Here is a 57,671-nt window from a genome sequence, read left to right as displayed (position 1 = left end):
AATGGTTAACAGACAAATGAAGAACACCGAAATTGATAATGCCCAATGTCATGACAACCGCCATAAACCCGGTGTTTAAATTTATTTTTTTCCGATAAAATACAAGGTTTATAACAGCTGCAAGTGCAATAAGTACAAAAACCATGGAAAATTTCCTCACTGATTGATGGTTTTATTATAATTTAAATTTGAGGTATCTGCTTTAACCCGAATTTGGAAAAATTCAACATACATCATAAGCCGATTGATTTCACTGGTTTTCTTTTATACCAGCCCTCATGAAATGCTTTTGAGAGCCCTTTTGGTAATTGAATTACGAAGGAACACTCGAAATGGCTTTGGAGCTTTCATCAGCGAGCGAATTAGCTGAAACCCCTTCAACCACTTGTCATTTTTTGCTAATAAAAAAACAACGATGTCTAGTTCAAATTATATACATACAAAAACAGGAATGAAAAATTGGTGATCTGAAACCAATTTTTATTCCTGCTTATTATTAATAACGCTTATTTATGCTTTTTCCTAAAATATTCCTTAGCCTTTTCGACTCCCTTGAGTACCCGTCTTTCGTATCATAGCCGATAGCGCACGGAATCTCTGCCATATCATTAGTTCATGCACAGCCGCTAAACCAAAGTTCACCTCCGCATGCCTCAATGCCATTGTTCACTACATAAACGACCGCTTGGTCCGTATCTTCATGAATATTCTCTATTACTTCAACTTTAAGTCTTTCTACCGTGCCTGCTGTTCTTCCGTATTCTCATAATTTACAACACGCGCAATTTCACCATTCAAATGCTGATCCGCGAATTCCTTACCATACTTAGATACGGACATCTTATAGAAAGCGATCCCCAAAATGGTCCATGCAAATACGATCAGCCACTCATATGGCCAGACCAAGGCCGATGGCATGCCCGGTAAATATAAAATGCCTACGCCGATGGACATAACCACCGCAATCCACCCGATAGAAGTACCGCCCTGAAGACGGAATGGGCGTGCCATTCCCGGTTCTTTTTTTCGCAAAATGATAAAAGATGCTGAAACCATGAACCAAGCGATGACAAGGCCAAATCCTCCAGCATCAACAAACCACACAAGAGCTGGACGCCCCAGAAGAGGAGCAGCCGTAGATAGTATAGCTATAAGGAGTATCGCTTTATGTGGTGTGTTATATTTTGGATGCAGCTCGCCCAGTGACTTTGGAAGCATTCCCGCTTTTGCAAGCGCATAAATGGCGCGGCTTCCTCCGACATAGAAACCGATCCAGCTTGTCAGAATACCACCGATTCCTCCCAGCACCAGAATATTCCCCATCAATTGGCTGCCGCCAAATGCTTTGGCCATCGCATCAGCAGTGACCAGATTGGAACCTGCGATTTCAGACGGATTCAACACCCTGGACACTCCAAAGATGACGGAAACATACCAGAGGATGGCCAAAAAGACTGAAAAGATTAAAAGAGAGCCTATCCTTTTTGGAGGAAGGTTGATTTCCTCCGCTGCCTGAGGAATGACGTCAAATCCGACAAACATGAATGGCGTCATGATTACAACCGTTAAAAGCCCTCCCATTCCTTTTTCAAATAAAGGCTGCATATTCTCCATATTCCCGGAGATCGTACTTCCTGTAATTAGTAATATGCCGGCAATAATAATCAATAAGGTCAAAATAAAGTTTATGATGGTTGAAAACTTGATTCCGCGGTAATTGATCCAGGCAATAATAATAGATCCTATAATTCCAACTCCTGCCCAGGTGATCGTGACATCCCAATCGGCAATCGTATATAAATGGCCTTTGCTATACCCAGGAATCAAGTATTCAAAAACAGTCGGAAGTGCCACCGCTTCAAACGCTACAACGGATACATATCCAAGTATGATAGCCCAAGTGGTGACAAACGAAGCGATTCTGCCCATTGCTTTAAAGCTGTATATCAGCTCCCCTCCCGCCAATGGAAGAGCCGCAGCCAGTTCTGCATAGGTAAGTCCTACAAAAACGACAAGCATCCCGCCGATCAAAAAGGCAAGAATAGCACCTAAAGAACCAGCTTCCGTAATCCAAAGCCCAGCTGTGACCACCCAGCCCCACCCGATCATGGCACCGAAGGCCAACGAAAGGACATCTCTGTTCCCAAGAGTTTTTATAAATCTTTGTTCCTCTTTCATCCCCAACCCCCTCCTTTGTATGCGTTTACATAAATGTTTTTTAAAAATAAAAACTTGCGGGGCACCCGCCAACAACTGGCCATAACAAAAGTCCCAACAAGTCAGTTTAAATTTACCAAATGTTAAATAAACAGTCAATATTCAAATAGTTGATATAGATAACCCCATTTTATAAATGAACCGGCTGCTTCCCTTCTAAAGTAGAAATTTCCCATCTCAGTGAATGGGAAACCTCCATTTTTATCAAGATTGACGGCCAATAGCCGCTTCCTCCGCCTGTTTTTCCTCTTCCCAGCCTTTGCAGACATCCACCCATGTAATAGCGGACGAGTATTCATATAATTCATCGCAAGTCAGTTCAATGGCCGAATTTGTACTGCCGCACGCAGGAAAGACTGTGTCAAAGCGCTTCAGTGAAATATCCAAATATACCTTTAAATCATTGGCCAGTCCAAATGGGCAAACACCGCCAACGGCATGTCCTGTCTGTGCCAATACTTCTTCCGGGGAAAGCATACGGGCTTTGAAATTGAATAGGTGACGAAACTTCTTATTATCAATCTTGGTATCTCCCGCAGCAACAATCAGGATTGCCTGATCCTCTTCTGCTCTGAAAGAGAGCGTTTTGGCTATCCGCGCAGGGGTAACGCCGATTGCTTCAGCTGCTTGATCGACTGTCGCACTAGTTGTTTCGAACTCCATTACATCATTTTGCCGGTTCCATTGTTCTAAATGAGTTTTTACACTTTCCAATGACATGTCATTCACCTTCTTCTCTTCTTTTGATTACTCCATAAAGCTATTAATTAGGTATTCATCGCCTAATCAACCAAGTCCCTTTTACTTCCGACACCTGTACACCTATTCATTGATTTTACGTATCACCAGTTTATCATTGTTTTAATTAAAAAAGCATTCGCGGAACTGATCAAATTCCGAGAATGCTTGCAGTTACTTGGAGCTGGCCGGATTAAATGACGGAGAGTTTTCCTTATCCTTTCTTCCGTGCAATAGATAATAAGCAGCGATCCCAGCCAGAATTACTATGATCTATGAGGAATATAAACCTTTAAATCCAAGGATTGGAACGAGATATCCCAATGCGAAAGGCCCAAGTCCAAGACCTAGATCCATACAGATGAAATACGTTGAATTGGCCAATCCCATCCGATGTGGGGGTGTCACTTTAATAGCCAGGGCCTGAGTGCATGATTGGAAATTGCCGTAACCCAATCCAATGATCGCGGCCGCTAGTAAAAAGGAAAAATTGGTGTTAGCTTCACTGAGTATGAACATTCCAATCGCAAATAAAATCAATGCGGGATAGGCAACGCTATTACCGCCTTTACCATCCATCAGTCTACCGGTAAATGGCCGTGAAATAAAAACAATGACGGCATAAACAAGAAAATAGTAGCTGCTTGCTGCCATCAAGTTCATTTCTTTGGCGTAGGAAGTGATAAAAGACAGGATTCCTGAATAAGCCAGGCCCACAATCAACATAACCAGAGAGATGGGTAATGCCCGCATCTCTAAAAAGTTTGAAAGCTTGAATCCTCTAGTGTCAGGGCTTGCTGCGTTTTCAACACTTGGCGCTTTAACTGGAAGCGCAATGATGAAGCTGATAATCCCCATAAGAAGAGAAAAGATAAAAACGCTCGTATAACCTGAATATTTGATTAGAGTAAGCCCCACGAATGGGCCGATAGCAGTTGCCAATACTACACTTAAACTAAAGTAGCCAATGCCTTCCCCGTTTCTGCTTCGCGGTATGATTTGCGCTACAATCGTACCGGTTGCCGTTGTTGCCAGGCCAACTCCAATTCCATGTAAAAAACGGATAAGGACCAAGAAATAAATACCAGCGGAAATGAAATAGCCAACTGTGATAATAACGAAGAAAACAATTCCAGCAATTAACATTTTTTTACTTCCCAGACGTTCAATTTGTTTTCCTGCATATAAACGTCCAGTTAAAGCACCCAAAATAAAGATACTTGCAACCAATCCCGCTGTACTGGCGGAGGCATCGTAATGTTCAGTCGCATACGTTGCCATAATTACAAGCAATAAGTACATTGACAGCATCATTACAAAGTTCACTACCGATATGGATATGAAATCCTTTGTCCAAAGTTTTTCTTTTTGCATCAAACCATCCTTTTATTAAAAATGACGGGAAATTTTGCGTAAAACAAGGGCAGCTGACCGTAGTTCCTTTTCAGATATGTCTTTCACTAAAGATTCCTGATAGCTGCTGATTTTTTCCCGAACTTGCCCGAAAACTTCTGTTCCATGGTCTGTCAATTGAATAATCCTTGTCCTCCTGTCACTCCCGGGCTGAGCCTCAACGATATCAAGCTCCACCAGCCTCTGCACCATTTTAGTTATTGTTGGCTTCTCGACATTTTGCCGATTTGAGATGCCGCCAATTGTATGAGGTCCATCATGAAACAACAAATGCATGATGGACCATAAGGGAACTGACAGACGGAAAGGAGACAATTGCTCATTTAATTGATTAATATATGGGCGATACATCACTGCATACTCCCAAAAAAACTGCCTGTGAGGCTCCATTTAACATTCTCCCTAATTAATTATTTCGTGAAACTAAATAAAATTATACAGGATTTCCTTTATAATTGTCCAGCCCACTATTGGAAAACATGCAAAAGGCCTCGCATCGGAGACCTTTTCACTTAATTTTACATCACAGAAATTTTCCTTGAATTACTGGGGTGTCTCATAGATTGTATTAATGGTCCCAGGTTTATTGTAATCCTATTGAAACCTCGAAACCCCTTACAATAAATCTCCTTTTTTCCAAATATTTTCAACTATATATTGTATATGTGTAGATTACACACAACAACATATGGTATAATCAATTTATCCTAATGATGCCGGGAGGGACCCTTCCTCTACTTTTTATCTCCATTTATTCTTGGTTTTCCTGTGTAGCTTCTTCATCAAATTCCCCAGCTGCACAGTTAATTAAAACTACAAAGGAGAATTAATGAGATGGAGAAAATGCCAAACAATAAAATAAAGCAAACATTGCTGGATGAGATCCATTATTTGAGGAGAGAAATGATTATCAACGGCACTACCAAAGGATTAAATAATAAAAAGACGATCGAATTAAGTCAAAAATTAGATTTGATTTTAAATAAATATCAATTGACTTAATAGAATCCATTCACCTGATGTCCCTCCTGTGAACCTTTGACATAGAAACCGAATTCTTTAGGATTGAAATAATGATACATATCAACGAAAAATTAACCAATATCGATTAAAACACTTCATTATTGCATTGCATGAAAAACTTATTAAATGCATCACCGGCTGAAATAAAAACAAAAACAGGAAAAAAGGGACTAGCCTAATCTTGCAGGCAGTCCTTTTTAAAATTTTATTTCGTAAGAATCAAAGCTTAAACACTGGTAAGTATCCATACATTTATTTTTAGTTTCGGATTTGTTGTTTTTATGGTACGGCTTTCATTTCGCTTTATATACAACCTTCCCATCAACAATCGTATAAGCAATTGAAGTTTCAGAAATATCTTTAGGGTCTACTTTGGTGATATCCTCACCAAGAACTACCATATCTGCCTTCTTTCCAACCATTAGGGAACCCTAGTCCTCTTCGCGGAAAATTTGATAAGCAACATTTTTTGTGTATGACTGCAGCATTTCCTCTACAGTAAGAGCCTGCTCAGCATTATGAACCATATCAGTATCTTGTTCTTGCGGATAAGGCCTGTTTCTAGTAACCCTAGTTTCTATCGCGTTCATTGGTCGATAGTCCGGGGTAGGAGGGTGGTCACTGGCACTGGCGATGGTTATTCCTTTATCCCACATTTCTCGTGTCGGATACATGGCAAGGGCGTGATCCTCTCCATTATCGCCTTTTCCAGTTCATAATGGATAGATATTTTACCTAGAACAAGAACCGGAATAAGGCAAAATAAAAAGGCATGAGCCCAATACAATATCGGGTTCACGCCTGATGAATAACTGTCTAATTTCATAAATCACTTCAAATTGGGGTTTTATTATAAGAATAATAGACCTATTGCTATTGGGAAAAAGCTGTAAATTAAAATGATGACGCAAAAACCCATGATGTCTCGCACTCTAAGCCCAGCGATCGCGAGCAATGGCAATGCCCAAAACGGCTGGATCATATTGGTCCAAGCATCTCCCCACGCGACTGCCATAGCTGTCTTTGCCGAATCAACACCGATTTCAATTCCTGCTGGTATCATAATGGGACCTTGCACAGCCCATTGACCACCGCCAGATGGTACAAAAAAGTTAACAATACCTGCACTGATAAATGTAAATAGTGGATAAGTGAATTCAGTGGAAATGTTGACAAACCATAATGACATACTTTCAGATAACCCTGAAGCAACCATCATCCCCATAATCCCTGCATAAAACGGAAACTGCACGATAATGCCGCCAACATTTTTAACGGCATCATTAACACTGACCAAAAACCGTCGCGGGGTCCGATGTAAAATAATTCCTAAGAAGAGCATAATAAAGTTCACGATATTAATATTTAAGTCAAAACCATTCGTTACAAAATGATAAACAATATAAGCGATTCCGAACAAGCCGATTAATATCGATATAATTTGGCTATTCTCCAATCTGTCTGACGGGGTCAAATTTTCCGCTGGCTCCTCCACTGTTTCCTCAATAGAACCAGCTTCCCAGTTCTTGGGATGGGTAACTTCCAAACCTTCTCTTGATTTCAGCATCAAACGGTTTAGAAGCGGCAAGGAGATTAACAATACAAATACAATAAACAAGTTAAAGCCGCTAAATATCGTTTCTGTAACTGAAATGGTCCCTATCGTCTCTTCCAAAAAATGATCGGGAGTTGCAATAAGTAACGGAATCGATCCTGATAAACCCCCATGCCATACTAAAAATCCGCTATATGCACTCGCGACCAATAAACGATAGTCAAGAGACGGGACCCGTTTGGCAACTTGAATGGCAATTAAAGCACCAACGACAAGTCCAAATCCATAGTTAATTAAAGAAGCGACTGTAGCGGTAAATGTGACTAACATAATCGCTCGTGCAGGAGTTTTGGCGAGCGCGCTTATTACCACTAATCCTTTTTTAATAATGGGCGTGTTTGCTAAAACATAACCTGTCACAACAATCAGTGACATCTGCATGGCAAAAGCCAGCAAATCCCAAAAACCATTCCCCCAGTATTCGACCATTTGAATAGGTGTACTGCCTGTAAAAAGAATTCCCATTAAAAAGACGACAAGCGTTAATATGACAGCAAACAAAAAAGCATCCGGCAAAAACCTCTGCACCATTCGGTCGAAAAAGTTAGTGAGTGATTTTAAGATGATCATCCCCTCCTTTTTCATTACTGCTTTTTACAACATTATTCAGTAAAGACAAACAATATAACGGTATAAAATTAATAGAATAAACGAAATAATTTAATTTTTGAGCACATGGAATGAGTCAAACGACTTTCCATTAGCTTGCCGTTCACCGGGTTCTGCAGTGAAGCTTGGTATATAAGGAAAAACGCTGTGGACAGTATACCTACTGCCCATCAAGTTTGCCTATTCCCAAGAATCTTGTGACTTCGATTCAAAGAGAAACGAAATATTAAAACCCTATTTTTTATATAATGTGAATCAAAATACCCCTTCGGACCATTGAACAGCATTTACAAATTTCAAACTTTGCTTTCTTAAATATAAGAAACCAGGAGAATGTTCCATCTCCTGGTTTCTCTTTTACGTTTTATTGCTTTCCAGTTTCACGGTAAAAGTCTTTTTTTCACCTTTACGGTAAACCTTCACCGTAACCTGATCACCAACGGAAAGCTTTGTATATAAAAATTTCCGAAGGCCGCCTTCATCTTTAATGGACTTTCCATTGATGGATACGATAACGTCCTGGACTCTTAACCCAGCTTTTGCGATTTCCGAATTTTCATCAATGGAAGCAACCATGACTCCTTCTGTTACCGTTTCTGGTAGACCCTGTAAATAAACGGGTGGGATTTTATCCAGGCTGACAACACTCACTCCCAAATATGGCCGGACCACCTGGCCGTTTTTAATGATTTCTTCAGCAATCGTTGTAACTTCATTAATCGGGATGGCAAATCCCAATCCTTCAACACCGTTCTCCGAAATTTTCAAACTGTTAATCCCAACAAGCTCTCCAGAGTCATTAATCAATGCTCCTCCGCTGTTCCCCGGATTGATTGCGGCATCCGTCTGGATGACATCAAGATCCCAATCACCCGCTGAAGTTGTGACTTCAATCGTACGATTGACCGCACTGACAATCCCCTGCGTTACTGTCCTTGACAAGTCAAGTCCCAGCGGGTTTCCGATGGCAATGACTCGATCTCCAGCACGAAGCTTGGTAGAATCACCAATCTGAAGTGGCGTAATATCATAATTGCCTTTAATTCTTAATACTGCAATATCTGTTAAGGCATCCGTTCCAATTAATTCCGCTTCGACTTCCTTTCCATTATATAGAGAAATGCTGATTTGCGAGGCTCCTTCAATCACATGGTTGTTTGTCAAGATAAAAACTTCTTTTTCCGTTTTTTTATAAATGACCCCAGATCCTGTTCCTGAGGTTACCGCCTTTGAAAGTTGGAACCTGTCCGTTTGATTTTTCTTATTGACAACACCGACAATTGCTTTGGATGACTGCTCAACGATGTCAGCAATTGAATTCGAACTCGCCGCAACCTTTTGCGCATTGGTATTTGTTGCAGTTTCGTCCGGCGGATCCGTCTGGTTGGCTGAACCAAAATATTGGACTGACGCTAACGTGATGGCCGCCCCCATAACTGCCGCGGTGAACATGGATAAAAACCGCTTGAACATACTTTCTCACCCTTCCATCATTGCTTCTTATATGTAACTATAAAAGGTCAGTGTGTCAGACAGATGTCAGGTAAACTTTTTCACATAAAAAAAACTGCCGCAAAAACGGCAGTAACATCAAAAACCTAATCTATTTTCGGAAGTCTGATCCGGAAGACAGTCCCCAAAGGTGTACTTTCAATCAACTCTAAATCTCCATTCATTGCCTGTGCCATCATTTTGCTGAAAGGGAGTCCTAGTCCAAGGCCTCCAACTTTATATTTTTTCCCATGGCCTCGATAAAACCGTTCAAAAATAAGCGTCTGCTCTTCTTTTGGAATCCCTTCACCAGTATCCCTGATATCAATCTGAAGTGTTTCTGCAGATTCCGTGATTCCAACTTCGATTTTTCCCGGGGGAACAATTGACTGCTTGGCGTTATTCAAAAGGTTTGTCATGATTTGCTGCAGTCGTACAGCATCAACATGGATAATAGCGTCATTATGAAACAATTTCACTTCAACAGTCAGCCCGTCAACCGTCTGCCCAGCCTCCCATTGGTACACCGAATCTGTTACAAGCTTATTGATTGAATGTTTTTCCATCTTTAAAGGAACAGCGTTGGCCGCAAACGAATTGAAAGCCAATAAATCTTCCACCATTGTTCTCATTTTTGCCGTTTCTTTTAAAGTAATTTTCAAAAACTCCCTTGCCTCTTCCCCGTTTACGACCTCCTCATCAATAGCCTGCAAAAGTCCGCTAATTGAAGTGACAGGCGTCTTCAATTCGTGGGTAACCCCTGCAAGCAATTCTGTACGGATCGTTTCAAGCCTTTGCAGCTGCTGGGACATTTCTTTAAAAGAATGGATCAATTCATCCACTTCTTCCGCCTTTGCATCACTTGGAAGATCTACTTCATAATTGCCTTTCCGTACCTGTTCGGCAGCTTTTGATACTTCTTTGATCGGTTTGGATAATTTCCTTGATAAAATATAGACGGCTCCCCAGCCAAGGAGAGCAAGAGTGACAATCATGATGGTAAGCTGCTGATATTCTTGATTCACTTTTGTCAGGTTGGCTTCCGTCTCAGTGATCACAACCCATCCAAGTGATACAGAATCAAACTCTATCGGCTTCTTCACAACATAAAAAGGCTCGTGCTCTTTTCCTTCCGAAAGTTTTATCACTTCTTTCGAATGATTAAGTAAGGATAAATCAAACTGTTTTAAAGAACTTTGCGGGCGATTATTGGCCAGGACGTTTCCTCTTAAGTCAGCAATATAGATGGAAGGACTGCTCTCCATATCCATTAGATGTCCACGTTCTGAAAACAGACCGGGGACCTCATTCAATGGAGGAATAACCGGTTCCTCATTGGCCACCAACCTGTTTGCGGTTTCTGCAGCCATAAACTCCATCATATGCAGCCGATTTTCCAATGTCGTATGCCGGATCCATAGAGCCGAAACGACAGCCATAATGATCAGGCCGATTAAGATAGTGAGCAAATACCTGGTTGTCCAATACCGTTGCAGCGGTATCTTTTTTTTATACATGCCGGACACTAAGCTGATACCCCAATCCCCGGAGTGTTCGAATTTCCCCATGTTCAGCAGGCCAATCCTTCAGCGACTTCCTTAATCGTTTGATGGATAGGTCTACCGCACGGTCGCTGCCTTCATATTCCCATCCCCACACTTTTTCTATCAGTTGATCCCTTGTGAACGTTTGATTTGGATACTTTGCAAGAAAAATCAGCAGCGATAAGTCCCGGGGCGTCAACTGGATTGATTTCCCATTCAATTCCACACGGTGGCCCTGTAAATCGATCTCCAATCCTCCATACCGTTTGACCGGATTGCCGTTTTTCTCAGTCCTTCGCAACACTGCTTTCACCCTTGCAACAACCTCCTCCCCCACAAACGGCTTGGAAATATAGTCATCAGCCCCTTTATTTAAACCGTCCAGTCTGTAATTCACATCTCCGAGTGCCGTCAACATAATGACGGGGCAATCGCTCTTTCTTCTGATTTCCTGTAAAACTTCCCAGCCGCTCAATTCCGGAAGCATGACGTCCAACAGCACAAGATCGGGTTTGGCTATTTCGAACTTTTCCAATGCTTCTAGCCCGCTTGAAGCAGACTCGGTATCAAAATTCGCTTTTCTTAAATATACTTTTAGAACCTGATTGATGGGATATTCATCTTCTACAATTAATATAGTTTTCATTCTCCACCACCAACATCCTTTGAGAATAAAGCTGCTAATCCATTCACTATATCATGAATAGATGTCAGGAAGATGTCAAAGAACTGTGGAGAAGGCATTTTTTGATTTTGCATAACAAAACAGAGGCACGCCTCTGTTTGTGGGAATAAACATTGAAATACTCAACAAAATTACTTGTTTCAAACTCTTTTCAACACCGGACCATCCGATGTTCGAAATAATATTGCTTCCCTTCAGACAAATGAACTGTCCTTCATTTCAATCTGTATATCTGTTTTTATTGGCATTTTATCCAATAGATTTACAATAGATTTAGAAGTATCTTTGAAAGTTCCGGCGTAATCTTTGTTGAATACTGAATAATCAGGTCAATTTCACTTTTTTCATTTACTGTTTTACTGTTTCTGCGCCGCTTGTCAGTTCAAATCCCACACTGTCAACCCACAAATCCCCTTGGTGTACGTAAACTAGCTTCTCAACTCTCCCTCTGATTTAGATAAGAAAAGTGCTCCTGCCGCCTTGACAGGAGCACTTATAAATTCGCAGGTTTTTTCCAAACAAATGCAATCACGACACCTACCAGTAAGAAGATCGCTGAAAAATAAAACGGATAGTCTAAATCAACATCAAATAAGATTCCTCCTACAACAGGACCCAAGACATTTCCAATGCTTGTGAACATTGAGTTCATCCCGCCCACAAATCCCTGCTCATCGCCGGCAATTTTGGATAAATAGGATGTAACTGCCGGGCGAATCAGATCAAAGCCGACAAAGATGATAAATGTGACAATAAGGATGTGCATATATGAATTGACTGTTGTCATGAGAAATACGAGTATGACTGAAAGGATCAGACAGTAACGGATCAGTCCGATCTCTCCAAGGTATTTCGTCAAACGATCGAAAAATAAGACCTGTGCAACCGCCCCGACTATGGCCCCTCCCGTAATGACAATTGCGATATCCTTGGGAGTAAAGGAGAATTTGTGGTCGACAAACAGGGAAAACAATGACTCAAAGGCGGCCAAACCGAAAGCCGTTATTAAAATAATCAGGAAAGCGTAGAAATACATCGGAATAAAAATGCGTTTGATTCCGGCTTTTTGACCCGTCGCTGCTTCTTCCATATTCCGCTCTGGCTCGCGAAGAGTGACCATTGATAAAACTGCTGCTATCAAGGCAAATACTGCAGCTGTAAAGAACGGAAGGCGCGTCGAGATTTCAGCTAAAAACCCACCAAGTCCGGGCCCGATAATAAAACCGGTCGATATGGCGGCCGACATATAGCCAAGTGCTTTCGGTCTCGTTTCCATAGTTGTAATATCCGCAATAAATGCCGTAACAGCAGGCATGATAAAAGCTGCACTTATACCACCAAGTAAACGTGAAGCAAAGAGAACTTCCACTGTTTTGCCAAGCCCGAATAGCAATTCGGAAAGACTGAAAATGAACAAACCGGAAACAATCATTTTTTTGCGTCCAAATTTGTCCGCCCAGCGGCCGGCAATCGGGGATGTGATCAACTGCATCACAGCGAAAGCCGCAACAAGGTTCCCCACAACAGATCCCGATAAATTCAATTCGTTCATGATGGTCGGCAGCACTGGAATAACTAGCCCGATTCCTAAAAAGGCTATAAAAAGATTTGTAAGTAAAATCGTTAAAGTCATATTATTGTTTTTCATATGCCTTCTCCTTCTTATTTGGAGATATATAAGAAACAATATAATCTGTAAGCCATAGCGAAGTCAATCGTTTTGAAAGGGCGAATTGATGTATTTTCCGAAAAGTAGAGAATTAAATAAACCTGATGGATTTTAGTCGACCGAGGTGCCGCCTCCGAAATCAAGCCGATTGAACGAAAATATACTTAATTAACAAATGAGATTGTCCGGATTTTTCTACTCCCATCACACATGCATAACATTTCTTCGATACCCCGTTCCAGGATGTTCTTCCGGTAAACGTGCATTTCCTTTACCGAATAATTTTTCCCGAAAGGTCCCTTCGGCATATTCCTTTTTTAAAACTCCTCTTCTTTGGAGCTCAGGTGTGACAAGTTCAACAAAATCCTTGAAAGTTCCAGGTGCCAAAGCATATGCGAGATTGAATCCATCAATATCTGTTTCTTCCACCCACATTTCTAATGTATCCGCAATTTGCTCAGGGGTGCCGACAGCTACGGGCCCCATCCCGCCTACTCCTACAAAATTTGCAAGTTCCCTAACTGTCCATTTTTTATCAGGCTTTGACGCAGTCAGCATTTTTAACCATGACTTTATGGCATTTGTTTCAATGTATTCTATTTCATCATCAGGATGATACCCGGAAAAGTCGATGCCGGTCCAACCGCCTACTAAAGCCAATGCTCCATCATAGCTGATATATTTAGTAAGCTCATCATATTTCCTCCATGCTTCTTCCTCAGTCCGGCCCACAATTGGCGTCATCAAGGCGAATATTTTTATGCTTTCCGGATCTCTGCCTTCATATTCCGCAAGCTTCCTCAAATCCTTGACATAAGATGCTATCGGGCCTTGGGCCGGTCCAGAAACAAAGGTACATTCCGCATGCTTTGCTGCAAACTTCCTGCCAGTGGGCGATCCGCCCGCTTGATATAAAACGGGAGTCCTTTGGGGCGATGGTTCACATAAATGGATGCCTGGTACATCAAAATATTTTCCATGGTGTTCTATCCCATGTACCTTATCCGGATCGGTAAAGATACCCCCATCTTTATCCCTTTGGACCGCATCCTCTTCCCAGCTGCCTTCCCATAGTTTATAGCAGACTTCCATATACTCATCAGCGATGGCATATCGTTCACTATGTTGGAATTTGTCCCCAATATCAATATTTTTTGTACCGCTCTCCAAATAGGAAGTGACAATATTCCACGCGATGCGTCCTTTTGTCAAATGATCCAACGTCGACATTCTTCTGGCGAATGTATAAGGATGTTCGAATGTCGTTGAGCATGTAATACCGAACCCTATATGCTCGGTAGCATGTGCCATCGCCGAAACAAGCATCATCGGATCATTTACAGGAACCTGCGTTGCTTCCCTGAGAGTCGTCGCCTTATCATCGCCATACACATCATAAATACCGATGACATCTGCAATGAACATTCCATCGAAGCATCCTTTTTCCAAGGTTTTTGCAAGATCAACCCAATAGTTAAGATCTTTATACCGCTCAGATTGATCTTCTGGATGTCTCCATAAGCCGGGTGACTGATGTCCGACACAATTCATTTCGAAAGCATTAAGATATATTCTTTTTTTGGTCATAAAGCATCCTCTCCTTTGTATGTTTTTATAAATGACTAGGCGTGCTCCTCTACAAACTCATTTACTTTTATTGTTAAGTTTCCCCGTCCAAACTTTATAGCATTTATCTTTTCGTCATACAGATTCTGCTTCAATGAATGTTCAAGAAACCTGGTCAAAATGAACCTTCTCTCATACACATCTGTATAACCTTTTTCATGCAGGAGCGCATCGATTGTATTGTAGATACCCCGATTAATCCCATACTTTAGATCACACCACTTGAAAAAATATAAATCTGGTAAACTGAATATTTCCTTGTTTGGATATGCTCCATCTTTCACCATAATCACCTCAAATCGGAAAGAAAAAAGTTAAAATATAATGGTTTTTAGCCCTTTCGCATGATATTTCTGGTTTTGAAAAAATTGTTTACTTCGGCATAGAGTCTATTCTTCCACTCTTCTCAATAGCCATTTGATAAAAAAAGGCCCTTTGCTCCATCCATTCAAATGGAACAAAGGGCCTCTAGTCGTCTAGTCAGCTCCATGTTAAACGATTTATTTTAAAACATCCTCAACAATTTTCACAAATTCTTCAAGATATTTCTGATCAATGTGGTCAAATCGGTCTGTGATCGGGCTATCGATATCAAGTACCCCGTAAATGTTTCCATTTACGATAATAGGGATGACAATTTCCGACCGGCTTGCTGCATCACATGCGATATGTCCAGGAAACTGATGAACATCTGCCACCCGTTGTGTTTTCTTTTCTTTTACAGCAGCACCGCAAACGCCCTTCCCATAAGCAATTCGCGTACATGCCGGCAATCCCTGGAATGGACCAAGTACAAGCTCATCATTTTTCCACACATAAAAGCCGACCCAATTCACTTTATCCAAAAACTGATTTAATAGTGCTGATGCATTGGCCAGCAATGCTGTTTCGTCCGTTTCACCGTCCAATAAAGCATCTAATTGCTTCAGCAGCAATTGATAGTCTTCCTGCTTATTTCCGGAGTATGCTTTAACTTCAAACATATTTTCCAGCCTCCTCTCAGATGGGGTGTTCAAGATACTTCACAAAGTCATTGGATGATATGACAGGTGCAAAAATACTATTGATCCGCTCCATGGCAGCTGCTTCCTGCTCTGGCTTTTCACATCCTGTCGCATCTCCGATTACAATCGGCAAATAGCCGTTGTCACGCGCCAGACGGACATTTCCTTCTATGCACCAATCGAGGTGGACACCTGTAAATACGATGACCTCCACCCTTTTCCTGGCTAATTCGAGCGGAAAGGGCGTGCCGATAAAAGCGGTCTGCAATGCACATTCATGAAATTGGAGATCATCCGGCTCAACCAGTTCCTGTAATTCATCAACCAACTCATTGTCTCTTTTGATTTTTTCTTCCGTTACATCCAAACCTGCAACCCATGTCTCGTATTGGACTTTGTCGAAAATATTTTGAGGATCATTTCCACGATAAATATTGTAACCGATCCAATTGAATGAAACAAAATTGCTTGCTTTCCTTGCAGCCTTCAACGTTTTGATCGTTGCCGGCAAGCTACCGCGCTGGCGGTGATTTTCGTGTCCGAGAGCCCCGTCGCTCTCGTAGAGGCATTTATTCTGGCTTATAGAAACAAATGCGGCTCTTCTTTTTAAGATTTCCGCCAAGTTCAACTTTTTCCATTGAGGTGCAAGCTCTGGTATTGCATGAATTCCACCGATTTTACTCTGGGTCAATGTCGCCGCTGTCAATCTAATTTCCCCCATTTCTCATAAATCTATCAGACTCTGCTCTTTGAATCTCCCATTCTTTTAATTGTCTGCGTAAAATCTTTCCGCTTATCACTGTCTTTGGCAGTTCCTTCAATACTTCTATTTCCCTTGGTGCAGCGTGGGCAGCCAAGTTGTTTCTCACAAACACACGGATTTCCTCAAGCAGTTCTTTCGATTCAGAAAACCCTGGTCTCAATGTAATAAAAGCTTTCACCAATTCACCACGGATGGGATCCGGCTTCCCGATTACTCCTGCCTCGGCCACTGCAGGATGCTCAATTAATTTGCTTTCAACTTCAAAAGGCCCGATCCGTTCACCGGCAGAATTGATCATGTCATCATCTCGGCTTTGGAAGAACACATATCCATCTTCATCCTGATAAGCCAGGTCCCCAGATACATACCATCCTTCATATCTGAAATAAGCGTCAAATCTATCCTTGTTGCCCCAGATCTCCTTCATCAATCCGGGCCACGGCGTGCGAATCGCCAGCTGCCCTACAGAGCCCCTCGGCAGCTCTTGGCCATCTTCATCCAATATGCCGACTGTAATGCCAGGGAACGGACGTCCCATGGAACCTGGTTTAATCGTCTCTGCCGGCAAATTGACGATTAAGTGTCCGCCTGTTTCGGTCATCCACCACGTGTCATGGATGCGGACACCCAACTGCTCCCATGCCCAGTAGATTACTTCAGGATTTAAGGGCTCGCCGACACTAAGCACATGGCGCAATGAGGAAAGATCATAGTTTTTAATGACGTCGCCTTGTGAAAGCAGCATTCTGAAAGCAGTCGGTGCACTGTACCAGATCGTCACCTTAAATTCATGAATGAGTTGGTACCAGTTTTCAGCTTTGAACCGGCCTCCTTGAATGACGATTGTTGCCCGATTCAACCATGGAGCAAAAAGGCCGTATACGCTCCCAGTCACCCAGCCGGGATGGGACGTGCACCAATAGACATCGTCATCTTTCACATCAAGCACCCACTTGCCTGATACGTAGTGATGGCTCACAACGCGATGTGCGTGCAACACGCCTTTGGGCTTGCCAGTCGATCCGCTCGTATAATGAATGAGCATGCCATCTTCCGGATCCACCCACTCGACCAAGTCGCAATCGTTTTTACCATCAATAATTGTATTTTCAATGTCTTCGACATCCAAAATCGTTTGAAGCGAAGATATTTCTTTTTGCGGAACACGTTTGACCATCTCATTGTCTGTAATCAGTACAGTCCCCTTGCAGTCATTGATCCGGTCTTTGACGGCCTCTTCCATGAAAGCTTCAAACAAAGGACCGGCAATGGCACCGATCTTGATAATGGCCAAAATGGAAATGTAGCATTCAGGAGTTTTCGGGAGAAAGACAAAAACCCTATCTCCTTTTTTAACTCCATGACTCTTTAAAACTCTCGCGTAATGATCTGTTTTTTCTTTCACTTCTTTAAATGTCAGTGAACGCCTTTCGTCACCGTTGATATAATGAAGAGCCACTTTTTCGCCGTTGCCTTCGTCAACATGCCGGTCAATCGTTTCATAGGCAGCATTGAGTTTTCCGGTCTTCGCAAAACTTAGTTCCTTGGCAGCGTCATCCCATGAAAATGTATGTCGTAGCGCATCATAGTTTTCCAGATTATATGTCCCCGGAATTGATTCGATAATCTCCCTTTCTAATACTGCCATCATCTATACCTCCATTACGAAGAAATCAGGGTTTTGCCCGCTTTATTCAAATCTAGACTCTCCAATATCTCTGTTTTAAGTTCTGCCAATACATTGCTTCCTCTTGACCTGGGCCGGCTTTCATCTACTGTCAGTTCCTTGGCAATTTCTCCCGGCTGGCCTCGAAGGATAACGACACGATCGCATAAATATGTTGCTTCATCGATGTCATGCGTGACCAGTACGATTGTCGTCTTATGCTCTTTCCAAATATCAAGCAGCAAGTCTTGTAGCTGCATTTTTGTAAAAGCATCCAATGCACTGAAAGGCTCATCCAGTAACAGGATTTCCGGTGATGTGACGAGAGCGCGAGCGATTGCAACACGTTGTGCCATTCCGCCAGATAATTGCCTTGGATAAAGATCTTCGCATCCTCCTAAGCCGACATCTTCCAAGTATCGTTTTCCAAGGCTGATTTTGTCTTCCTTTTTGCCTTTCAATCCGAAAATGACATTTTCCAGCACGGTGATCCAGGGAAACAGCCGCGGCTCTTGAAAAATAAAGCCCGTTGCATCATGCACTTCTTTTGACGTTTGGCCGTTTATCACGATTTCCCCGTCATACTCATTATCCAACCCGGAAATCGCCCTCAATAACGTGCTCTTTCCGCAGCCGCTCGTACCAAGTATTCCGATAATTTCACCTGGCTTTGCAGATAGAGTGATATTCCGGACCGCTGTTTTTCCAGCGAATGTCCGACTGACATTTTTCAATTCCAAGCCCATCTTATTCCCCTCCGAATTACGACTTCACAAGCCGGTCCTGCCAATGCAATGTACGTGTTTCAATTACCTTAAGAATCCAGTCAGTCAACTTTCCAATGACGGCGAACAAGATGATACTTGCGATGATCGTTTCTGGGGAAAGTGTATTTTGTCCAAGAACTAGCAAATAACCCAATCCCTGACTTGCCCCCATCAATTCCGAAGCGACAACGAACATCCAGCCTAGGCCTAAACCGCTTCGCAGTCCAACAAGAAAGGAAGGGAGTGAAGCTGGCAAAATCACTCTGGTGACAAGCTGAAATGTACTTAATCCATACATTTTTCCAACTTCTATCAATTTTCTGTCGACACCTGCGATTCCACTGACGATATTTAAATATACAGGGAAAAAGACACCGACTGCGATCATCGTTACTTTGGAAGGTTCTCCAATTCCCATCCACAAGATGAACAATGGAACCCACGCCAATGATGGGATCGAACGGAAAGCCTGGATCATCGGGTCAAAAAGATACTCAGCCTTTTTGTAAAAACCGACAAATGAACCTAAAACCACCGCTACAGCCGTTCCTAATACAAATCCCAAGAATACGCGATAGGTGGTGATGCCGACGTGCCCCCATAAGGAACCGTCCTGCGCCATTTTTTGAATGGTTGCCAATATCGCCGAAGGGGCCGGGAGTTGATACGACGGAAAAACCCCCTGGCGGCTTAACACTTCCCACGACAATACAAGAATGATTGGCAGTAAACTTCCAAGTATGAACGGCTGAAAATTTCTCTTTTTTGTCCGAACCTTTTTCTTTTCCAACGTTCTTTCTGTAACAAGTACGGACGCTAATTCACCTTCATGCTTTGCCATTTTACTTCGCTCCTACCCGAGTTTATTTGCCTTCAATTGCTTCTTTTGCAAATGACGGATCAATTAATTTTGAAGTCAACTCTTCAAGATCGGCTCCTGAATCGATAACATCACTTTCTTGTAAAATTTTACCCGCTTCTACAAGCGCTTCTTTTTGAACATCTCCTGGTAAAGGCTCTGAAAAATCGTTGCGTTCAAGCTGAATACGTGCCACATCCTCTGGGATGCTCGCCTCTTCCGCCAATAGTTTTACAGCTTCTTCAGGGTTATCAAGCACCCATTGTCTTGCCTTCTCGTATGCTTTGATCACACGCTCTACATATTCAGGATGTTTTTCAGCAAAATCTTCCCGTACATTTAAAAATCCGTAAGTATTAAAATCAGGATTGCGGTAGAACAGTTCGGCTCCTGATTCAATTTCCAAGCGAGCCATATGAGGGTCAAGACCTGCCCATGCATCTACCGATCCATTTGTCAGTGAAGTCGCTCCGTCACTATGCTGCAGGTTAACAATCTCCACATCATCAACTGACACACCTTCTTTATCTAAAGCACGAAGCAAGAAAATATAAGGATCTGTTCCAAGGGTCGCTGCCACTTTTTTCCCTTTTAGATCTTTTACTGATTTAACTTTGGAATCCGCTGTTGTTACCAGCGCAGTCCATTCAGGCTTGTTAGCGATATAAACGTTTTTAATCGGCGCTCCTTTAGCCTTTGAAATCAATGTGGCAGCTCCTGCGGCTGATCCGAAATCAACACTGTTGCTGTTTAGGAATTCCAAGGCTTTATTACTGCCTTGGCTTAATGTCCACTCAATCTTAATGCCGTCATCTTTAAACTCATCTTCCAAGAAGCCGAATTTTTTCAATACCAGGCTTGTTGGCGAGTAGTAAGCGTAGTCCAATCTGATTTTTTCCGGCTTTCCTTCAGATTTCGCACTGGAGGAACAACCGGTGGTTACTAATAAAACAAGGCCTAAAATGCTGAGTGCTAAAATTGATGAAAGTTTTTTCATTGTTGTATTCCCCTTCTCTTTTTCCCTTAAATCTCACATGCATATGTTGAGATTGTTCCACGTAATCTCTGTGCCTCTTTATACGTACATCTATTATGGATAACCGGAATTCCAGCATCTTGTGCTATTTCTGCTGCCTCAGGAGATATGACTCCTTCTTGGAGCCAAAAAACTTTCGGCTTCACTTCTACAGCCTCTTTGGCAACACCAATCGCTGCTTCAGGACTTCTGAATACTTGAACAACGTCAATCTGGAAAGGAATGCTTTTTAGATCGGGATAAGCTTTTTCTCCCAAAATCTCTGTCTCTCTTGGGTTTACAGGAATAATTTTGTAGCCAAGTCTTTGCATTTTCCGAGCCAAACGGTAACTAGGCCTTGCCTCTTTTCCGCTTAAGCCAACGATTGCCAATGTTTTTTGGCGGTTGATTTCCTGACCATTTTCCAATACTCGTTCCGTTGCGGAGTTTAAGGCCCAGCGGATGATTCCCTCATCATTGATCACAATGGTCTGTTCTTCTTCGGCACCAATACCTGTTGCCTTTGCCAACGCTTGATTGAGATCGTTTTGAATATCACGCAGAGATTCAATTCCAACCGACAAGCGGACAAGCGATTCGCTCACACCTGTTTCTTCCAGTTGTTCTTTGGTCAGTTGCTGATGCGTTGTGGAAGCCGGGTGGATAATGAGCGATTTCGCGTCACCAACATTGGCCACATGTGACCACAATGAAACGTTGTTGATCAAATCTTTTCCTGCCTCTTTTCCGCCCTTGATGCCAAATACAATGATGGAGCCAAAACCGTTATTAAGAATTCTTTTCGCCAGTTCATGGGATGGGTGGCTTTCAAGTCCAGGGTAGGATACCCATTCCACTGCCGGATGATTTTCCAGGTATTCCGCAAGCTTAGCAGCATTTCCGTTATGACGTTCTACACGTAAATGCAATGTTTCAAGCCCCTGAATAAGCTGGAAGGCATTTTGCGGGCTTAATGCTGCGCCAAAATCACGAAGTAATTGAACCCTGACTTTTGTGATAAACGCCAATGTTCCGAAATCAACTGCATATCGAATTCCATTGTAGCTCGCATCAGGTTCTGTGAATTCAGGAAATTTTTCTGTATTCCAGTTAAAGCGGCCTCCGTCAACAATGACGCCTCCAATGGACGTTCCGTGCCCCCCGATCCATTTCGTAGCTGAGTGGACAACGATATCTGCTCCGAGCTGAAGCGGTTTACATACATGCGGAGTTGCAAATGTATTATCGATGATCAGCGGTACTCCTGCTTCATGTGCAACTTCTGCTACTGCTTCAACATCCAGCACTTGCAGGCCAGGATTTCCAATGATTTCACCGTAAACGGCTTTAGTTTTATCAGTAATAGCTGCTTTGAAGTTTTCCGGATCGGTTGGATCAACGAATTTCACATTAATTCCGTAGCGTGGAAGTGTGACAGCAAAAAGGTTATATGTACCGCCATAAAGGTTCGTTCCCGCTACAATTTCATCGCCGGCACTTGCCAAGCTCAAGATGGATAACGTAATGGCTGACATTCCTGATGATGTGGCCACAGCCGCTACGCCATCTTCAAGCAAAGCCAACCTTTTTTCGAATACATCCACTGTCGGATTGCCAATGCGGGAATAGATGTTTCCCGGCTCATCCAAGGCGAATAGCCGTTCAGCATGCTCGGTATCATGAAAAACAAAGGAAGTCGTTTGGTAAATCGGAACCGCCCTTGATCCGGTAGTTGGATCCGGGGCCTGACCCCCGTGTAGTGCTAATGTTTCAAGGTCATACGTTGTGTTTTTTACAGATGTCGTCATTTCAATTTCCCCCTGTTCAGTAAATAAAAAAGCTCTCTTCCTAAGAAGAGAGCCGATTAATTTTTTCGATTTTCTCTTCTTATCTTCCAGGAATGCCTCCTGCAGGAATTAGCACCTTATTAAGCAAGCAAATATGCTTAATGGTTGCCGGGCATCATCGGGCCAGTCCCTCCGCCTCTCTTGATAAGAATCTGCTTATTTATTTTTGATATAAATGCACAATAACGGATTGCAAGGAGGCAGTTCCTCAGCCCCCGCGCGATTTGACTCGATCCTTGCGCCAATGGCGCCTGGAGTCACACATAACACATACTGGTTGAATAGAAAACGTGAGTTAATTTTATACGATCTTCTATCACTACAATAAAAAAACCTCTCATGAAAAGATGAGAGGGTATATCTTAAATCTCCTCTTATCTTTCCGAGCAAAACGCTCAGCTGGAATTAGCACCGTTTAAGTATCAAACTTAAGGTTGCCGGGTGTCATCAGGCCAGATCCTTCCACCACTCTTGATAAGAAAATATTCAATTGGTTTGCTTAATTGTTAAATAGAAGTCTAGCACGGGACTTTTTCGTTGTCAAATGTTTTTTTAAAAGTTTTCCGATTCATTAAGTTTGTTTAATTGCAATACAACGAGTTGGTACCTGCGTCTGACGAAATTTCAATTTGTTGCTGGAGAATCATTCTTTTCCGGTTCATCAGCACGACTTTCCACAATCTCTTTTAACTCCCGTTTATCACCTTTCGCATTGATGATTTCCAATATTTGGTTCAACCCTTCGCTGGTCTGGTCGTTATTATTTTTCAACGCTTTGCCTCCTCGTATTTGCCTATACTTAGCATTCCGCGTTTGGACTTTAAAGATTCTCGTTAAATTCCATTCAGCAGTTCCAGACTTTTCAAAACATGCTCCAAAAATGGGACAATTTCCCTCATATTATTCTCGCTTATTTTCGTCTTGAATTTTACTTCTATCTGATCCAGGTAACCGGAAAGTTCTTCCCCGTATTCGAAGCTCAGTGTTTGCGACAGTTCAATATCATTTTCCCAAACAGCGTACAGGGCCTTCTCGATCTTTCCGCATTGCACGGGCACTTCATGAATACGCTTATAAAAGCGTAGTACAAGAGAACAACCAGGGGTTGCAGCCGGCATTTCAAGAATTTCTCCGGCTAAATCTTCCAGAGAAGCAGTCAAGACGACTTCCGCTGTTACATCCAACTGGCCGGTTAACGCGAATTGTATGGAAAACTTCCTGGAAAGAACGGCATAATCCGTGAGGTCCGCCCTATTAACAATTGTAATTAAGCCGTCGATATTATCCAGATCATATATGCGATTTTCAAATGCCACTTTTAAATTTTCAAAATGGGTCGGATCATACATTTGCGCTATCCCTTCCAGATGATATTTTTACTTTTAACGCCAAGAAAACTGAAACAACCAACAGGACAATTGTGAAACTTACCACCCCATTCCAGCCATAACGGGACCAAAATATCCCTCCTGCCGATCCCCCGAAGCTGGAGCCCATATAATAGGCAAACAAGTAGAGTGACGATGCCTGGGCGATATCGTGCGTGGCATGGCGGCTCACCAACCCGCTGGCAACAGAATGAGCACCGAAAAAACCGAACGTCAACACGACAATTCCAATGATCTTATAAAATAGAGAAGTGGGAAGTGTCAACACAACGCCCACCAGCATGAGAAGCGTGCCTATAATGATAAACAGCGGTCGGCCAAATTTATCACCCAGCATGCCAAACCAGGCGGAACTGAATGTCCCCACAAGGTAAACGATAAACAACCATCCAATGATCGTCATACTTAAATGATAGGGAGGCTCCGCCAGCTTAAACCCCAGATAATTATAAATGGTGACAAAACCGCCCATCAGGAAAAAAGCGATCAAAAACAGCGATATCAGTACCGGATTTTTCACATGGGAAATAAGCGTTCCAAAAAGACTTTTTAATTTTAATGGCTGTGGTTGAAAATGTTTTGATGGTGGAAGAGCCCAAATAAAATAGATGCCTGCAATCAAGCTGATTACTCCCAAAAGGACCATCCCTGTTTGCCAGGAAAATAGATCTGTCATGGTTCCCATGATGACCCTTCCTGAAAGTCCTCCAATCGTATTTCCGCTGATATACAGGCCCATCGCAGCACCGACACTATTCCCTTCTATCTCTTCTCCCAAGTAAGCCATGGCAATGGAGGGGATTCCGGCAAACGTAAAACCTTGAATCACCCTAAGTATCAGATGAAGCTCAAAAGTTGGGGAGAATGATATCACCACAGTTAAAACGGTTGTAATGATAATGCAGACAGACATGATGTTTTTTCTTCCCCAAGCTTCAGAAAGTGATCCGAAAATAAGCAATCCAAATGCAAGTGAGAGTGTAGTCAATGACAAAGACAGACTTGCCATTGTCGGTGTTACGTTGAATTCCTTTGTAAAAATAGGCATGATGGGCTGTGTCATATATAAGTTGGCAAACGTAATGAATGCCGCGGCAAATAACGCAAGATTCGCTTTTTTAAAAGTCTGGGTCCCCTGCCGGATATAGTCTTTTACTTGATTATCTTCATTTATCGTCATCATACAGTTCCATTCTACGATTTATTAAAACCAGAAATTTAAGCTGCTGGCTTTCCCTTTTATAATGGATGATTCATTTTTCTTTGTAAAACAAAAGAGTTTGAATGATTCCTGAGGGCCAACTTTGTTATTCTTTGACTTTGGAAACCACCATTCCGTCACCGATCGGAATGAGCAATGCTTCCAATTGGGGATGGCTTGCGACAGTTTCATTAAATTTTCTCATATACTCGGTGTAACGCTTGGGCTTTGTATCACCATTGGCCACGCTTCCGCCTGCAAGGACATTATCGGCCACAATCAAAGCACCCGGCTCAGCTAATTTAATGCAGTATTCCAGGTAATTTTTATAATTACTTTTGTCTGCGTCGATAAAGAAAAAGTCAAACCGTTGATGGTCAGCGGCCAATGCTTCAAGGCTATCCAATGCAGGTCCAGTCATATAAGAAACCTGGTCGTTAAAGCCGGCTTTAATTAGATTGCTATGGGCCAAATCTGCGTATTTCTCTTCTAATTCCAAAGAAGTCAATCTTCCTTCCTTGCCGAAACCTCTAGCAAGGCAAATTCCGCTATAGCCCCCAAGAGCTCCAATTTCCAATATGTTTTTAGCCCCTGCTATCGATACAAGCATCGTAAGAAGCTTTCCGGAAGAAGGAGATACTGAAATAGAAGGCATGCCTTTTTCTTTTATTGACAAAATAACCTCTTCTAAAATCGGATCTGAATTGTGAAAAACAGTATCGATGTAATGGTTAATTTGTTTCATTGGATTCGATTCCTTTCTCATCATCTTTTTCCAAAGGTCTGTCCGACGCTTCGCTCTCGTGGATGTCAAACAACTGAATGAATTCGTTGATCACCATATCAATAGCTTTTAATTCACCGACCAAGATTTGACGAACAGAATCAAACTCCGGTTCTTCTAACTGCTGCTTAATGGTCGAACGCTTCACCTGCATCATCTGTAAAAAGGCGATCGCCCGCCCCCTGCGGAAAGTTTTTGGTCCGCGATGATGCATTCTATTTGCACGCTGACCGCCGTAATGTCCATTTTTTTCATATTTCATGCCAACCCCTCCTTTGTATACATCTGTATACACTAATGCTATTGTATACAGATGTATACCAAATATCAACTTAAAGAAGAATGCCAGAAGCGCAGCTATGGGGCAACGGCTCCTTAGCGTTCTGTTGCATCTGCAGCTTTAGAACCTCTTGTTCCTTGGTCCGGCAACATAATCCAATATCTTCATTCCCACGATATAGACAATGATCATTTCTTAACCCAAAAAACACATCACAATATTGTGATGTGCTGCACTAAACTTTTACACTCTAACTTTTACTTCAGCAAAAATTCTCTTTATCGCTTCAATTGCTGTGTCTATATCTTCTGTGGCTATCCCTCTGTGTGTAACAAACCTGATTCTATACGGGCCAGCAGAATTTGCCAAAATCTCATGTCCGTGCAGTTTTTTGATAAATTCGTCTGCATCCAATCCGGATCTTGCAATAGAAAACATGATGATGTTCGTTTCCACGCCTTCTGCATCAATATCGATTCCATTAATTCGTGCTAATCCTTCAGCGAGTTTTTTTGCATGAAGATGGTCCTCTTGCAAACGGCCAATTATTTCCTCCAAAGCAATAATACCTGCAGCTCCGACAATCCCCGCCTGCCGGGTCCCGCCGCCCAGCATTTTACGCCACTTCCTTGCTTTTTCAATAAAATCCTTCGGACCTGCCAAAATCGACCCCATTGGGGCACTTAAGCCTTTGGATAAACAAAATTGAACTGTATCCGTATACTTGGTAATTTCCTTAGGATCCACACCTAATCCAACCGCCGCATTAAATAATCTGGCACCGTCCAAATGGACAGGAACTCGATACTTTCTTGATACCCGGTAAACCTCTTCCATATGATGTAAAGGAAGAATACGCCCTCCTGAATCTCCGTGAGTATTTTCCAGACATATTAAAGCAGTTTTGGGACAATGAATATCATCCTCCCGAATGGCCGATATGATGTCAGAAATCGGCATCTGACCATTTACCCCTTTAATGGTTCTTGCCTGAACACCGGCGATTGTCGAAAGACCCGCCGTTTCATAGCTGAAAATGTGAGAGTGTTCTTCTAATATGACTTCGTCTCCTCGTTGTGTATGGGATAAAACAGCCACTTGGTTTCCTTGAGTTCCACTTGTGACAAACAAAGCGGCTTCTTTATCCACTATCTTTGCAGCAAGCTGTTCCAAGTGATTGATTGTTGGGTCTTCCCCGTACACGTCATCCCCAACAGCAGCATCCCGAATGGCATTTCTCATTTTTACTGTCGGCTTTGTCACCGTATCACTTCTCAAATCTATTGGCATTTGGAGGGCTCCTCTCATATTGGCTCTTATATTAATACTAGCAAAAAGCTGATTTGCTTCACATACAAATCTACAAATTAGATTTTGAAAATAAAAAAGGTTTTTACATAACTGCCATCGAAATGATATATAGCTTGGATAGGGAGGGAAGAACTATGGATCAGAATGCGCTTCAAGCTTTAAAAGAAAATGTATCAATGCCTGTCATCATGGCGCCTATGTTTTTAGTATCAAGCCCACAAATGGTCATAAATGGTTGCAAGGCCGGAGTCATCGGCTCTTTTCCATTATTGAATGCCCGTACTGCGGATATGCTCGATCAATGGATGGAAGAAATCAAACGGGATTTAAAGGCGGCAAAAGAACAGAATCCCCGGCAGCCGGTCGCTCCATGGGCGGTAAACTTTATCGTACATGATACAAACAAGCGGTATAAGGAAGATTTGGCACTTATCAAGAAGCATCAGCCGCCGATTGTCATAACATCGTTGGGAGATCCAAGTCCAGTGGTTAAAATTGTGCATGAATACGGAGGCCTTGTCTTCTCAGATGTGATATCAACTTATCATGCAAAAAAAGCGGCTGAAAAAGGAGTGGACGGGCTCGTTCTTGTTTGTGCAGGAGCTGGCGGCCATGCAGGGACTATTAACCCTTTTGCCTTTATGGGAGCAGTGAAGGAATTTTGGAATGGCATCACTATTTTATCAGGAGGGATTTCAAACGGAGGTGATGTTCTGGCTGTGCAGGCAATGGGGGCTGATTTCGCCTATATGGGAACCAGGTTTATCACAGCAGAGGAAAGCTCCGCTTCAAAAGACTATAAAAATATGGTAATCGACTCCACACTGGATGACTTGATCTATACGGATGCCTTCAGCGGAGTGAAGGCCAACTACCTTAAGCCAAGCATCAGGAACGCCGGCCTTAATCCCGATACACTGGAAAGCAATGCAAAAGCGGATTTCTCAAGTATGAACAGCACCGGTTCAAAAGCTTGGAAAGATATATGGTCAGCCGGACAAGGAGTGGATACGATACATAAAATGCAGCCTGTAGAGGAAATCATAAGTGAATTAAAAAAATCGTATGATCAGGCAAAAAAAGATTTATTGAAGGAAAGTATAACAACATAATGAATGGTTATTCATTCATTATTCACTAAAACGATGAGCCGACCGGGACTGATCATTTAACCCCCGGCGGCCTATCGTGATTTAATATATCCCCACCCCATCTCGTAACTAACCTCATCTATTTTGAAAAGAAATGGGCTTTCTACCGATTACTTTTTTCCATTTGCTTTTTCTTTTCCTCCATGCTAACATGCAAGTAATCACTTGCATATATAAGGAGTTGAAATTTTTGTCTTCACAATTGACCGCGGAGCGGATTCTTGATGCCGCCATCCAGTTGATCAGTGAGAAAGGCTACGCCGCGGCCACAACCCGTTCAATCGCCGAACTCGCAGGTGTCAATGAGGTGACTGTTTTCCGTCATTATGGAAATAAACAGGGGATTTTAAAAGCCATTATAGATAAATATTCATATGGACCAGTGTTGCAGGAAACGATTCAATTCGATATCACCTATGAATTGGAGAGAGACTTGCTTCATTTTTCCAGTAAATATTTTCAATCCATGCTGCCAATCAAGGACTTGGTTCTGATTGCCTTCAAAGAAGTCGGCACGTTTCCTGAAATCGATGAAGAAATTGCAAATATACCCCGCTTTTTGAAAGAACAATTAATGGGGTATTTCAGTGAAATGAAAAAAAGGGGAAAAATATTGGATGTGAATGTAGAGGAAGCATCTTTATCATTCATTGCCGTTAATTTTGGACATTTTATCTCGCATATCCGCTTGGGATCAAATGTGACTGACCTGGATATTAAGGAATTGTTGAAAACAAGTGTATTTATTTTTTCTAGGGGACTTACCCCCTAGAAAAAATTTTTACAATATATGCAAGTAAGTACTTACATTCAAAGGAGGATAACAATGAAAGGGTTGAAAGCAATTATTAAGTTAAGAGGAACTTATATTGGAATTATGGCAGCCATCATGTTTCAATTGATCTTTTTTTCCGTATGGCTGACTGCTTATAAAGGGGTGCAAGACAGGACAGAAAACTTGTCAATCGGAATTATCAACGAAGATCAAAGCATGGGTATGGACATTGCAGATAAATTTGAACAGGATTTACCTTTTCAGGTAAGGAAATACATGTCTTTTGAAAAAGCTTCCGATGAAATGAATGAGCGAAAAATAGATATGATCATCCATATACCATCTGAATTTTCATCATCCTTGCAAGCGGGAAAGCGACCTTCGATCTATTACTGGATTAACCAGGCAAACGCAACATCCACCAAAACGATGATGGAGCAGACTGCCAATCAAGTGAACAATGAACTCAATACAAATATCTTCGTTCACCAAAAAAATGCAGGTACAGCGATGTTTGAGCAGAAGCTGAAGCAGTTGCCTTTGGAACAGACGATTACCGATGAAATTGAAAAGGCCGTAGGATCGGTCATTGGTTCCATTCATCCGGAACCGGTTGAGGGGATTGTGAAGCAGACGAATGCCGTCCATGATTTTTCCGCTAACCTAGTTCCATTAATGGTGATCATTTCCTCATTTGCCGGTGCCATGGTCATGGTCATGCAAATCCATGAAGCCGCTGAAACAATCCGATCCAATTATTCAAAATGGAGCTTGTTCTTCGCCAGACAATTGGTGAATGTGGTGGTCGCCTTCTTGCTGCCCTTCCTGACCATCGGTCTTATGAAACTGTTTGACGTCGCGAGCCAGGAACCGCTAATGATGGTTTATCTTTTTCAAGGTGTCATGTTCCTTGCATTCCTGATGTTTGCCCAAGTGTTCGTCTTCCTTTTCGGAAATTACGGCATGGTGTTCAACATCCTGGCACTATCCCTCCAACTCGTCACTTCCGGCGTTTTGGTTTCAAGAGACTTGTTATCAAATAGCTATCATGCTTTGGCGCCTTTCCTACCTGCGACATATGGTGCAGACGGGTATTACTCCATTGTCTTTGGCGGAAACAGTGCTATGTTAATGGGCAATATTGGGTACCTTTTGCTGATTGCAGGTTTCACTTTTATTTTGGGGATGGGCGCGGTTGCCCTTCGACGTAATCATCATGTATCGAAGACTGCAAAGGTAAATACGTTGCTGGAAAATTGATTATTTTTGCAGTACATCACAAGAGAATTTTCATACCTACAAAAACCAACCCCTCTGCCGTTTTCGCGGGAGAGGGGGCTATTGTTGGAAATGGAAGCATTGATGAAGCGCTGCTTAAAAATAGAATTCCATACAGTATGCGATATCAAAAAATAGGTATGTTATCTTGGAAAAATGATTCCTTTGCTAACCTAACATCTTAACTAAACCCGTATGTTCCCACCAAGCACAAATAAAGGTTGGCGGTAAAGAAGGCAAAAAAGATGAAAGGAGGCCCATTTAAATAATCCCTTGGACGCGCAAGATGATTTCAGCAATAATTGCTGATCCGATAAATGTCCCTAACATGACCAGGCTTGCAACTATAATTGTCTTCCATCCTAGTTTCATGAAGTCGGTCCAAGAACGACCAATGGCAATGCCTGCATATGCAAGAATTGGAGTTGCCAAAGCCAAAAGCTGGACTTCTCCAGTCCATTCAACAATTTTTTCAGAACCTGGCATCCACGGCATCGACACAACCACTCCAATGATTGAGATATAGGCGATACTTGGAAAATTAATGGGAATTAACTCCCTTAAAATAAATCCGGCCAGGCAAATTAATATAAGAACAACCATCCCCGGGATTGCCGCCAATGGCAAAATATTGTATCCTGCCCAATTGCCCAATATAGCTGTAAAACCAAAGATAACAAGTAGCAACGCCCATTCCTGGATATTTTTCAGCATTAGTACCCCTCCTTCTTACGGGTCATCCAAGAATATATTTTTTCAGTCAAAGGCAGTCCAATAAATATACTGACCCATAAGCCTGTTGACAGTGATAGCAGATTGCTCGCTCCCGCAAAAGCAATAATTTGTTCTTCCATTTCAGGGAAGGCTGCCACCAGTGAGCCGCTTGCCGCCGCCATCATACTACCGCTTCCAACTCCAGACGCCATTGCGAATGATAGCGGACTTAATGGCGTAAGGGTTGCCAGCAATCCAGAGATGAGTCCCAAAAAGGCTGCACCAAACACAGTCCCAAATATATACATCGCCATTACACCACGTCCCTCTGGTGAGTTGATGCCAAACTTGTCCATGATCAATCCCACATTCGGCTCTCTTCCAATGGAATGGGTCATACCGACGGCCTCACGTTTCATCCCAAGCCAAATTGCAACGGGAAGCGCAAGAAAAATGGTTCCTAAGTTTCCCAGTTCCTGCAAAACCAACGCAGGGCCGGCTGCAATGACATCAGGGAGGGAAGGACCGATAATGACTCCGATTTTTGCTAACAGCAGTGCCACCCCCAGGACAATAATAGGTTCTGCATTCATAGCCTGCTTTTCTTTTACAAGCGGTGTAAAATACAATATCAACCCAATGATCAAAGCATAGAGCATGGGAAGTAATAGAATCACTCCAGGTCCAACTGGAATGCTGAAAGTTCCAATAATTTCGGTTATAATAACTACTAATATTACAAGTGCATGCAAGCGCCAATCTTTCCAAAGACCGTATTTTGTATTATTATTTTCACTCATGTTAATCCCCCTTTTAAATGCTTATAAATTGCTCTTCCCTTCCACTCCCAATTTCGAAATTATTTCAAATACAGCCGTCGAATCTTGCTGCCCTTTCTTTAAATACTCAGCTATCTGAAAAAGCTGACGGGCCGATTCACTTGCTACTGTCGGGACTCCTGCACTTTCAGCTAAACTCCGATATAAATTCAAATCCTTCGTCATATTAAAAAGAGAAAATTTCACTTCTTCCGGACTATTTTTCAATAAGTTTGGACCAAATACTTCCATCACTTTTGTTTGGCCGGAGCCTTTTTGTAAAATAGATGCTATTTTCTGTTTCGATACCCCGGCTCTTTCTCCGGTTAAAAAAGCTTCACTTAGCAAAGTGATAATTCCCCCGACAATCATGTTATTGCACAACTTCACTATTTGACCAGCTCCGCTTTCCCCCACATAGTCTATTTTCTCTCCAACAGCCTCCAAAACGGGCAAGATATAGGGGAATTTCTCTTTGCACCCTCCAACCATAATCGTCAATGTTCCTTCATCAGCTCCGGAAGGCCCCCCGCTTAAAGGGCAATCAAAATATTCAAGGTCATGCTGTTTTGCTATTTTAGATAACTTTCTTGTCAAATCAACATCGTTTGTGCTCATATCTAAAACGACAGCACCCTTTTTTAGTGCGCCAAACGCTCCCACTTCAGAATTAAGCATTAATTTTTCAATTAAAACAGTGGATGTCAGTGATAAAATCAGGACATCCACTTCACTTGCCATTGCTCTAATGTCCTTTTTCACCTTGGCACCTATATCTGCCAACTTTTGTACTGCCATTTCGTTTATATCATAGACAGATACATAGTATCCTTTTTTAATCAGGTTTTTTACTAGCCCTGATCCCATCCGGCCACATCCGGCCACTCCAATATTTCTCATCAACATTCTTCCTTTCTGCATTAAACCACTCATCTCCTTCAACCTGGAAGGATTTATTGTAAATGGAGCAAGACTGCTATGAATGAGCCAGCAGCCCTGCCCTTTACATTCACCTTCTTAAGGCTTGATGTATACCGTTTTGTAATCTGTCCAAAAGTCCAATGCGGTCGAGCCCTGCTCCCGAGGGCCAATACTTGAAGCCTTTTTTCCACCAAATGGGTATTGATTTTCAAAGTAGTTGGAAGGAATATTGACATGTGTTACTCCTGATTCTATATTCCGAACAAAGTGAAATGCTTTTTTCAAATCATTTGTATAGATTGTGGAAGAGAGTCCAAAATCGCTTTCATTTGCCAATTCCAACGCCTCTTCATATGAATCGACTGTAGTGATTCCAATAACAGGGCCAAAAATTTCTTCCCGGAATATCGTCATATCCTTTGTTACATTACTGAAAATGGTTGGAGCAACAAAGTACCCTTTATCCAAACCATTATCAGTTAACCTTTTTCCGCCAAATTCAAGGATAGCCCCCTCCTCGATGGCTGAATTGACGTAACTCAAATAAGTATTTAATTGCCCTTCATCAACGACAGGGCCATTATCAACATTTTCACCAAAGCCATCACCGATAACCAATCTCTTAGCTCGAGAAACTAATTTCTCCGTCAATTCTTTTGCAATAGATCTAAGTACGATCACACGGCTTGTTCCCGTACACCGCTGTCCGTTATCCCAAAATCCGCTGATGACCAAATTTTCAACTGTTTCATCAATATTGACATCTTCCAGGATAATGGAAGGATTTTTACCGCCCATCTCCGCCTGCATTTTTGCTCCTCTTGTGCTGACTGCCTTCCCCAAAGCTAGTCCAACGTCTGTTGATCCGGTAAAAGATACAGCTTTAATTTTCGGGTGATTCCCGATTGCATTGCCAATCACTCCCCCAGGACAAGTAACCATATTGATGACACCTGCAGGAACCCCTGCCTCTTCAAACATTTCTATGATCTTGACACTTATGAGCGACGTATTGCTTGCCGGCTTGAAGATGACTGTATTTCCTGCTATGATGGCCGGAGCAATTTTCCATATACCTATACCAAGCGGAAAGTTATATGGAGCAATCACTCCGACTACACCAAGCGGTTCCCTTACTGTGTAGGCAAATATATCGCTTTTATGCGAAGGTACTGTTTCACCTGTCAGCCTTGTCGCTTCACCGCTGAACTGTTTCATGGCTTCGATTGTTTTTTGAACTTCTCCTTTTGCTTCCCGCAGCGATTTTCCAACTTCTTTCGTAATGATGACTGCCAACTCATCTTTTTTTTCCTGAAGTAACTGAATTAGATTGAATAATACATCTCCCCTAGTTGGAACAGCTGTTTTTGACCAACTTTCGAATGCGCTTTCAGCGGAAGCAATAGCTAATTCAACATCCTCTTCATTTGATTGTTGAAAGTACCCTAAAACTTCCTCTGTATTAGCCGGATTGATGCTTTCGAATGTTTCATTTGTACAGGATGATACCCATTTGCCATTTATGTAATTATAATAAATATCGGCCATATGACACTCCTCCTTCTAATGGTTGTTTACATCATCATAAATCTTAAAATTCACAAATTAAATGTGGCAAGCAACAAAAATCAGTCCTCTTTTTTGTTGCTTGCCACATACAACCGAAAGGCGATCACTAAATCGATCCAATCTTTTTCATTGTTAAATTCAATTTGCAATATCTCTTCTATTTTTTTTAAACGATAGTAAAGTGTGTTCGTATGGATATGCAAAATTTCAGCAGTTTTTTTGTGGTTTTTGTTTAAATCGATGAATATTCGCAATGTTTCTATGAAACTTTCATCAAGGATATAAAGTTGTTGCAATTTATCATTCATGAACATATCCAATATCTCTTTATCTACCTCATATAAAAGACGTTCTATTCCCAACTTTGCATACTCGACCATTCGAACATTATGTTGTTTAGCATAGCCAATGGAACGGATCGCTTCATTATAGGATATGGATAAATCACGAATCGACGTTTCTCTTCCAACACCATAGAATATATCTTTTTCATTTTTCCACAGAGCCTGGATTCCATTAATCAATTCATTTATGTTGGTGTGCTTCACCTTAGGTAAAATCATAATTAATTGAAATGCGCGTGTGAAAATTAAACTATGCAAAGTAGCAGAATTTGTAATCCGCTCAATCGATTTGACAAACCTCTCTTTATCAACCAACCTTTCCGCTTCCCATAACGGTTGATCTTTTCCTTCCAAAATAATGCATTGAACAATCCAATCCTCATCCCACTTTACATATCGCAATGCGTGTTGCAGGTCTCTGCCTGATTTTCCTTCCAATAATTGATTAAAAACTTCTTCCCGGAAATGTATTTCTTTTTCATAAATTGCATTATCTTTAATAAGCTATAAAGCAATGGAAAGACTTGCTTGCTCAATTGCTATTTGATCCATTTCAGAAAAGGACTGAAATGGCCTTTCCAATAGCAACGCACCTAATATGTCGTCCCCTCTTCTTATCGGAAAAGCATTGGCTGCATCTTCCAGATTTACATCTGTATAAAATTCAGCGGTAGAAGATATCATTCTTTCCAACATAGAGATGACTTTCTTGATTCCACGCCCCTCAATAATCAATTGGTAAAATCGGTTATGTATGGTGATTGATTGCTTCAGCAATCTATTCTTCTCTTTTAAGTGACTATAGACATGTGCGTTATCTATAGCGATGGCACTCTGACCGGCAACCACCTCAATGACCTGCATATCTTCTTTTGTAAATACCCCATTTTGATTGTAATTATTGACGGCCACCACACCCAAACACCGATCTTTATTGATGATAGGTACACAAAACATACTTTTGATTTTCCTTCTTTTTACCCCTTCATAATAATGGCGATAATTCTCTTCTGTCATATTCCCCATATAATCATCTATTTCTTGTTCAGAGGTGAATAGTTTCGGCTTTTTTTCGATAAAAACTTTTCCAGTAATGGACTCCCCTGGAGAAAAGGCAACCTTTTTTAACTTTTCTTGGTTAACGCCCTCTCCTTTCGCGAATTTCAATTTATTCTCTACATTGTCATACAGATAAATGAGAAGGACATCCGACACATCAATCAATTCTTTCGCTGCAACAATGACATTATGCAAAATTTCCTCCAGCTTTAATGACTGGTTTAAAATTTTGTTCATTTCCAGCAGCTTGTTTGTTTTATAAATATTGATCATATTGTGCGCCATTTTATTTCTCCTGTATATAAATTTTTATACCAAACGACTCTGAGCTTTAAGGTGTTATAAAATTTATAAAGAAACATATTCCACAAATTAAATACCATAATAACAATGCCTGAAAAGCTGCTCAAGCATGTCATTGTCATTTGCATTGATTGCTCAACGGTAACGGCCTGAAAAATCCTCTGAATCCCGCCCAACCTGTTTCCCCTTACCATTTTGTGCCGCAACAGTCTAGTTACTCACTAATTATATTGCAAGCAAGAATGGCCATGTATTTTGATGATACTCCATTTTTTTAAACTTCCTTGCTATAGGAGACATAAAAAAAGAGGCCTCCTTGAAATGGAAGAAAGCCCCGATTCCCCTTAACACATGATCAGAAACCCGTTATACGGATTCTTTCATAAGATATCGTTTCTTTATTTGTGTAGAAGACAGCTCCAATAAAACAGCGACAAGAAGGATCGCATAAGTGATAAACCCTACTTCTCGGAGGTCAAAATAGAAGCTTGACGCCATGAATAATTCGAAACCAATTCCACCGGCTCCTGCCGCGGCACCCATTGCAACAGCAACGGTAAAATTTGTTTCGAAGCGGAGAAATGTCCAGGATAAGAGAGATGTTGCAGAGGAAGGGAGCACTGCGTTCGTAATGACTTGCCACCAATTTGCTCCGCTAGCGCGCAATGCCTCAATAATCCCTAAATCCAGATCTTCAAACGATTCAGCAAAAGCCTTGACTAGGAATGCAACGGTATGAAGCAGCATTCCCAAGACTGCGGCTTCACTGCCGAGCCCTGCAGCAATCGCAAATATCAGTACCCATAATACTGTTGGCACAGACCGAATAAAAGCCATGATCACGATGATTGCATTCGCAATTGGTTTTGGCGCCAGATTTTTAGCGGCAAATAAACCAATGAACAAAGATATAACTGCACCCGCTATCGTGGCTAGAAATGCCAAGCCGATCGTCAAAGTAATTTGATATAGAGCTTCTGGCAAGGAGAAGTTATTGAGGGAAGGCTGCAAAAATACAATCTTTAAATTATCAATTGTAGCGGCAATAGCCTCTAGCAAATGAATATTATTATAGTTAAACGTCAAAAATCCATAAATGGTAAGAAACACCAGGACAATAAAAGTTCCAGTCATCACAATCTTGGGCTTGTTCCAATTCGTAATTTTTATTTTCCCCGAATTGGTAGTCATCATATCAAAAGTCGGGTTGCCTTTTAAGGTGATCATTTTATAAAATAACCCTCCTGACATAGTTTGAAACCAGCTCGATCGCTATAACAACAGCGACAATACTGATCGTGATGAGACTTAGCACGTTATAGTTCATACTTTTGTAATACAAATCAAATGCAAACCCGATCCCAGTTCCGGTTAAAATGCCGATCAGTGTGGAACTTCGGATATTTGTTTCGATCATAAACAGAATCCAGCTGATGATTTGAGGAGAACATTCCGGGATCACTGCTTTTGCTACTACTTGAAAATAATTGGCACCTGTAGCTTGAAGCGCCTCAACTGATGCTTTGCCCGTTTCATCTATGGTTTCTGTAAATGCACGGGTCAAAAACCCTAATGTAGCCAAAAACAGTGCAAAATAGCCCGTTAGAGCATTTTGTCCAAAGGACAACAGCAAAATCAGCGCCCAGGCGACTATAGGGATATTCCTGAATACTGAGGCTATGAGTCGGCTTAATGTACTGAAAATATTATTCACCTTTGTTGTCTGTGATCCTAATAATGCCAGTAATAAAGAAAAGACACTGGCAGTAGTCGTAGCGGCGATGGACAAAAAAATAGTTTCGAATAACTTATCCATAATGGAAGGCATCTTCTCCAATGACTCGCTTGTGATAAAAAGATTTGATGCCATCCATTTAAAAGCCTCGGGGATGGATAAGAGACTATGGATAAAGTCGAAATCTGTCATTTTGGATGAAAGGAGTGTAATCCCGACCATCACGAGAGCAAATATGGTAAATTGCCTTTTTTTCCTTCTGAACACTTCGATATCCATTGATCTCCTCCTACTCCATGATCAGATTTCCCGCCTCGGATCCGTAAATTCGATGGATGACGTTAGAGGTCAAGCCATCAGGCTTACCATCATAAACGACCTTTCCGCCGTTTAATCCGATAATCCGGTCCGAATACCGCTTCGCGACGTCAACCTGGTGCAAATTAACAATGCAAGTGATATTCATTTCCTTGGATATGCTTTGTAAATGGTCCATGATCACTTTGGAAGCATTCGGATCCAACGATGCAATCGGTTCGTCGCACAACAATATTTGCGGGTGCTGTATAAGGGCACGGGCAATGCCTACACGCTGTTTCTGTCCGCCGCTTAACTGATCACATCTTTTATACGCATGTTCCTGCATGCCAAGCTTTTTCAGAAGTGAAAATGCATCTGCCTTCTCTTTCTCAGTGAACCGGGTCAATACACCTTGAAGGGTTGTCTTATACCCCAATCTGCCATGTAACACATTTTCAATCACTGTCAAACGTGATACCAGATTATAATGTTGAAAGATCATGCCGATTTGGGTCCGATGTTTACGAAGCTCCCTTTTGGACAAAGACATCACATCAACATCCTGAAAAACAATCTGGCCATCTTCAATATCCACCATTCGATTGATACAGCGGAGCAAAGTGGATTTTCCGGCTCCGGACGGCCCGATAATTGAAACAAACTCCCCGCTTGTAATATCGAAACTGACATCTGACAATACTTGTTTATCTTTTTCATATTGTTTAGAGATATTGTTCACTGCCAAAAAAGACATTCATACAACTCCTCGGTTTTGTTTTTTCAAATCAAAGGAGCGTATAGGCATTTGGTGAATACGCTCCTTGCAAGCTGTTCCACTAACGTATTCTATTTTGACAGTTCACGGATTGGATCAAACCATGCGTCATCCGTTTCTACAAATTTTTCCTGATCCGTCTTCTTGAAAAGTCCTGTCTCTGCCTCGCCTTTGACAAAAATCTTCTCATTGTTTGCGACTTCATCAGAAGTGAATGCCTCTTGGATTTTTTCGAAATCTTCTTGATTCAAGCTTTCCATATTCGCTACAAACGGGGCATTCAATACAGGAGTGACACTGATTAGTGTGAATTCCTCACCTGGAACAGTGTTGAATGGCTCCGCTGCATTCTCACTAACCTTATAGGTTGAACCTGGGCGATTTTCTTCACCGTCTGCCAGTTCTACATAGTTAGCGACACATGTATCACAGAACGCAGCTACATCTGCACGATTGCTCAGCAGATTTACAGCCGAACCTTGATGGGAATCCCCATATAATACTTCTTTAAAAAACTTTCCTCCCTCCATTAAATCCTCAGGCATCAAGTCCTTCCATTGATCTTGTTTTGAAAAATGAGCAATGATATCACTTGACGGTACTTTGAATCCCGAAGTAGAGCTGTTTGATACGAAAGAGAATTTAGAACCTACAATGTTATCAATTGAGTATTCGCCGTTCGTTTTATACTTATCGGTATCTCCAGCTCTTACTGCAAGCCAGCTATAATAAACAGCATCATCCAAGGTTCCTGATGCACCACTTGGAACCACAAGAGGTTCAATATTATCATTTTTACTTCTCGCTTCTATATAGCCTTGGGCACCCATGAAAGCTAATTCGGCTTTGCCATTGGCGATCGTTTCAATAGCCACTGCATAATCTGTTGTTAATTTATGTTCCACCTTTCTTCCAGTCGCACCTTCTATGATTTTGCCAATCTCATCACGGGCGTCCTTCAAATCATTACCGGATTCGTTCGGATACCATACCATTGTAATTTCTTTTGAACTAGCTGACTTCTCACCTGAACAAGCACCAAGAATCGTAGAAAGAAAAATTAACATTATAATTGATAAAATTGACTTCTTCATGATTCTCTCCTTTAGGTTAATCGTTCTTTTTACAGCCATCATTCATCTGTTTCCCTGTCTACTGAACTACTTCTATCCAATGGATGAGAAGTCCCTTTACCTTTATTCAAACATATTTCCCGGGGAAGTAAGGGCGATTTACACACTCTTTATCAATCTTTTACAATACCTTGATATTTGAAAATAATAATTGAATGGATTTGACAGGACTGTCAAAATCTCCAATCTCTATAGGCGTGCCAAAATCACCATGATAATCACTTCCGCCAGTCATGAACAACCTGTATTCAGCTGCGTAGGACTCTACTTTTACAATATCCTGGACTATGTGATCATAATGATTGCGTTCAATACCATCCAGCCCGCTTTGTACAAGTTCAGGTATCATGTCAAATGAATCCAGCTGGCCCGGATGAGCTAGAACGGCATAGCCCCCGTCGCGTTTAATCGCTTTAACAGCATCATTGGCATCGACATACTTAATATCACGGGCACAAATTCCGTCCCCTTTGAAAAGACTTTTATACATGTGCTTATATTCTTGTGTGGAAAAATGGGCATCAGTCAAACAAGCCATGATATGCTGTTTATAAATGATCCCCCCTTGAGCCGCCTGCTTTTTGACCTCGTCGAGTTCCACCTGAAAGCCGTTCCTCTGGAGCTGCTCCACCTGCCACAAGGAGTTTTCATGCCTTCTTTGAAGCAATGGAGTGCATAGTCTTTGAATATGTTCCGCCTCTTTGTTAAAGGCATAGCCCAATATATGCACTTTTCGGTTTCTCTTAAAATCATAGGCTGAGATTTCAACAGCCGGAATCACCGTAATCCCTCTGCTTGCTCCTGCCTCTTGGGCATGCTCAATGCCCTGAACAGTGTCATGGTCGACAAGACTGATATGTGTAATCCCTTTTTGTTCAGCCATCTCCATGATTTCTTCCACTGTATTCGAGCCGTCGGAATAATTGGAGTGCACATGCAAATCAGCTTTCATGCCCCTACTCCTTCCAAACACTCCCCTTTTTGAAAGTCGAACACTTTGTCGCATAACCCTTCCATAAATTCCAGGTCATGGAAGATGCCAATGAGTGTCGTTCCTTCATCTTTCAACTTTTCAATAGCTTTTCGGACCTTTAACTTTGAAGCATCATCCAAGCTTGCTGTAGGCTCATCAAGCAGCAATAACCGAGGCTTTTTCACAATGGCACTGGCAATATTGAGTCTGAGCTTTTCACCGCCCGAAAAAGTGACAGGATAGTTATCCCATAGCCCTGGATCCAAGTCAAAATGAGTCAGTGCTTCTGCCGCAATCACTTTTGCTTCCTCCTGTGTCCTTCCCATTTCCAATACGGATTGTTCAACAATTTCACGGGCCGTCGTTCTTGGCATGGCACTTAAAAACTGTGAAACATAGCCGATTTCATTTTGGCGTAAATAAATCATGTCTCTTTCAGAAGCTTTCATTAAATCGATTTTTCCGAAACGCTCTGAGTTATACATAATTTCACCGCGCTCAGGTAAATATGTTCGATAAATCAGTTTCAGAATGGTGGATTTTCCGCTGCCGCTTTTACCGATTATTCCAATGAATTTGCCTTCATCCAATGAAAAACTGATGTCATTCACTGCATGTATTTTCTTTCCAATATGATGAACCATGAATGATTTATAGATAGATTTGACTTCCAGTAATCGGGTCATCTATTCTTTCCTCCCGTCATGTTTTTTTATGAACTGTTTAATATCCAGGTGGAAATCATTCAAAGATTCTTTGATTTTTTCGTAAGGCCAGTCCCACCACTGGATAGCTTGGAGACTCTCAATAACCTCAGGGGCAAACCGATATTTAATGACTTTTGCCGGGACTCCGACAGCAATGGCATAAGGAGGAATGTCTTTTGTTACAATGGCACCACTGCCGATAACCGCTCCATTTCCAATCGTGACATCCGGCTGTATAATTGCTCCGTGTCCAATCCATGTATCATGACCGATGAAAGCTGTGCGACTCACACGCCGCTCAAAAAACTCCCAATCATCCTGCTCGCTGAACCCGAACATTTTCTTGCGATAAGTGAAGTGGTGGAGTGACGGCCTTTCATAAGGATGATCAGTAGGGCCGATTCGTACCATTGCTGCAATATTGGAAAATTTTCCTATCACTGCATTTTGAATGAAGCAGAACTGACCAGTATAGGAATAATCACCAAAAGTGACATTTTCAAAAAAGTTATACGTGCCCACTTCATTGTATTTCCCGAACTCTACATTTTTCAGCATCACATGGTCGTGGATAAATGGTTCATTTCCCAATCTCACTTCTTTTGTGTTCATCGATAATTCGTCCTTGTCATCAGTTTTCCATCTACAAAGGCTGCTGTTACCACTGGGAAACCATCATCCATTCTTTCTATAATGATAATATCCGCTTTCTTCCCTTCCTTGATAGAGCCGATTTGATCATCGATTCGCACCGCTTTGGCCGGATTTAATGTGACAAGCTGAAACATTTTGTGCAAGTCCTGTCCTTTTTTTTCGCCAAGCAGAAAAATGGAGTGTAATAGGGCAGGTGGATAATAATCGCTGCACAAAATATCAATGGCATCTTCACGAATAGCTTCTGTTGCGCATAAGTTACCGGAATGCGAGCCACCCAGCATGACATTCGGAGCACCGGCAATTGTCCATAAACCCATTTCTTTTGCTTTCTTTGCCACTTCAAGTGTTGTTGGAAATTCACTGATAGAGGTACCATAACTTTTGACAAGGGACAGTTTCTCCATTTCATCGTCATCATGGGAAGCAATCGCAATATTTTTTTCCAAAGCCAATTGGCTTATTTCCTTAATCTGTTCAAGTGTTATTTTGTCTTTCTTCATTCCATTAGTAATGATTTCATCTATCTCAGCATCAGTAATATCACTATAGCCTTTTAATGTTTCACGGTAGATTTCCAGATTCCGATACTGTCCCTGCCCTGGCGTATGATCCATAAAGGAAATCAAATGCACTTTCTCATCCTGGATGTTTTGTATGAATGCATCCACTTGCTCGATGTTGTCAATCTCAAATCTTGCATGCATTCGATTTCGGATCAAATGCTCGCTTGTATGAGTTTCATTGATTGCATGAATGAGCCGATTCACATTTTTCGGATTACGGATCGGTTTATGGCTGAACCCGTCATCTTTATAGATTGACAGCGAGTGGAACATGGTAGTGATCCCATGACTGATCAGGATGCGTTCCGCTTCCCGAATCCCCATATTGAAGTCCATCAGTGTCGATGGGCGAGGGGAAACAATCCCTTCTATATAATCTGAATGGATATCGACGAATCCTGGTGATATATATCCGCCGTTTGCATCCAATATTTGATAGTGTTTGTACTTTGCAGCATCCTGTTCCGGAATAACGGCGACAATGCAATCATTTTCAATCACCACTGCATGCTTGTCGACAATCCGGTCCTCTAAAACAACTTGGCCATTCATCAGTAAATACACAAAATCCCTCCGTTAAATCAGTGAGTAAACAAGTTGCTGGGTATATTCATGCTGTGGATTTTCCAAAATTTGATCTGTCAATCCCTGCTCTATAATCTTTCCGTCCAACATGACGATTGTCCGATCAGCCAACATACGAATGACTGCCAAATCATGCGAAACAACAATCATGCTGATTCCCAACTCCTGCCGGATCGTTTTGATTAGATCCAATACACTCGCTTGTACAGATAAATCAAGGCCTGTCGTCACTTCATCCAACAATAGAATTGGTGGTTCATTCGATAAGGCCTTGGCAATTTGAACACGTTGCTGCATCCCTCCGGAAAATTTCCTCGGTTCGTCTTTGATACGGGAAATCGGTATGTGAACATGCTTTAGAAGCGCTTTGCTTCGATTTTCCATATACTCCACGTTGCGGTTACCCGCAGCAATCATTTTTTCTGCAATGTTGCCGATGGATGAGAAATCCATTTTCAATCCCAATACCGGATTTTGATAGATCATACCAAGAATGGTATTCCGTATATGGCGCAATTGCTGGGATGACTCTTCAAAGACATTTGTCTCGCCATTATTGTATGAACTGATATATGCCTCCCCCGAAGTCACCTCATTGTCGAAATACAGGCACTTCATCATCGTGGATTTTCCACTCCCACTCTCACCGACGACTCCTAAAATTTCACCGGGATACAATTCAAACGATACATCATTGCAGGCATAGACAGTCCCGCATTCAGGGCAACTGTTTTTCTCCCAAGTAACTTCGTGTCCGTCATCACAATGATCACAGCCTGAACCATATTGTTTTCTCAAGTTCACTACTTTTAGCACGGGCTTATCTTGCATTTTCAACCGTCACCTCAGCTTTCTGTGCTTTTTTGTTCAATGTGGCGAGACAATAGCTCGTATCATTGCATTGATAATATGTCTCGTTGGTTTCGGGATGAACTAATTCATCCAAAAACACATTGGTTGAATGACACAAATGACAATGTTTCCCTTCAAATGATTCCACTTCCATCGCATGATCTTCAAAAGCCAGCGAGACTACCTTCGTATATGGAGGTACAGCATAAATCTTTTTCTCTCGCCCCGCCCCCAGAAGGATTAAAGACTCGGATTGGTTCATCTTGATGTTATCGAAGCGGGGAATGGGACTCGGCGCCATCACATATCGATTATGGACAAGCACCGGATGATCCGCATTTGTTGCTGTTTTTCCATATTTCATAATCTGTTCGAACAGCATAAGCCAGGCACCGCTGTATTCATTCTCGGCATGTAATTGTTTCGTCTTCCATTCACTTGGTTCAACCCAGCGTAGCGGTTCAGGAATGGGGACTTGTAGCACAAGCATCTGATTCTCTGTCAAAGGCACTTCTGGTATTCTGTGCCTCGATTGAATAATTGTCGCGTCTCTGGTTTCTGTAGTGGTTTTAATCCCGGTCGTCCGATTGACAAGTTTTTTAATGTTTACCGCATTGACCGATTCGTCAGCCCCTTGGTCAATGACTTTTAACACATCTTCCTTTCCGATAATGGAGAGGGTGATTTGTAATCCTCCGGTGCCCCAACCACGAGCAATCGGCATTTCCCTTGATGCAAATGGAACTTGATATCCCGGAATGGCTACTGCTTTCAAGATCGCCCTTCGAATCTCTTTTTTCGACCCTTCATCCAGCAGAGCAAAGTGGGGTTTATTTTCCATGTTGTTCAGCCCCTTGTTTGATTTTCCTCACGCTGTCCAATTTCGACTGGAATGTCACGTAATGCGGCAGCTTTAAATGAGAAATGAATCCACTTGATTCAACCGAATCAATGTGCAGAAGGATGAATTCCTCATCATGCGTCGGATAGTCTTTCTTGCCATGCTCCAGCGCTTGATCCAGAATGCTCATCGCAATCGCCTTTGTTTCATTCTGGCCATAGCAAATGCCATAACCGATCTCGAATTCAATCTCTTCTTCGTTTTTTTCATTTTTGGTGGTAATCGGGATAAATGATTCCACTTCTGTCACTTTTATTTGACCTATATAATAATCATTCTCTTCATCATTTGTTTGGTCGGCTGGATCGCTGATAGTCAATGGAAGCATTCCTACACGCAACTCTCCGACTGTCGGGTGCACTGCACCATACCCCCTTATTGCAGCATACCCCAGGGAAGTGACAGCCCCTGTCTGGCCTCTGGTTAAAATTTGCAGCCTCTCACTGCGTGTTGTCGGAAACTGGACGCTGCGCTTCGTTACATCAAGCGGCTCCGTATCATTCTCTTCATAAAACGGGAACAACTTCTCCTTGCGCAGATAATCCACAACCTTGGGCAAATCTTCCAGACTGGAATGGTGGCTCATCTGTACATTTTCTTCCATGTATTCACGAAGCCAGTCCTGTACCGCTTCCTTCGTCTCAGAAAGCAGGTCGAAGTCCATTAGCCTGTGCGTATAATCATAGGTGGCCCCTAAAATCTGTCCCCCCGGAATATCCTTGAAACTGGCTGAAATTCTTCGTTCAACAAACATTTTGTCAGTCTCAATCACCCGGGTATAATAGTTTCTTGGCAATGTGGAACGATGGGCTCGCAACAGGAAAACCGCCTCTTCCATATTTCCTTCTGATTGTTTGATTGCCAGAGCGGCCAACAGTTCAGAATACAGGCTGCTCTCCGACATCACTTGATCAATCATTCCACGCATGCCAGCCATGATCGCCTTGATTTCCAGCACTTCCTCTAATCGAATCCGTTCAAATGTCAACCGTTTAATGGACTCTTCAATCGCTTCCGTCCCACCTTTTACTGCTACATAAGCCATCCGTCACACCCCACACATCTTAATGACCGTTGTTCTCGGTATGCAAACAACATTAGACCGTTCATCTACGAGAATCATGTCGACACCCAACGGATACTCCTTGTTTGCTTTCCGTCTTTCTTCAAGCCATTCTTTAGAATTTGCAATTGAAAGTTCTGCTGTCGTTTTGATTCCTGGCCCTTCCAAAATCAGTTCTCCCTCATCGCTAAATGCTGTCTCCAAAATAATGGTTGCAGATTGCTGCGGATTTGGGAGAGTTCCGGTTTTCACCTCTTGAAAAACGTTTATAACCTGTTCCTTCGTTGCTTGTTTCGTGATAAATACGTAGTCTGCGGCTGATAACTTTTCCTGAACAGACATTGTATAAGCGGCTATTTGCTCTCCAAGCTTATTAGTCTGTTCACCAACAAGAGCAAAGGAGGCTTCCCGGTCAAGCAATGTTAAGGCAGTAATAAAAGTTGCCGGAAGTCCCTCTGAAGAAGCGGAGAGTTCTCCAGTAAGACCTTCCATACTTTTAATCGTTCCGGGTCTTGACATACAATGAAGGATTGTCCGAAATCCTTTTTGAATATCATGTACTAAATCAATCGCCATTTTTTCACCCCTTTATGACTAAACATCCATCGTTTCAAAGTTCACTTTCGTCTTTTGAATAACTGCCGCATCTAACCTCTTTGATGCTTCAATACGTCTCTCTTCCTCTTCTAATAATTGAATCCATTTATTTAATTCGCTTAAGTCGGCTTTAAATGCCGCATCAATCACAGCGAGCTGATAGGCAAGATCTTCTTCCATTCCAATTACAATGCCAATGCCGACTTGATCTTTCACTTTCACTTTGCATTCAGTCACTAAAACTTCCCCTAGGTAGAACAACGTTTTTTTCGCCGTCTCCCTCATCTTGATCATTGTTAATGCTCCCTGTGGCTTCATGATGATTTCAAGGGAATGGTTATTTTCTATTTCCTGCGCCAGTTTCTTTGGTATATCCCGGGATCCTTCTATTAAAATGCGCATTCTCCTATTCCTTTTCATGAATCTCACCTCCCCACAAACCGATCGTAACATGTTGCCAAGTAAGCCAGTGTAAAGGGTTTATAAAGATATTGTAAAGATATTAATTGGAATAATATGGATTAATCGAATTGAAAGGTTCAGGAGAAAACGGCCGGTTCGGGGAGAATTAAATCAAAAAAGCCGCTCCACATAAGATCTATGGAACAGCTTAGTTGAATTCTATTTTGGTGTAATGGCATACCTGAAGGAATCGCTTCGATATATGATTTTCGTATACTCTAAAACTTTATTTTGCGGTTCGGCAATACAATTGCTTTCCACAATCAACAGCGGTACCAATGCGGTGCATTCAAGCATTGATCGTTCTTCGCTTGTTGGAAAGGAAATACTCAAATGGCTGGCGCTGCTTGTAAACTCCATATATCCCATTTGTCGGTAATACGCGAACATGGAACGCAACTGCGCACCGTCCTGCTCTATATTCGGAAAAGTCGACTTGGCTACATACGAGCTATGCAGCGCAACGGGCTTTTCTTCAATTAAACGCAATCGGGATATTTTAAATACCTCATCACTCTCGGTCACTTGCAAAGCAGAATAGATTCGTGGATGATAGGCAATTTTTTCACAGCTTACATTTTTTGTCTTAAGAGGATAACCGGAACTCAGCATTTTTTCTGTAAAACTTTTACTGCCTGTCAAATGAAGCTCAATCTGCTGCTGACTGTCTTTCAAAAAGCGGCCTTTCCCTTGCTGCGAGTAAATATATCCCATCTCCTCCAGCTTCTGAAGAGCATTCCTGACCTTAATACGTGGCACTCTGTAATCATTCGCCAAATCGTTTTCAGAAGGCAGCCGTTCATTCGGCTTGAATTTATCCTGCATGATCGCTTTCATTAAATCATCTACAATCATCTGCTCTACATCTTGAGTCATCCGGTTCACTCCTATGATTGCGTTTTTCAGCTAAAATTGGTTATTGTCCATGTGCAATATTTTTCAGGTCCAGCTTATGTAAAACACTAAACTTTTCCGGCCATGGACTGAAATAATATAAATATAAGTCAAAGAATGAATTAACAAACTTTCCACCATTCTTTGACAACATTGAATCGGCTCTTAAGTTACCGGGTGTCAGGTAATCAGTGATTACATTCATCTGATCCTATTCACCTTGAAAAAATTATAACAGGGCGCTGTTTGGTTTATCGAGCCTATTCAAAATCTAATATTACCACCCCTCCTTTTGATCTTACAATTCATTGGATATATGTCCGTCTTCATTTCCCATGCTTTCACTTATTATTGAATAAAAGCTGACATGTATTTCACTTTAATTTTGTATCTCTTATACCTTTAAACTGTCATAGCAAGATGGACATGCCGTGCATCCAATAAAAATCTTAACTATATTATAATCTATTTTAATGAAGTTACAGGCTTAACGTTATATGATGAAACCAGTATGAGGATAGACGATGTGGAACACTATTTATCTGGCTATTGCCAGTATTTACAGCATCGGGCGAGTCATCTGGAACCTTTCAAAATCGATCTTGAAGATATATAGGCCATAGACATAGCCCCTCTTGCAATGAAAAAAGAGGGGCTTCTCTAAAAATAAAATAGGGCGGTAGGAAAACAGTTCGTTTTCCTACCGCCTACTGTTAGTCATTTACGGGGGCTCGACTCCCCCTTGAAACAAGTGACGCATCCCCACTTTAAGTAAATAGGAGTTATGTCTCCAATCCCAAATCCGTGCAGACCGCTCCCAGGACCCTCATGAGAACCAACGGAACGACTGATTGTGAGCTCCTCACCCCGATTTTACTTTGGAGAAAGGAAGTCAGGTGTGGGTCCCTTTAAAATGATGCTCCTTCCTTCCAAAGCAGATCCTGCATATTTTTCTTTACTTCCAAAATTCTTAGAACAGAATGATCTTATTCAAGCGATATTTCTGGGATTTGAGACATCTCGAACAATCTTTGCCCCAGAGAATTAAGTCAGTTTATTTATTAACAACGTCTGTATTGGAAAAAACAACTTTCCCGTCAAAAATGGTCAATTCAACCTTTGCATCCGGTATTTCTTCCACGGGGATATTAAAAAGATTCCTGTCCAAAACAGCAATATCCGCAAGCTTTCCCACTTCCAATGTACCTAGTTCCTGCTCCCTGAACACACCATAGGCGGGACCGGCTGTATAAGCTTTCAGAGCATCGGCCAGAGTAATCCGTTCATGTGGATGCCATACTGTCTCTCCACTACTGTCAATCCTTGATACTGCACGATAAATTTGAAGTAGCGGACTTAATACATCGATGGGAAAATCCGTTCCAAAGGCCAGATTTGCCCCGGTTTCTTGTAATGTGCGTATCGGGAAAACATATTTCTCCCGTTCAAGTCCAATCCGCTCAGTGTAAACACCCCGTTCTGACATGGCAAAATGATCGGGCTGCATCGAAACCGTAACGCCAAGCTCCTTGAAACGGTGAATATCGTCAGGATGGATCACTTCTACATGCTCGACGGAATGCCGGGAATCTCGCTTGCCGTTGGCCTTTTGTGCTTCTTCGTATGCATCCAGCGCAAGGCGGATCGCTCCGTCCCCAATGGCATGAAAGCGAATGCTGAAGCCATCTTTATCAGCATCAACCACCCATTTTTTAATGATCTCTGCGGGGAATGATGTCTCACCGCATGTTTCCGGTTGATCCGCATAAGGTTCGAGCAAGTAAGCCGTTCGAGCGGTAATGACTCCATCGATAAACTGCTTAAGACCTGACATCCGGAGTTTATCCGATTGATACGTATCCCGTAACTTTTTGGCGCGTTCCAGATCGCCGTTTAATGCAGGCCATACATGAACCCGCGTCATCAATTCATTATTATCTTCAAATTCCTTGAAAAGCTCATAATCGTATAGCATTTCCATTGCTTCTGTCGCAAACAAATCATGGACAGAGGTAATCCCCAAACTTGCAGCATGGGCGGAGAAATCCCTAAAGAGCTCTTGCTTTTTTTCATGCGTGAAATCATACGCATGCCGGATAATCTTATCCATCGCGCCTTCTTATAAAATACCATTGGGCTCGCCGTTTTCATCTTTTCCAATCATTCCGTACGGAGGTTCTTCCGTATGGCGGGTGATATTGGCAATCTCCAGCGCTTTCGAATTGACCCATGCATAATGGCCTTCTGCATGATACATAAGTGCAGGGCGGTCCGGAAGTACACGATCCAATGAATGACGTGAAGGTAATTGCTGAGTATCCCAATACCCCGCATCCCATGTAGAGCCGATGATCCAAGGTGCTTCTGGCCGTGATTCTGCAAATTCACGAATGATCTCTAAAGCTTCCTGTTCTGAACGGGCTGGGAATAAATCGGCGCTGTTCATCATCACTGCTCCGTCCATCAGATGAAGGTGGAAATCATGAAATCCCGGCATAATCAATTCGTCATGAAATTGATAGATTTTCGTATTCTCGTCAACATAAGGTTCAACCTCCTTTTCAGAGCCGATAGCAATGACCTTGTTATCTTTAATTGCTATGGATGCAGGTTCCGGCTGATCTGAAAGCCCTGTAAAAACAGCATTTCCTGAAAGTATCATATCCGCTGATTGTTGACTCATTTCTCATCAATCCTCTCAATAATAGATTAATTTGCTTCTTCAAAAGAAAGTTCCGGGGGCGGTTGTCTAAACATTTTTGTTAGGTATAACAGGTATAAGAATCCAAGCGTAAGCCAAGTTCCCCCCAGTATCAGCGAATGGATGTCCAACATGACCATAATTGATCCCGTTAGTAAAGCACCAATCAATGGAATAATGAAGTATCGAATGGTTCCCATAACGGATCTCTGTTTTTTTCGGAAGAAATAAAGAGCGATCACCGAAATATTTACCATGGTGAAGGCAAATAAAGCACCAAAATTGATAAGAGATACAGCCGTCGTAAGACTTAAGAATAGAGAGCTCAGAGCAATGACTCCAATAATGATAATGTTAAAGACAGGTGTACGATATTTAGGTGAAAGATATCCAAATATTTTTGTGGGCAGGACACCTTCACGTCCCATAGCATATAAAACACGAGAAGCGCTTGCTCCTGAGGCAACAGCCGATGAAAATCCAGCCATAATACCCTCTGCAAGAACATAACTTGTCAAAAGGTTGCCACCAATAAACATGGCAATTTCCATATAGGCAGCTTCCGGGTTATTAAACGATTGGTATTCCGGCCAAATAAGCTGTAAAAAATAGGAACCAATAATATAATAGAGTCCACCAATGATGGTAACAAGATAAATAGCTCTCGGCAGATTTCTGCGAGGGTTTTTCGTTTCTTCAGACAGAGTTGTTACAGCGTCAAACCCTAAAAATGAAAAGCATAAAATAGGAATCACGGACATGAAATCAGACATTTCCACATTTGAATCAATAAACGGAAAGATGGAAAGCAGTGTCCCTGCACCCTGTCCATTTAGAAGCCCCTTAATTGAAAAGACAACGAATAACGTCAACGTCCCGAATTGCAGGAATAAAAGGGCCGTATTAAACTTCGCTGCAACTGTTATGCCAAGTATATTGATAACAGTAACTATAATGATAAAGAGAATAATCCAAATGGATATAGGTATTGAAGGGAAATATGCCTTCATGGCTATTCCTAACAATAAAGCACTAATCATTGGACTGAACACATAATCCAATATGATTGTCCAACCTACGAGAAAACCCATGTGAGGATTTAGAGACTTTTGCGTAAATGTATAGGCTGCACCTGCATTCGGGAAGGCTTTCACCATTTGTGCATAACTATAGGCCGTAAATAACATCACGATTAAGGCTACGAGATAAGCGGTTGCTACCATTCCGTTCGTGCTATAAGCGGCAACCCCATATGTTGAAAACAAAGTTGTCGGCGCCATAAAGGCCAACCCAAAAAACACAACATATTTTAATGAAAGCGAGCGTTTAAGGGTTGGTGTGTTTGGATCATTCATATGTCATTTCCCCCATGCTGCAATTTTCTATTGTTGTTATCACCCGGAATGTCGGTATTATTTTAAAGATGCCTTAGTTTGATCATAAATGACTCTTCCATCTACAATCGTTAACTGTACCTTTGTATCGGGTATTTCTTCCAAAGGCATTTCAAAGAGATCACGTTCCAAAACAACGATATCCGCGAGCTTTCCTGCTTCTAATGTACCTAGCTCATGTTCTCTGAATGTACCGTAGGCGGGGCCGATTGTATAGGCTTTCAACGCTTCGGCAAGTGTGATTCGCTCATGCGGATGCCACACCGTATCCCCACTGCTGTCGATTCTTGTTACCGCACGATAAATTTGAAGAAGCGGATTCAGCACATCAATCGGGAAATCCGTTCCAAATGCCAAATTGGCACCTGTTTTTTGCAATGTATGAATCGGAAAAACATATTTTTCCCGGTCTGGGCCAATCCGTGCGGAATAAACATCTCTTTCTGACATGGCAAAATGATCGGGCTGCATCGAAACCGTGACACCAAGCTCTTTAAAACGGGGAATATCATCTGGATGAATCACTTCTACATGCTCGACGGAATGGCGAGAGTCTCGCTTACCGTTCACCTTTTGTGCTTCCTCGTATGCATCCAAGGCAAGACGGATCGCTCCATCCCCAATTGCATGAAAACGGATGCTGAAGCCCTCCAGATCTGCATCAATCACCCATTTTTTGATTGTATCGGCGGGAAAGGACGTCTCACCACGTGTTCCCGGTTGATCCGCATAAGGTTCCAGTAAATAAGCCGTGCGAGGGGTAATAACGCCATCTATAAATTGTTTCAGCCCTGACACACGGAGCTTATCCGACTGATACGTATCCCGTAATTGTTTGGCATGTTCCAGATTGTCATCTAATACAGGCCATAAATGAATTCGTGTTGTCAATTCGTCCTTGTCTTCAAATTCTTTGAACACATGGAGTGCTTCTATTGTTTTTAGACCATGTAAATCATGGACGGCAGTCACCCCTAAGCTTGCAGCGTGGTCCAAGAAATTAGAGAACATCTCTCTTTTTTGTGTATCTGAAAAATCAAATGCATGAAGAATAACTGCATCCATTGCTTTTTCATATAAAATACCATTCGGTTCTCCATTTTCATCTTTACCAATAATACCGTAGGAAGGGTTTTCCGTATGGCGAGTGATGTTGGCAACTTCAAGTGCTTTCGTATTCACCCATGCATAATGACCTTCCGCATGAAACATGAGTGCCGGCTTGTCAGGGAGGATACGATCCAATGAATGTCGAGAAGGCAACTGCTTCGTATCCCAATAGCCAGCATCCCATGTAAACCCGATGATCCATTGATTTTCTTGCTTTGATTCGGCAAATTCTTGAATCATTTTTAACGCATCATCTTCCGAACGTGCAGCGAACAGGTCAACACTATTCAGGGCAACAGCCCCTTGCATTATATGAAGGTGGAAGTCGTGGAATCCAGGTATGATTAGTTGATCTTTAAATTGGTAAATTTTCGTATGGTCATCTGCGTACTGCAACATTTCCTCTTCAGAACCAGTCGCCATTATTTTGTTTCCCCTAATCGCAATTGAGGCGGATTCAGGTTGGTTCGAAAGCCCGGTAAACATTTTATTGCCTGAAATAATTATTTCAGCTGATGTTTTATTCATCATCTGCCATTCCTTTCACTTAAGTTGCATGTCCTCATGCTGAAGTAAAATTCCTTCAGCACGAGGAAGCGCTATCAATGCTTTCTATATATTTATCATAAAGTCTCGTCTTACCCGAGAGTCAATAAAAAAGACACAAAAAAACAGCCCCCGAAACGACTATACTGTCATTTCGAGGGCTGCTTTTGGCTCATATAATTTGAATAGGAATTTGTATCTCATAAAAAGCTTCGTCGTATTGGTCTGTCAAGGAAACATCAACCTGCATTATTCTGACAGCGTCACCAACTATAACGTAGTTTTGAGTATCACAATAATCCAACAGTTTTTTAAGCTTGTCCATCATTTTTTCCCTAACGATCCCTCCATAGTAGGAACATACATATAATCCTTTTTCCAGCTTTTGAGTGGGTTGCTCTGATTTTTCATCCTCCACAAGGATAAATATTTTCGATTGATATGCACTTAGATTCTGGGAAAAATCGGAAGTTTGGCGAATTTCATCAAAGTATTCTTTTTTGATAAAATCGCCATATTTATTACTTGCTAAAACCGGTATGATGCCACCAATCATATTTTCAAGTTCCAAAAAACCAAGATAGAGGCTTTCCTTATCGTCCCAATTTACAGGTCTGTCCAGCTGGATGTATTCCCTTTCCTCAAATTGTCTGATTATGATATCCGAGTCTCTATAACTGTTGTTAAAATATTGAATATTACTTATTCGTCTCTTCAAAATATCATGTACTTTTTGCAGTTCCTTTATTTTTTCCTGTATATTATCCATTGATTTCTGAAGCAATTGAACTGATTTTTTCACATTGCGATTTGTAAGAAATTGCTTTATTTCATCTAAGGAAAAGCCGATTTTCCTCAATTCTTTTATCGTACCGAGAACTTCATATTGATAAATGGAATAGTATCGATAGCCAGTATTAGGGTCAGTGTGATATGGCTTTAGCAGACCAATTTTATCATAATGACGCAACGTATCTACCGTTACTTTTCGCAGTTTGGCCATTTCCCCTATACTTAACTTATTTTGCATTGTTTTTTCCCCTTCTAAATTTTACCGATGATAACTTGTGGTTTTGTTTTTGGCACCTTTTTCCACTTGTTTAATTATTCACCAAATCAACTGTATTTAAATGGGTAATGTTACCGTAAACGTTGTACCTTGCTGCGGCTCACTCTCCACTGTAATCATGCCGTCATGAGCCTTAATTAAGTTTTTCACAATCGCCATCCCTAAGCCTGTTCCTTCAGATTTTTGGTCGGTCGTCGTGCCTCGGTAATAACGATTAAATAATTGTTGTTGTGTCTCCTCTGTCATCCCAATTCCGTTATCTTGGATACAAATGTTTAACTTATCCTGTTGTTTGTTAATCGTTGTTTTAATCATAACAGGTGCTTCATTATGGATGACAGCATTCATATAAATATTTTGAAGTGCCCGTTTTAATAAATGTGGATCAAATCCCATGGCCAAATCATGTATTTCCGATTTCAATTCAAAGTGATGCCTTTGGGCAAGCAAATCATTGCTAACATCCGCTACAACTTGTTGGACAAACGCTACAATATTTTGAGTCGTTTTACGAATGGGGGCGGACTGTACGCTGTCAAAACGCATAGCTAAGTTCAAGTCCTGTACAAGCTGCTCCATGTGCGTCCCTTTTGCATCAATTTCCTGAATAAAATTCCGTTGTTCCTCTTTAGACCATTCATAATCGGGATTTAATAACAATGTGGAATAGCCCTTAATATAGGTTAATGGTGTTTTTAAATCATGCGAAATCCCCGCAATCCAGTCGCGTTTTGCTTCCTCCAGTTTGGCGCGCTCAACCTTTGCTTTTTGCAATTGTGCCTGCATATGGTCAAGTTGCATGATCACCTCTTTATATAAGTGAAATCGCATTTTAAACTTTCCTTTACGATTATAGATCTTATCACGTTCTATAAGTGGTGATACATCTTCATTCGCCAGTTGATTAATCCATTTCATCACAAGTAATAAAGGGCTGCCAAAATACCACCCGAACCAAATGATCCATATAACTGTAACAAGGCCAATGATAAGCAATACAATCCATTCATAACGTTCAGCACCAAGCCCCAGTTTGGGCATAATCCCTTCCATCGCAAGGGGCACAGTTAAAGCTAAAAGCAATAGCCAAAAGCCAAACCCCAATATAAGATGCTGAATAAAGCGTTGTTGGATTTTCATTAGGTATCACCTGTTGGCGGTATAAATTTATAGCCAATCCCCCGCAAATTCACGATAATGCTTGGCTTTCTGGTATTATCACCTAATTTTTTACGTAACTTTGCTATATGGATCGTGACGGTTTTTTCTTCACCGAATACATCTTCTCCCCATACAAGTTCATAAATTTGGGAGGTCGTAAACACGCGGTTTGGATTTTTACAGAAAAACTGCAGTAATTCCAACTCTTTTGCAGTAGCTTGAACAGTTTCCCCATGAACAATTAATAAAGCTTCATCGGGGAAGAATGTGAACGTTTCATATACATAGCTTTTCATTTCAGGTTGTACTGTCTTTTTTTCATACACATGCTGCCGCCTTAAAATTGCCCGTATTCTTGCTACAACTTCAAGTGGATTAAAAGGCTTTGTTATATAATCGTCGCCACCTACACTAAGCCCTGTTAATTTATCAAAATCACTCGAACGTGCACTTATGAATAAAATAGGTGCCGTCGTTTGTTGACGAATGGATGAACATAACGCAAAGCCATCACCATCCGGCAACATGACATCCAACAAAATAATATCAAAATTCTGCTCCGCTAAAGCTTGCAGTGCCTTTTCCTTCGTTGATGATGTTGTAATACGAGTAAAATGCTCTTTTTTCAATGTAATCTCAAGCATTTTTAAAATGCCGACCTCATCATCCACTATTAAAATATTTGCATCGTCTATCATGCAATCCCCTCTTTTTTTTCAAGGTAAGAAAATAAGTTTTATAGGTTTAGCATTTTGAACAAAGTGCATTGCTGGGTAAAGATCAAGCCAACTGCTGAAGGCAAACTGTCTTCAGCGCCCATCCGGCAGGCACTCTCCGCTGCGTTTCTTTTATCTTGTCAGAAGCACTCCAGTCTGCACGTTGATGAGCAAGGCGCCTGCACTTTTCTTATTCCATTCTAACAAGTTTTCTTCCGCCATACCTGTCTTTCCAGTAAAAATTACGTACATTTTCCTGCCTGTTTACTTTATTTTTACTTTGATCTTTTACGCTGTAATTAAGCAATTAAACAGGAGGCATATGTATGG

Annotated in this window: 55 protein-coding genes, 2 pseudogenes and 2 riboswitches (2 of these 59 cut by a window edge); of the genes and pseudogenes, 5 read left to right on the top strand and 52 right to left on the bottom strand. The window is 41.7% G+C overall.

Annotated features, from left to right (window positions below; genetic code table 11):
• The 5 genes from C509_RS0110420 to C509_RS23755 all read right to left on the bottom strand — a co-directional run.
• Positions 1-145, bottom strand: the beginning of a protein-coding gene (locus tag C509_RS0110420; protein ID WP_018706877.1) for a TDT family transporter. It extends 905 nt beyond the left edge of the window; the window shows 145 of its 1,050 coding nt (coding positions 1-145); it begins with the start codon at positions 143-145; its stop codon lies beyond the left edge, outside the window.
• 590 nt (positions 146-735) lie between these two features.
• On the bottom strand, positions 736-2,178 hold the full coding sequence (locus C509_RS0110415) for an APC family permease (RefSeq protein ID WP_018706876.1): 1,443 nt from the start codon (positions 2,176-2,178) through the stop codon (positions 736-738).
• A gap of 243 nt (positions 2,179-2,421) precedes the next feature.
• Complete coding sequence (locus tag C509_RS0110405; RefSeq protein ID WP_018706874.1) at positions 2,422-2,937, bottom strand: YbaK/EbsC family protein; 516 nt, start codon at positions 2,935-2,937, stop codon at positions 2,422-2,424.
• A 291-nt stretch (positions 2,938-3,228) separates the two neighbouring features.
• Positions 3,229-4,329 (bottom strand): MFS transporter, encoded by a 1,101-nt coding sequence (locus C509_RS24775; protein WP_018706873.1) that lies wholly within the window; start codon positions 4,327-4,329, stop codon positions 3,229-3,231.
• A gap of 15 nt (positions 4,330-4,344) precedes the next feature.
• On the bottom strand, positions 4,345-4,758 hold the full coding sequence (locus tag C509_RS23755) for a MarR family winged helix-turn-helix transcriptional regulator (protein ID WP_018706872.1): 414 nt from the start codon (positions 4,756-4,758) through the stop codon (positions 4,345-4,347).
• A gap of 444 nt (positions 4,759-5,202) precedes the next feature.
• Between C509_RS23755 and C509_RS25530 the strand changes: the two genes are divergently transcribed.
• The gene (locus C509_RS25530; protein ID WP_018706871.1) at positions 5,203-5,370 is read left to right on the top strand and encodes an aspartyl-phosphate phosphatase Spo0E family protein; all 168 of its coding nucleotides are present in this window, start codon (positions 5,203-5,205) and stop codon (positions 5,368-5,370) included.
• A 314-nt stretch (positions 5,371-5,684) separates the two neighbouring features.
• Here C509_RS25530 and C509_RS26115 read toward each other — a convergent pair.
• From C509_RS26115 to ltaE, 21 genes and pseudogenes are all read right to left on the bottom strand, one after another.
• A pseudogene (locus C509_RS26115) lies at positions 5,685-6,047 on the bottom strand (amidohydrolase family protein).
• Between the two features lie 194 nt (positions 6,048-6,241).
• The gene (locus C509_RS0110375) at positions 6,242-7,576 is read right to left on the bottom strand and encodes a short-chain fatty acid transporter (RefSeq protein ID WP_018706868.1); all 1,335 of its coding nucleotides are present in this window, start codon (positions 7,574-7,576) and stop codon (positions 6,242-6,244) included.
• A gap of 396 nt (positions 7,577-7,972) precedes the next feature.
• Positions 7,973-9,088 carry a S1C family serine protease gene (locus tag C509_RS0110370; RefSeq protein WP_018706867.1) on the bottom strand — a complete coding sequence of 372 codons (1,116 nt, stop codon included), beginning with the start codon at positions 9,086-9,088 and terminating at the stop codon, positions 7,973-7,975.
• 125 nt (positions 9,089-9,213) lie between these two features.
• Positions 9,214-10,674 carry a HAMP domain-containing sensor histidine kinase gene (locus C509_RS0110365; protein ID WP_245542462.1) on the bottom strand — a complete coding sequence of 487 codons (1,461 nt, stop codon included), beginning with the start codon at positions 10,672-10,674 and terminating at the stop codon, positions 9,214-9,216.
• Positions 10,616-11,296: a response regulator transcription factor gene (locus C509_RS0110360; protein ID WP_018706865.1), complete on the bottom strand. Its 681-nt coding sequence runs from the start codon at positions 11,294-11,296 to the stop codon at positions 10,616-10,618. Before C509_RS0110360 ends, C509_RS0110365 begins: the two co-directional genes overlap by 59 nt.
• 532 nt (positions 11,297-11,828) lie before the next feature.
• Complete coding sequence (locus C509_RS0110355; protein ID WP_018706864.1) at positions 11,829-12,983, bottom strand: MFS transporter; 1,155 nt, start codon at positions 12,981-12,983, stop codon at positions 11,829-11,831.
• 225 nt (positions 12,984-13,208) lie between these two features.
• On the bottom strand, positions 13,209-14,591 hold the full coding sequence (locus C509_RS0110350) for an LLM class flavin-dependent oxidoreductase (protein WP_018706863.1): 1,383 nt from the start codon (positions 14,589-14,591) through the stop codon (positions 13,209-13,211).
• A gap of 35 nt (positions 14,592-14,626) precedes the next feature.
• Entirely contained in the window at positions 14,627-14,914 is a 288-nt protein-coding gene (locus tag C509_RS0110345) for a hypothetical protein (RefSeq protein WP_169509201.1), read from the bottom strand.
• A gap of 216 nt (positions 14,915-15,130) precedes the next feature.
• Positions 15,131-15,613: a GAF domain-containing protein gene (locus C509_RS0110340; RefSeq protein ID WP_018706861.1), complete on the bottom strand. Its 483-nt coding sequence runs from the start codon at positions 15,611-15,613 to the stop codon at positions 15,131-15,133.
• Between the two features lie 16 nt (positions 15,614-15,629).
• A complete protein-coding gene (locus C509_RS0110335) occupies positions 15,630-16,340 on the bottom strand; it encodes an isochorismatase family protein (RefSeq protein ID WP_018706860.1) in 711 nt (236 codons plus the stop codon).
• Position 16,341: 1 nt separating this feature from the next.
• A complete protein-coding gene (gene acsA / locus C509_RS0110330) occupies positions 16,342-18,045 on the bottom strand; it encodes an acetate--CoA ligase (protein ID WP_018706859.1) in 1,704 nt (567 codons plus the stop codon).
• A 14-nt stretch (positions 18,046-18,059) separates the two neighbouring features.
• On the bottom strand, positions 18,060-18,809 hold the full coding sequence (locus tag C509_RS0110325) for an ABC transporter ATP-binding protein (protein WP_018706858.1): 750 nt from the start codon (positions 18,807-18,809) through the stop codon (positions 18,060-18,062).
• Between the two features lie 16 nt (positions 18,810-18,825).
• Positions 18,826-19,671 (bottom strand): ABC transporter permease, encoded by an 846-nt coding sequence (locus C509_RS0110320; RefSeq protein WP_018706857.1) that lies wholly within the window; start codon positions 19,669-19,671, stop codon positions 18,826-18,828.
• 22 nt (positions 19,672-19,693) lie between these two features.
• A complete protein-coding gene (locus C509_RS0110315) occupies positions 19,694-20,686 on the bottom strand; it encodes an aliphatic sulfonate ABC transporter substrate-binding protein (RefSeq protein WP_018706856.1) in 993 nt (330 codons plus the stop codon).
• A gap of 26 nt (positions 20,687-20,712) precedes the next feature.
• Positions 20,713-22,512, bottom strand: a complete 1,800-nt coding sequence (locus C509_RS0110310; protein ID WP_018706855.1) for a PLP-dependent aspartate aminotransferase family protein — start codon at positions 22,510-22,512, stop codon at positions 20,713-20,715.
• Positions 22,513-22,588: 76 nt separating this feature from the next.
• A riboswitch (SAM riboswitch) is annotated at positions 22,589-22,702 on the bottom strand.
• A gap of 220 nt (positions 22,703-22,922) precedes the next feature.
• A riboswitch (SAM riboswitch) is annotated at positions 22,923-23,032 on the bottom strand.
• A 143-nt stretch (positions 23,033-23,175) separates the two neighbouring features.
• A complete protein-coding gene (locus C509_RS26480; RefSeq protein ID WP_018706854.1) occupies positions 23,176-23,322 on the bottom strand; it encodes a hypothetical protein in 147 nt (48 codons plus the stop codon).
• Positions 23,323-23,384: 62 nt separating this feature from the next.
• Positions 23,385-23,900, bottom strand: coding sequence for a hypothetical protein (locus C509_RS0110300; protein WP_018706853.1), 516 nt, complete (start codon positions 23,898-23,900; stop codon positions 23,385-23,387).
• Positions 23,893-25,122, bottom strand: coding sequence for an MFS transporter (locus tag C509_RS0110295; protein WP_018706852.1), 1,230 nt, complete (start codon positions 25,120-25,122; stop codon positions 23,893-23,895). The genes C509_RS0110300 and C509_RS0110295 overlap by 8 nt, the downstream gene beginning before the upstream one ends.
• Before the next feature lie 124 nt (positions 25,123-25,246).
• Positions 25,247-25,885, bottom strand: coding sequence for an O-methyltransferase (locus C509_RS0110290; protein ID WP_018706851.1), 639 nt, complete (start codon positions 25,883-25,885; stop codon positions 25,247-25,249).
• A complete protein-coding gene (locus C509_RS0110285; protein WP_018706850.1) occupies positions 25,872-26,186 on the bottom strand; it encodes a hypothetical protein in 315 nt (104 codons plus the stop codon). Before C509_RS0110285 ends, C509_RS0110290 begins: the two co-directional genes overlap by 14 nt.
• A gap of 261 nt (positions 26,187-26,447) precedes the next feature.
• Positions 26,448-27,494, bottom strand: a complete 1,047-nt coding sequence (gene ltaE, locus C509_RS0110280; protein ID WP_018706849.1) for a low-specificity L-threonine aldolase — start codon at positions 27,492-27,494, stop codon at positions 26,448-26,450.
• A gap of 155 nt (positions 27,495-27,649) precedes the next feature.
• Here ltaE and C509_RS0110275 point away from each other — a divergent pair, with 155 nt between their 5' ends.
• The 3 genes from C509_RS0110275 (at position 27,650) to C509_RS0110265 (ending at position 30,701) form a co-directional block, all read left to right on the top strand.
• Positions 27,650-28,627: an NAD(P)H-dependent flavin oxidoreductase gene (locus tag C509_RS0110275; protein ID WP_018706848.1), complete on the top strand. Its 978-nt coding sequence runs from the start codon at positions 27,650-27,652 to the stop codon at positions 28,625-28,627.
• Positions 28,628-28,856: 229 nt separating this feature from the next.
• Positions 28,857-29,438, top strand: coding sequence for a TetR/AcrR family transcriptional regulator (locus tag C509_RS0110270; protein ID WP_018706847.1), 582 nt, complete (start codon positions 28,857-28,859; stop codon positions 29,436-29,438).
• Positions 29,439-29,492: 54 nt separating this feature from the next.
• Positions 29,493-30,701: a YhgE/Pip domain-containing protein gene (locus tag C509_RS0110265; protein WP_018706846.1), complete on the top strand. Its 1,209-nt coding sequence runs from the start codon at positions 29,493-29,495 to the stop codon at positions 30,699-30,701.
• 279 nt (positions 30,702-30,980) lie between these two features.
• On the opposite strand, the gene C509_RS0110260 is transcribed toward C509_RS0110265, so the two are convergent.
• The 26 genes and pseudogenes from C509_RS0110260 to C509_RS0110120 form a co-directional block, all read right to left on the bottom strand.
• Positions 30,981-31,433 carry a hypothetical protein gene (locus tag C509_RS0110260; protein WP_018706845.1) on the bottom strand — a complete coding sequence of 151 codons (453 nt, stop codon included), beginning with the start codon at positions 31,431-31,433 and terminating at the stop codon, positions 30,981-30,983.
• Entirely contained in the window at positions 31,433-32,233 is an 801-nt protein-coding gene (locus C509_RS0110255) for a DUF3100 domain-containing protein (protein WP_018706844.1), read from the bottom strand. Before C509_RS0110255 ends, C509_RS0110260 begins: the two co-directional genes overlap by 1 nt.
• A gap of 21 nt (positions 32,234-32,254) precedes the next feature.
• On the bottom strand, positions 32,255-33,151 hold the full coding sequence (locus C509_RS0110250) for an NAD(P)-dependent oxidoreductase (protein WP_026319796.1): 897 nt from the start codon (positions 33,149-33,151) through the stop codon (positions 32,255-32,257).
• A gap of 117 nt (positions 33,152-33,268) precedes the next feature.
• The gene (locus C509_RS0110245; RefSeq protein WP_018706842.1) at positions 33,269-34,720 is read right to left on the bottom strand and encodes an aldehyde dehydrogenase family protein; all 1,452 of its coding nucleotides are present in this window, start codon (positions 34,718-34,720) and stop codon (positions 33,269-33,271) included.
• An 80-nt stretch (positions 34,721-34,800) separates the two neighbouring features.
• Complete coding sequence (locus C509_RS0110240; protein ID WP_018706841.1) at positions 34,801-35,523, bottom strand: PucR family transcriptional regulator; 723 nt, start codon at positions 35,521-35,523, stop codon at positions 34,801-34,803.
• Between the two features lie 66 nt (positions 35,524-35,589).
• On the bottom strand, positions 35,590-36,429 hold the full coding sequence (locus C509_RS0110235; protein WP_018706840.1) for a GAF domain-containing protein: 840 nt from the start codon (positions 36,427-36,429) through the stop codon (positions 35,590-35,592).
• A 384-nt stretch (positions 36,430-36,813) separates the two neighbouring features.
• A complete protein-coding gene (locus C509_RS0110225) occupies positions 36,814-37,674 on the bottom strand; it encodes a PhnE/PtxC family ABC transporter permease (protein WP_018706838.1) in 861 nt (286 codons plus the stop codon).
• A gap of 1 nt (position 37,675) precedes the next feature.
• Positions 37,676-38,461, bottom strand: coding sequence for a PhnE/PtxC family ABC transporter permease (locus C509_RS0110220; RefSeq protein ID WP_018706837.1), 786 nt, complete (start codon positions 38,459-38,461; stop codon positions 37,676-37,678).
• 10 nt (positions 38,462-38,471) lie between these two features.
• Positions 38,472-39,236, bottom strand: coding sequence for a phosphonate ABC transporter ATP-binding protein (gene phnC / locus C509_RS0110215; RefSeq protein ID WP_018706836.1), 765 nt, complete (start codon positions 39,234-39,236; stop codon positions 38,472-38,474).
• Positions 39,237-39,328: 92 nt separating this feature from the next.
• Entirely contained in the window at positions 39,329-40,351 is a 1,023-nt protein-coding gene (locus C509_RS0110210) for a PhnD/SsuA/transferrin family substrate-binding protein (RefSeq protein WP_026319795.1), read from the bottom strand.
• A 160-nt stretch (positions 40,352-40,511) separates the two neighbouring features.
• A complete protein-coding gene (locus tag C509_RS0110205; protein WP_018706834.1) occupies positions 40,512-41,342 on the bottom strand; it encodes a PHP domain-containing protein in 831 nt (276 codons plus the stop codon).
• Positions 41,339-42,049, bottom strand: coding sequence for a phosphonate C-P lyase system protein PhnL (locus tag C509_RS0110200; RefSeq protein WP_018706833.1), 711 nt, complete (start codon positions 42,047-42,049; stop codon positions 41,339-41,341). Before C509_RS0110200 ends, C509_RS0110205 begins: the two co-directional genes overlap by 4 nt.
• The gene (locus C509_RS0110195; protein ID WP_018706832.1) at positions 42,050-42,682 is read right to left on the bottom strand and encodes an LbetaH domain-containing protein; all 633 of its coding nucleotides are present in this window, start codon (positions 42,680-42,682) and stop codon (positions 42,050-42,052) included. It abuts the gene before it with no gap.
• A complete protein-coding gene (gene phnM / locus C509_RS0110190) occupies positions 42,679-43,854 on the bottom strand; it encodes a phosphonate metabolism protein PhnM (protein ID WP_018706831.1) in 1,176 nt (391 codons plus the stop codon). The genes C509_RS0110195 and phnM overlap by 4 nt, the downstream gene beginning before the upstream one ends.
• 12 nt (positions 43,855-43,866) lie before the next feature.
• On the bottom strand, positions 43,867-44,706 hold the full coding sequence (locus C509_RS0110185) for an ATP-binding cassette domain-containing protein (RefSeq protein ID WP_018706830.1): 840 nt from the start codon (positions 44,704-44,706) through the stop codon (positions 43,867-43,869).
• On the bottom strand, positions 44,696-45,568 hold the full coding sequence (locus tag C509_RS0110180) for an alpha-D-ribose 1-methylphosphonate 5-phosphate C-P-lyase PhnJ (RefSeq protein WP_018706829.1): 873 nt from the start codon (positions 45,566-45,568) through the stop codon (positions 44,696-44,698). The genes C509_RS0110185 and C509_RS0110180 overlap by 11 nt, the downstream gene beginning before the upstream one ends.
• Positions 45,558-46,673 (bottom strand): carbon-phosphorus lyase complex subunit PhnI, encoded by a 1,116-nt coding sequence (locus C509_RS0110175; protein ID WP_018706828.1) that lies wholly within the window; start codon positions 46,671-46,673, stop codon positions 45,558-45,560. Before C509_RS0110175 ends, C509_RS0110180 begins: the two co-directional genes overlap by 11 nt.
• Before the next feature lie 3 nt (positions 46,674-46,676).
• Positions 46,677-47,267 carry a phosphonate C-P lyase system protein PhnH gene (gene phnH / locus C509_RS0110170; RefSeq protein ID WP_018706827.1) on the bottom strand — a complete coding sequence of 197 codons (591 nt, stop codon included), beginning with the start codon at positions 47,265-47,267 and terminating at the stop codon, positions 46,677-46,679.
• 18 nt (positions 47,268-47,285) lie between these two features.
• Entirely contained in the window at positions 47,286-47,708 is a 423-nt protein-coding gene (phnG, locus tag C509_RS0110165) for a phosphonate C-P lyase system protein PhnG (RefSeq protein ID WP_018706826.1), read from the bottom strand.
• Between the two features lie 201 nt (positions 47,709-47,909).
• Positions 47,910-48,626, bottom strand: a complete 717-nt coding sequence (locus C509_RS0110160) for a GntR family transcriptional regulator (protein WP_018706825.1) — start codon at positions 48,624-48,626, stop codon at positions 47,910-47,912.
• A gap of 1,072 nt (positions 48,627-49,698) precedes the next feature.
• Positions 49,699-51,327 (bottom strand): annotated as a pseudogene (locus C509_RS24770) (amidohydrolase).
• A 26-nt stretch (positions 51,328-51,353) separates the two neighbouring features.
• Positions 51,354-52,700 carry an APC family permease gene (locus C509_RS0110140; RefSeq protein WP_018706820.1) on the bottom strand — a complete coding sequence of 449 codons (1,347 nt, stop codon included), beginning with the start codon at positions 52,698-52,700 and terminating at the stop codon, positions 51,354-51,356.
• A 57-nt stretch (positions 52,701-52,757) separates the two neighbouring features.
• On the bottom strand, positions 52,758-54,377 hold the full coding sequence (locus tag C509_RS0110135) for an amidohydrolase (RefSeq protein WP_018706819.1): 1,620 nt from the start codon (positions 54,375-54,377) through the stop codon (positions 52,758-52,760).
• 190 nt (positions 54,378-54,567) lie between these two features.
• Positions 54,568-55,425 (bottom strand): MerR family transcriptional regulator, encoded by an 858-nt coding sequence (locus C509_RS0110130; RefSeq protein WP_018706818.1) that lies wholly within the window; start codon positions 55,423-55,425, stop codon positions 54,568-54,570.
• A 96-nt stretch (positions 55,426-55,521) separates the two neighbouring features.
• Positions 55,522-56,604: a sensor histidine kinase gene (locus C509_RS0110125; RefSeq protein WP_018706817.1), complete on the bottom strand. Its 1,083-nt coding sequence runs from the start codon at positions 56,602-56,604 to the stop codon at positions 55,522-55,524.
• Positions 56,604-57,320, bottom strand: a complete 717-nt coding sequence (locus C509_RS0110120; protein ID WP_026319793.1) for a response regulator transcription factor — start codon at positions 57,318-57,320, stop codon at positions 56,604-56,606. The genes C509_RS0110125 and C509_RS0110120 overlap by 1 nt, the downstream gene beginning before the upstream one ends.
• Positions 57,321-57,667: 347 nt before the next feature.
• Here C509_RS0110120 and C509_RS0110110 point away from each other — a divergent pair, with 347 nt between their 5' ends.
• On the top strand, positions 57,668-57,671 hold the start of the coding sequence (locus tag C509_RS0110110) for an ABC transporter ATP-binding protein (RefSeq protein ID WP_018706814.1). 917 nt of this gene lie beyond the right edge of the window; 4 of the gene's 921 nt are visible here — the first part of the coding sequence; its start codon is at positions 57,668-57,670; its stop codon lies off the right edge, out of view.

Origin of the sequence: Siminovitchia fordii DSM 16014 = CIP 108821 (genome assembly GCF_000374565.1) — a bacterium.
Classification (GTDB): Bacteria; Bacillota; Bacilli; order Bacillales; family Bacillaceae_C; genus Siminovitchia; species Siminovitchia fordii.
Note: the sequence above shows the minus strand (reverse complement) of the source record. Positions and strands in the feature narration are given on the sequence as shown.

Coding starts and splice junctions, on each gene's coding strand:
- C509_RS0110415 (WP_018706876.1), bottom strand. CDS start 2,178: ATGAAAGAGGAACAAAGATTTATAAAAACTCTTGGGAACAGAGATGTC.
- C509_RS0110405 (WP_018706874.1), bottom strand. CDS start 2,937: ATGTCATTGGAAAGTGTAAAAACTCATTTAGAACAATGGAACCGGCAA.
- C509_RS24775 (WP_018706873.1), bottom strand. CDS start 4,329: ATGCAAAAAGAAAAACTTTGGACAAAGGATTTCATATCCATATCGGTA.
- C509_RS23755 (WP_018706872.1), bottom strand. CDS start 4,758: ATGGAGCCTCACAGGCAGTTTTTTTGGGAGTATGCAGTGATGTATCGC.
- C509_RS25530 (WP_018706871.1), top strand. CDS start 5,203: ATGGAGAAAATGCCAAACAATAAAATAAAGCAAACATTGCTGGATGAG.
- C509_RS0110375 (WP_018706868.1), bottom strand. CDS start 7,576: ATGATCATCTTAAAATCACTCACTAACTTTTTCGACCGAATGGTGCAG.
- C509_RS0110370 (WP_018706867.1), bottom strand. CDS start 9,088: ATGTTCAAGCGGTTTTTATCCATGTTCACCGCGGCAGTTATGGGGGCG.
- C509_RS0110365 (WP_245542462.1), bottom strand. CDS start 10,674: ATGGGGAAATTCGAACACTCCGGGGATTGGGGTATCAGCTTAGTGTCC.
- C509_RS0110360 (WP_018706865.1), bottom strand. CDS start 11,296: ATGAAAACTATATTAATTGTAGAAGATGAATATCCCATCAATCAGGTT.
- C509_RS0110355 (WP_018706864.1), bottom strand. CDS start 12,983: ATGAAAAACAATAATATGACTTTAACGATTTTACTTACAAATCTTTTT.
- C509_RS0110350 (WP_018706863.1), bottom strand. CDS start 14,591: ATGACCAAAAAAAGAATATATCTTAATGCTTTCGAAATGAATTGTGTC.
- C509_RS0110340 (WP_018706861.1), bottom strand. CDS start 15,613: ATGTTTGAAGTTAAAGCATACTCCGGAAATAAGCAGGAAGACTATCAA.
- acsA (WP_018706859.1), bottom strand. CDS start 18,045: ATGGCAGTATTAGAAAGGGAGATTATCGAATCAATTCCGGGGACATAT.
- C509_RS0110325 (WP_018706858.1), bottom strand. CDS start 18,809: ATGGGCTTGGAATTGAAAAATGTCAGTCGGACATTCGCTGGAAAAACA.
- C509_RS0110320 (WP_018706857.1), bottom strand. CDS start 19,671: ATGGCAAAGCATGAAGGTGAATTAGCGTCCGTACTTGTTACAGAAAGA.
- C509_RS0110315 (WP_018706856.1), bottom strand. CDS start 20,686: ATGAAAAAACTTTCATCAATTTTAGCACTCAGCATTTTAGGCCTTGTT.
- C509_RS0110310 (WP_018706855.1), bottom strand. CDS start 22,512: ATGACGACATCTGTAAAAAACACAACGTATGACCTTGAAACATTAGCA.
- C509_RS0110300 (WP_018706853.1), bottom strand. CDS start 23,900: ATGTATGATCCGACCCATTTTGAAAATTTAAAAGTGGCATTTGAAAAT.
- C509_RS0110295 (WP_018706852.1), bottom strand. CDS start 25,122: ATGATGACGATAAATGAAGATAATCAAGTAAAAGACTATATCCGGCAG.
- C509_RS0110290 (WP_018706851.1), bottom strand. CDS start 25,885: ATGAAACAAATTAACCATTACATCGATACTGTTTTTCACAATTCAGAT.
- C509_RS0110285 (WP_018706850.1), bottom strand. CDS start 26,186: ATGAAATATGAAAAAAATGGACATTACGGCGGTCAGCGTGCAAATAGA.
- ltaE (WP_018706849.1), bottom strand. CDS start 27,494: ATGCCAATAGATTTGAGAAGTGATACGGTGACAAAGCCGACAGTAAAA.
- C509_RS0110275 (WP_018706848.1), top strand. CDS start 27,650: ATGGATCAGAATGCGCTTCAAGCTTTAAAAGAAAATGTATCAATGCCT.
- C509_RS0110265 (WP_018706846.1), top strand. CDS start 29,493: ATGAAAGGGTTGAAAGCAATTATTAAGTTAAGAGGAACTTATATTGGA.
- C509_RS0110260 (WP_018706845.1), bottom strand. CDS start 31,433: ATGCTGAAAAATATCCAGGAATGGGCGTTGCTACTTGTTATCTTTGGT.
- C509_RS0110255 (WP_018706844.1), bottom strand. CDS start 32,233: ATGAGTGAAAATAATAATACAAAATACGGTCTTTGGAAAGATTGGCGC.
- C509_RS0110250 (WP_026319796.1), bottom strand. CDS start 33,151: ATGAGAAATATTGGAGTGGCCGGATGTGGCCGGATGGGATCAGGGCTA.
- C509_RS0110245 (WP_018706842.1), bottom strand. CDS start 34,720: ATGGCCGATATTTATTATAATTACATAAATGGCAAATGGGTATCATCC.
- C509_RS0110235 (WP_018706840.1), bottom strand. CDS start 36,429: ATGGCGCACAATATGATCAATATTTATAAAACAAACAAGCTGCTGGAA.
- C509_RS0110225 (WP_018706838.1), bottom strand. CDS start 37,674: ATGATCACCTTAAAAGGCAACCCGACTTTTGATATGATGACTACCAAT.
- C509_RS0110220 (WP_018706837.1), bottom strand. CDS start 38,461: ATGGATATCGAAGTGTTCAGAAGGAAAAAAAGGCAATTTACCATATTT.
- phnC (WP_018706836.1), bottom strand. CDS start 39,236: ATGTCTTTTTTGGCAGTGAACAATATCTCTAAACAATATGAAAAAGAT.
- C509_RS0110210 (WP_026319795.1), bottom strand. CDS start 40,351: ATGAAGAAGTCAATTTTATCAATTATAATGTTAATTTTTCTTTCTACG.
- C509_RS0110205 (WP_018706834.1), bottom strand. CDS start 41,342: ATGAAAGCTGATTTGCATGTGCACTCCAATTATTCCGACGGCTCGAAT.
- C509_RS0110200 (WP_018706833.1), bottom strand. CDS start 42,049: ATGACCCGATTACTGGAAGTCAAATCTATCTATAAATCATTCATGGTT.
- C509_RS0110195 (WP_018706832.1), bottom strand. CDS start 42,682: ATGAACACAAAAGAAGTGAGATTGGGAAATGAACCATTTATCCACGAC.
- C509_RS0110185 (WP_018706830.1), bottom strand. CDS start 44,706: ATGCAAGATAAGCCCGTGCTAAAAGTAGTGAACTTGAGAAAACAATAT.
- C509_RS0110180 (WP_018706829.1), bottom strand. CDS start 45,568: ATGGAAAATAAACCCCACTTTGCTCTGCTGGATGAAGGGTCGAAAAAA.
- C509_RS0110175 (WP_018706828.1), bottom strand. CDS start 46,673: ATGGCTTATGTAGCAGTAAAAGGTGGGACGGAAGCGATTGAAGAGTCC.
- phnH (WP_018706827.1), bottom strand. CDS start 47,267: ATGGCGATTGATTTAGTACATGATATTCAAAAAGGATTTCGGACAATC.
- phnG (WP_018706826.1), bottom strand. CDS start 47,708: ATGAAAAGGAATAGGAGAATGCGCATTTTAATAGAAGGATCCCGGGAT.
- C509_RS0110160 (WP_018706825.1), bottom strand. CDS start 48,626: ATGACTCAAGATGTAGAGCAGATGATTGTAGATGATTTAATGAAAGCG.
- C509_RS0110140 (WP_018706820.1), bottom strand. CDS start 52,700: ATGAATGATCCAAACACACCAACCCTTAAACGCTCGCTTTCATTAAAA.
- C509_RS0110135 (WP_018706819.1), bottom strand. CDS start 54,377: ATGAATAAAACATCAGCTGAAATAATTATTTCAGGCAATAAAATGTTT.
- C509_RS0110130 (WP_018706818.1), bottom strand. CDS start 55,425: ATGCAAAATAAGTTAAGTATAGGGGAAATGGCCAAACTGCGAAAAGTA.
- C509_RS0110125 (WP_018706817.1), bottom strand. CDS start 56,604: ATGAAAATCCAACAACGCTTTATTCAGCATCTTATATTGGGGTTTGGC.